The following is a 57,671-nucleotide window of genomic DNA, read 5'->3' as shown; positions in this document are numbered from 1 at the left end:
CTCAGAGGAATCGAATTATATCTGGTCTATCGCTGGGTGTTGCAGTGATTGAAGCATCGAAACGTTCTGGCTCTCTAATAACAAGTGATTGAAGCATCGAAACGTTCTGGCTCTCTAATAACAGCAGATTTTGCTTTAAATCAAGGGAGAGAGGTGTTTGCAGTTTCTGGTTTCCCTTTAGATTCACGCTGTAGTGGTAGTAATTATTTAATTAAAAACGGTGCTAAGCTTATCGAATCCGCTGATGACATAATAGAGAGTATTAGGTTTAGTTTACCTCCGCAGCAAAAAAACCTATTTGATGTTGAGCACCATTTTGTTAACCAAAAACAAGAAAAATTACAACAGGCAAAATCGGTTATAGTTGATCATATTAACTCTGTACCTGTTGATATAGATGAACTTATATTAGCAAGCGGACTTTCTACCAACATAGCTCTAATGGCTCTTTTGGAACTGGAGTTGGAAAACAAAATAGAGCGTTCACCGGGGAATAAAATATCGTTAATTTTCTAGATTACTTTAGCTATACTAGATGTTCGTGCACTTGACACTGAAATGATGCATAGGATTCTTAGTTGCTGATTTTAGAATTAATAAGAGAAAACTTTTTTTCAACTTGTTGTATAATTTTATAAAAGTGATCGAAATCTAAGCTTGCACTGCCAATTAAAACTCCTGATAAATTTGAAATATTTAACAAATTTTCTATATTTTCTGAACTGACTGAACCACCATATATAATGTGTTTTTTACCAGTACACAATTTTATTACCTCAGCAATTGCATCATTACTTGGCACATGACCTGTGCCTATTGCCCATATTGGCTCATATGCTACGGTATATTCACCGTGTGTTGGCAAGCGGTTTTTGCATTGATATTCTATTACTTCTTTTGTTTTTCCACTTTTGTAATCTTCTGAATTTTCACCTACACAGATAATTGGGTGTAAGCCTGATTCTATTGCTATTTCTGACTTAAGTTTTATTTCACTATCTTTTTCATTGGCCCTTTCAGAATGCCCAAGTATTACGTAAGTACACCCTAGTTCTTTTAACATTTCTGCGCTAATTTCACCTGTGTAAGAACCGAACTTTTTATGATGGCAATTCTGTGCTCCTATATTAATATTATTGTTCAACTCTATACTGCTTGGAAATGACGTAAAAGGAGGGCAAATTACTAATTTAGAGGTAATTTCGTTGCTCTTGTTGTTAAGTTTGCCTATAAAGTCAACAAATGAAGAACGCATTCCATTCATTTTCCAATTTGCTACTATTAAAAAGGACATCAACTTTACTTATATGAGTGAGAGTGCCGGCTGTCGGACTTGAACTGACAACCTACTGATTACAAGTCAGTTGCTCTACCAATTGAGCTAAGCCGGCGTTAAACACATTAATAATATACAATTATCAATGAATTTTAGTCAACTAATTTTTAAAATACTGTATAATGAAAATAATATGAAAAAATTTTTACTGAAGCCAAAAAAGAGTCTAGGGCAAAATTTTATTTTATCGAGTGAGATAACAAAAAAAATCGTCGCTTTAGCTGGTAGTCTGGAGAATTTTAATGTCATTGAAATTGGTCCTGGATATGGTGCATTAACAAGAGAAATATTGGTGCATAATCCAAAGTCTCTACTTTCTATAGAAAAAGATAGAGATTTAGTAAAACACCATGATCAACTGCTAAATGAGCATCAAGGAAAGTATAAAATTATAGAAGCAGATGCACTGCATGTTATAGAAGAAGAGCTGATAGAACGTCCAGTTAAAGTTATTGCTAACTTGCCTTACAATATCTCGGTAGTGTTATTTTTAAAGTGGTTAAATAACATAAAATTCTTTACGAGTTTGACATTAATGTTTCAAAAAGAGGTAGCAGATCGCATTACGGCAAGACCCAATTCTAAAGATTATGGTTCCTTATCAGTGCTAAGCCAGTTACTATGTGATGTAAAAAAGGAATTTAATATTGAACCTAAAGAGTTTTTTCCAAGACCAAAAGTACATTCTTCAGTAATTACAGTAAATCCTTTGCCTACCCCAAAGTTTGCAGTAAATTTGGAAACCTTAACAAGATTAACACGTGCTGTTTTTGCTCAAAGAAGAAAGATGCTGAGAAATAGTTTGCAAAATATAACGAACCATGCTGAAACTGTCCTTGAAAACGCTAAATTGAGTGGAAACCAGCGTCCAGAAGACTTAACTATTGAGCAGTTTTGTTTGCTGGCAAATAATGTGATTTTGCGATAAAATGTATTAGCAACCATATAGCCTTTCTATCCCATAAAAACAGTTAGAGCTATACGACAGAGCCACACCGGCTTCTATAGCTCCGCTTCTGTCATCCTATGGCTTACTGTACGAACATTGCAATATGGCACATAGTAAACGATGTCATTCCAGTGCTTGACACTGGAATCCAGCTTTTTCATAATCATCAAAACGTTGTATTTTAACATAAAACGGCTACTTTTATGTTTACCAACTTAATAAAATTCCTGGATCCCAGTGTCTGGGCACTGGGATGACATCCTCCTGCTAGACAATATTCGTACAGTTGTGGGCTTGACCATAGGATCCAGTTTATAAAACCTGGATTCCAGCGTCACGTGCTGGAATGACAACTTAAGGCATCACCTATAGTTACTAGTCTAACTATAAATATATTTTGGTAAACCTAAATTGCTTTAGCTATAGCTAATTTTGCAAAAGCCCTATTGCAATTTAATTAATTGGCGTATAAGCTTTAAATAAAGCCTATGAAAAAAATGGAAGCTTGTTATTCGTTTGACGATATACTCCTTTTGCCGGCCTATTCTAATATATTGCCTTGCGATGCAGATACAAAAACTTATTTAACAAATAATATAGAACTAAATATCCCTCTCATATCTTCTGCAATGGATACTGTTACTGAGTCGGGCTTTGCAATAGCTATTGCCCAACATGGAGGGATAGGTTGCATACATAAAAATTTATCAATAGATGAACAAGTTTTAGAAGTAAGAAGAGTGAAAAAATATGAAAGTTGGATCGTATATAACCCAATTACGATTTCACCGGATAAAACGGTTGCGGAAGCAATTTCATTAATGAGAGAGCACAATTATTCTGGCATTCCTGTAGTTGATCAACGCAAGTTAGTTGGAATTTTAACTAATCGAGATGTGAGGTTTATTGAAGACCAGAACATGAATGTAAAAGTTTCCGAAGTGATGACAAAAGATAAGTTAGTGACAGTGCGGGAGCAGGGAGTGAATAGTGCCTCAGCAATGAAATTGTTGCATGAAAATAGAATAGAGAAGCTTTTGGTCGTAGATGAAAATTCTTGTTGTATAGGTTTAATTACGGTTAAAGACATTGAAAAATACAATAGATACCCAAATTCATGTAAAGACAGTAAAGGGCGGCTTAGAGTTGCCGCTGCAATTGGCACTGGTAAAAAAGATGGTATAGAAAGATGTGAAGCTTTGATCGGAGAAGAAGTTGATGTAGTTGTTGTGGATACTGCTCACGGTCATTCCGAAAACGTTATCAATACCATTAGGGAAATAAAAAAGATGTATCCTAATACGCAATTAATTGGCGGAAACATTGCAACAAAGGAGGCTGCTGAAGCGTTGATTGATGCGGGTGTTGATGCAGTGAAGGTCGGAATAGGACCAGGATCAATCTGTACAACCAGAATAGTTACAGGTGTTGGTGTGCCACAATTCTCTGCAATCAAGAATGTTGCAGAGTTATGTAGAGCAAAAAATGTCAGACTAGTTGCTGATGGTGGGATAAAATACTCAGGAGATGTTGCAAAAGCTATTGCAGTTGGTGCTGACTCTGTGATGATTGGTTCGATTTTTGCTGGCACTGACGAAAGTCCAGGTGAGATTATTATGTATAAGGGCAGAGCATATAAAGGCTATCGAGGAATGGGATCTATTAGTGCAATGAAACGAGGTTCAGCTAGCCGTTATTTTCAAGATAAAGACTCAAAACTCAAATTAGTTCCACAAGGAGTAGAAGGAAGAGTTCCGTTCAAAGGTCCGGCTTCAGGAGTAATCCATCAGTTGATTGGCGGATTGCAAGCTGCAATGGGGTATACTGGTAATAGGAATATAGAAGAGATGAAAAAAAATTGCAAATTTGTTACTATTACTGCATCAGGATTAAGAGAGAGTCATGCTCATGATATAGTCATTACACAAGAAGCTCCAAATTACGCTTATCAAGCATCTAATTTGTCATCTGATTCAGAGTAGATCCTTTTTTCGTATCCGTTCAGCGGAGTGGCAGAATAAGGTAGACAAGGTGATCTAAAAAGATAATCATAGGGTAAACGTGAGGTAATATGATTGATCTAGAAGAGCTCTGCAAAAATTTACAGCAAAAAAATAGAGAAGTTGGAAGTAGAAGTAGAAAACTTAAAAGCAGAAAATAAAGCCCTGAGGATAGAGAACGCTGAATTAAAGGAGAGGCTTGGTTTAAACTCGAAAAATTCATCTCTGCCAAGCTCTAAAGAATTATACAAAATAAAGAAGGACAAGCCAAAGAGCGACAGAAACGTCGGTGGTCAGGTTGGTCATAAAGGAAGTTTTCGCGCCAAAATGGATGCAGATGAGGTGATAAAAGTAAAGTTGTCATCTACTTGTGAATGCGGAGGAGAGATTGCAATATGCAAGGGACCGTACATTCATCAAAAAGTTGATCTTCCGTAAATTAGGCCTTATGTAGTGGAATATCAATGGTCGTTGCCGGAGATGCGGGAAAAGAAGAAGCAGTAAGTTACCAGAAGGTGTTACGCCAGATACATTTGGTCCAAAAGTTAAGTCAACAATCGCGGCGCTGAGCGGATTTTACAAGAACTCGAAAAGAGAAATAGCAAATATTATAAAAAATATTTTCAACCTGGACATCAGTGTTGGTAGCGTGTCAAATAGCGAGGCTAGAGTTGCAGAAAAATGCCAAGAAGCATATGAGCAGATCGAACAAGAGATAAGTAGAAGTAAAGTTCTACTTATTGATGAAACGAGCCATTATAACAAAGGTAAACTCGCTTGGTGTTTGCAAGCAATACGGCAAGTTTTGTAAAATTTACAGAGTCAAGGGGAATGAAAGTTTTAAAAAACAGTGTATGCTGCAATCGTAATAGCTTGGTAGTATAGTACTTTTCATAATAGTCCAAATAAGGTAAAATAAGGATTTGTAGTAGTGAAGGTAGGTATGCCAGCAGCATATAGTTATGACTTAAGGAAAAAAGCAATGGAAGCTCTAGACGAGGGAGAAAGCAGAGAAACAGTGGCAGCAAGATTTAAAATTGGACGAACTACTTTGTGGGAGTGGCAGCAAAGAAGAAAAGAAACAGGTGACTTTCAATCAAAAAAACTTGGAAATGGAGGTTACAATCACAAAATTACCGACTGGGATGCCTTTGCTAAATTTGCCAGAGAAAACGGAGGAAAGACTCTATTGGAAATGGCTAAACTTTGGAGCAACGTTAGTATCCAAACTATCCACCGAGCCCTGAAAAAAATTGGATTTACACGCAAAAAAAGACCTATGGGTACAAGGAAAGAAGCGAAGAAAAACGTGCTAAATTCTTGAAAATTATAGCAACAAAAGAACCTAAAAACTTAGTGTATATAGATGAGTCTGGCATTGACAACACTGAAGACTACCCCTATGACCTCAGTTATGGATTAGAAAATAGATAAAAGTATAACTAAGAAGAGGGAAACAGGGTAAACTCGAGTATTTTAGTAATAATAAGAGGTTACCCATGAAGAAAGATATTACAGAACTGTACTGTTGCGTCGAGGATTTTTGTCGTGCGGTAGATGATAATTTTGCAAATAGGTTCTTATCAAACGGCAAAAAACCAACCAGAGTACCAGAAATAGCGCACTCAGAAATTCTAACCATAATCCTATTATACCATAAATCACCATGTAAAAACTTCAAGGCTTTTTATCTTTGTTATCTTCAGTTATTCTATAGATCAGAGTTTTCAAAGCTGCCTTCATATCACAGATTTATTGCCTTAAAGCCGCGAGTTTTGTGGTATTTAGCATTACTTTTGCAATGGTTTTGTGAACAAGCAAAAATGACCGGGATTTCCTACATAGATTCTACTTCAATAGCAGTATGCCATCGAAAAAGAATCTCAAGAAATAAGGTTTTCAAAGGATTAGCAGAGTTAGGAAAGAATACTTACGGCTGGTTTTTTGGTTTTAAATTACATGTAGTAATCAATAGACTTCTTTCAAAATTGGAAAAGAGCAAAAAATTAGTATAAAATCATACATTTAAAAGTATGAGATATGAAGAAACTAAGGAGTTAGATGAAGAGAAGTTTCGTCGTCTGACAGGAGTAAAGAAGGCAACTTTCAACAGGATGGTAGAAATTTTAGATGAAGAAGATAGAAGGAAAAAAGCAAAAAGTGGGCGTAAAAGCAAGCTCTGTATAGAAGACAGGCTACTTATGGCATTGGAATATCTTCGTGAATATCGGACATATTTCCACATTGGTCGAAGTTATGGTATGAGCGAAAGTACGACCTATAAAATCATAAAGTGGATTGAAAATACATTGGTAAAACATCCGGATTTTGCATTGCCAGGGCGAAAAGAGGTTCTAAAAAGTGATATAGAATATGAGGTTTTAGTGATAGATGCAACAGAAACTCCTGTGGAAAGACCCAAAAAAAGCAAAAAAGATTTTATTCAGGAAAAAAGAAAAAGCACAGTATAAAAACACAGATTATTTCGGAAAAAGAAAGCAAAAAGATCATTTGCACGTCTTTTTCAAATGGTAGGAAACATGATTTTCGGCTTTTTAAGGAGTCAAAAGTGCACATACTACCAAGTATCAAAGTCCTAGCAGATAGCGGTTACAGAGGTCTACAAAAAATTCACGCAAATGTTGAATTGCCACATAGAAAAACGAAAAAGCACCCATTGACTAAGAAACAAAAGCAAGAAAATCAAGAGCTTGCAAGCAAAAGAGTTGTGGTTGAGAATGTAATCGGTTTGCTTAAAAGATTTAAAATTATTGCAGATAAATATCGCAATCGGCGAAAACGTTTTGGATTGAGATTCAATTTGATAGCTGGAATTTACAATCTAGAGTTGATGATGTGAATTTTGAAAGAGGTCTAATGAAATAGGTGAAATTCAAGGTGTTACGCTAACCAGAGGTAACGTCGATGACAGAAAACCTGTACCAACTCTAACCAAAAAACTAACTGGACTTTTGTTTGGAGATAAGGGCTATATAAAGAAAGAGCTCTTTGAGAAACTATTCGATAGAGGTCTAAAACTCGTCACTAAAGTGAAAAAAGGTATGAAAAATGCACTGATTTCGCTGAAAGAGAAGATTTTACTAGGGAAAAGATCGATTGTTGAAACGGTTTTTGGCTGCCTAAAAAACAAATTTGAACTTGAGCACACTCGGCATAGATCCACAGTAAATTTCTTGGTACATATTTTTTCTACCCTCATTTCTTATTCAATGCAATCGAAAAAGCCCTGTATTTCTCAGCTTTACTTCGTTGGTTAATCCATAACTGGGGTCTATGGATATTGTCAGAAGGGACAGCGGTTTTATGCCCTAAAATCTGGGAAGAAAACTCAACGAATCAGTATGATTGCAGCTTTAAGTGAAAGAAAAATAGTTGCTCCATTAACCTTTGAAGGCCACTGTAATATGGATATTTTTAATGGATGGTTTGAGCAATTTTTGATACCGACCTTGGAACCTGGACAAACTGTCATTCTTGACAATGCTACTTTTCATAAGTCTGATAAGATCATTAAGCTTGCTAAAGGGATTGGTGCAGAAATTTTGTATCTGCCACCGTATTCTCCAGATTTTAACAAAATTGAACATCATTGGTTTGCTATAAAAAACAGAGTCAGGAAAAACATTCCTCTATTCAAGTCTTTTCGTCATGCTGTTGATTCTGCCTTTCTATGATCTGTTCGGATTATTATGAGAAGTGCTATAACTGACAGATATGCAGCATACAATTATTTTTCTGATGAAAAGAGGCAAATTTGTTGGATCAAGGGATTTTGAAACATAGTTGGAACATTGAGGTCAAAATTCTCGGCTGTTATTTGAGAGATGTTGCTGTTGAGTTGTTTGCACTGAAAAAAGCTCTGTTAAAAAATGAGATAGATGTTTTTAGATTTGCCAGACGTGCCAGAAAATTGCGAAAACGTACAAGGTATTACTTGAAGGAGATATTTTACCTACCTGAAGCAATAGGAGCTTCTCGAGTTGCAAAAAATATTTTGAAATCTGAAAGAATGATGTGGAATTTTTTGAATGATTCAGAAAACATTCCATTGACATGTTGAACAACAGATACGACACTATGTCGTTTACCGTAAAAACTCATATTTTACACAATCACAGCGAGGAAACACATTCCTCGAACGGATAATTTCATTATACTTAACATGGAAACAAAGGGGCTTTCCAAAATCTCCTATCTATTGTTTCTTAAACCACTCTGCTGAACGGATACCTTTCCTTCTTCAGTTCTAAAATATTGTCAAAAATCTCAAAAAGATGAGCTAAAATAAGAAGGAGAATAGCAGGTTGTTTACACTTTCATACTATGCCCATAGCATCATATATTACTTAACCTTGCAATAATTTTTTTATTCTTGCTGCTTCTTCAAACTCTAAATTTTCAGCATGCTCTATCATTTGCTTTCTCAAGTCATCCTTATTAGTATTTACTTTCGGTTCTGCTATTGCCCTCTCCTGTAAGGTGTTTGATATAGGTTTTATTATAGTCTTCGGGACAATATTGTGTAATATATTATGTTCCTCTTGTTTTTTTCTTCTTCTTTCAGTCTCTCTTAATGCACGATCTAAAGAACCAGTGATTTTATCTGCATACAAAATTACTCTACCTTCAGCATTACGCGCAGCACGACCGATCGTTTGAATGAGCGATGTTTCTGATCGCAAAAATCCTTCTTTATCAGCATCCAAAATTGCAACCAACCCACACTCTGGAATATCAAGACCTTCCCTCAGCAAGTTAACACCTACTAAAACATCGATTTCTTTAGATCTTAATTTACATATAATTTCTATTCTTTCCAATGCACCAATATCCGAATGCAAATAACTCACTCTCATATTTAATTCACTCATATATTCAGCTAAATTTTCAGCCATTTTTTTCGTCAGTGTAGTGATTAAAACACAAAATCCCTTTCCTATTGTCACTTGTGCCTCATGAATTACATCATCAATTTGACTCTCTATTGGTTTCACAATGCAGATTGGGTCTGTAAGCCCTGTTGGGCGGATAACTTGCTCTATAAATACATTATTGGTCTTTGCCAACTCATACTTTCCAGGAGTAGCTGAAATGTAAATAGTCTGCGGCCTAGCTTTCTCCCACTCTTCAAATTTTAATGGACGATTATCAAAAGCGGAAGGGAGCCTGAAGCCATAGTCAATCAATTTCTTTTTACGCACCTCATTACCACTGTACATTGCACCAACCTGAGGAACGGTGACATGACTCTCATCAACAAATAAAATTACGTCTTTGGGTAAATATTCAAATAAAGTAGGCGGTGGATCACCAGCTTCCATTCCATAGAGATACCGCGAATAATTTTCAATACCTTTACATATTCCTGTTGTCCTCATCATTTCGATATCAAAATTAGTGCGTTGTTCGAGGCGCTTTGCTTCAACAATCTTGTTTTGCGAATAGTAATAATTCAAGCGTCCATGCAGCTCTTTTTTGACTAATTCAATTGCTTGCAACAGAGTCTCACGCGTGGTTATGTGATAGCTATTTGGAAAAATGGTGATTTTATCTATGCGTTTGATAACATTGCCAGTTATTGCATCAATTTCAGAAATTTCTTCTATTTCATCGCCAAGCAGCGATAAACGCCAAGCTTTATCTTCATAATAGGCAGGAAATATATCGATAATATCGCCACGCACTCTGAAATATCCTCTCTCAAACCTGGCATCAGAGCGCTTGTATTGGAGATCAGTTAAGTTGCTCAGGAAATCATTAATACGAATTTTATCTCTAACACTTAAGGGTATGGTCATGCTGCGGTAACTTTCAGGCGAGCCAAGACCGTATATACAGGAAACACTGGCAACTACGATCGTATCCCTGCGCTCCAAAAGGGAGCAAACGGCAGAATAACGCAGCATGTCAATCCTTTCGTTGATTGCAGAGTCTTTTTCGATATAAGTATCAGTTTGTGGCAAATAGGCTTCAGGTTGATAATAATCATAATAAGAAATGAAGTATCCAACAGCATTATTGGGAAACAATCCTTTCATTTCCTCATAAAGCTGTGCTGCTAAAGTTTTATTGTGTGCCATAATTAATGCAGGCCTATTTGTTCTTGCAATAACATTTGCCATAGTAAAAGTTTTCCCAGAACCAGTAACCCCAAGTAAAACCTGATCTCTTTTACTGCTATTTAGCCCCGCAACTAAACTATCGATTGCTTGCGGCTGATCCCCAGCTGGTTGAAAATTTGTAACTATTTGAAATTCCATAAGTTCTACCTACTATGTCTTCATAGTGTGTTTATTATTGTATAATACACTTGCTAGTGTAAACTAAGTATGAAAGTGAATAATAAATGGATAAGAAATTCTATTTTTTCTTTTTATAGGGCTTGCTCCAAATTCTATTGTTAGTTAATACAAAAAACACTGTTAAAATTATAAAATACGCCACTACTTTTAATCCAAGTTTATGCCTATGCTCTAATTCTGGCTCTGCTGCCCATTGTAGAAAACTTACCACATCATATGCCATATTTCCGACTGTAGCTTGCCTAGCACCATTATATTCCACCATTCCTTCAGAAAGTGGTGGTGCCATAGCTAATCTGCCTGTTGAAAAATACGGGTTAAAATATAAACCATTCTCATCATGCTCGCCGTTTTGATAACCTGTTAACAGTGAATAGACATAATTTGCACCATCATGCCTTGCTTTAATAATTAATGATAAGTCTGGTGGAACAGCACCATTATTGCTTGCTGCAGCTGCTTCTTTTGTATCAAAAGGTGCAACAAAATAATCCGAAGGTATTCCAGGTCTGTCAAACATTTCACCCAAATCATTTGGGCCATCTTTAACTTGATAAGAAGCTGCTATCTGTTTTACATCTTCTTCAGAAAAACCGATATCTTGCAAGTTACGAAATGCCACTCTATTCATTGAATGACAAGCAGCACAGACTTCCTTATACACTTTATAGCCACGCTGAATTGACTCCCTATCGAAAGATCCAGTAATTCCATCAAATTTCCAGTCCATTTTCTTATTTGGTGATGGCTTGAATTCTTCTGCATACACAAAATTAGCAAAAAACAATATGCAAAGTATAGCTAACATACTTCTCATCAGCATTACTTCATCTCCGGCACAGAATCACTTAAGATTTTTGGTGGTTCTTTTGGCTTTTCATACTTACTAAGAAGCGGTAAAATTATTACAAAATATGCAAAATAATAAAGAGTGGATAGCCTGCTCATAGTGATGTAAGGCTCTTTCACCTCTTGTCCTCCAAGCCAGGCAAGAAGTGCAAAATTTATTGCAAAAACCCAAAAAATTTTCTTGAATACCGGGCGATAAGTACCACTTTTAACTTTTGATTTATCAAGCCAAGGTAACAAAAACCACACTAAAATAGACGCAAACATGGTAAGCACACCAGTAAGTTTATCTGGAATTGAACGTAGCATTGCATAAAAAGGTAAAAAATACCACTCTGGCACTATATGTACCGGAGTGACCATAGAATCAGCTTCTATATAATTGTCTGGATGTCCAAGATAATTAGGAGCATAGAAAACAAATGCGAACAAAACTACAAAAAACAGACCAAAAGTTATGCAATCCTTGACTATATAATAAGGATAGAGAGGAATGGTATCCTTATCTGATTTTACCTCCACTCCACTTGGGTTACCAGAGCCAAACCTATGCAGAGCTATCACATGAAGCATAGCTAAAGCAATAATAATGAAAGGCAGAAGATAATGCAGAGCGAAAAAACGGTTAAGTGTTGGGTTATCCACTGAAAAACCACCCCATAACCATATAACTATTTTATTGCCAATTAAAGGTATAGCTGAAAATAAGTTAGTTATGACTGTTGCACCCCAGAAACTCATCTGTCCCCAGGGAAGAACATATCCCATAAAGGCAGTTGCCATCATTGTAAAAAATATAAATATTCCAATAAACCACACCATCTCTCTCGGTCTTTTATAAGATCCGTAATATAATCCACGCATTATATGAACATAGACTACCATAAAGAAGAGCGATGCCCCGACAGCATGGGTGTAGCGTATTAACCACCCGTAATTCACATCCCGCATTATGCGCTCTACACTATTAAACGCATAATCAACATGCGGAGTGTAGTGCATAGCAAGAAATATACCTGTTATTACTTGCAAAATTAGCGCTATGCCAGCCAAAGAACCAAAGTTCCAAGCATAATTTAAGTTTTTTGGCACTTGATAAGAAGCAGTATGTTTTAGAAAAGAAAATATAGGCAGTCTATACTCTATCCATCCTAATATGCCTTTTTCTTCTTCTATCGTTGTTTTTTTTTTAGTATCATCTTGCATAACTTAAAGCTTTCTCTACCTTTAACTCATTTTATTGTAGCAGCTTATCCCCAACGAGCAATAAAAAGTTTAAAGCGATATTAATTACTATCTCTTCAGCAACCTATCACGTGCTGCATTTAACTTTTGTGCAAAATATTCCGAGCCTCCCTTATCTGGGTGAACTAATTTCATTAAATTTTGATATGCTTTATTGATTTCATTTTGACTTGCCTCAGGACTCAGCCCCAGTATCTTTAATGCTTCATCTTTGGACATGTTATCACCAGTGTAATTTTCAGTATAACTTCTACTGCTGTTAAATTCGTTCAAAAACTTACTCAATATAGAGTTCATCATGAAACTTATGTTATTTTTTTTTGTCAGGAAGAGAAAAAATACAACAACGCTAGGTAAGACAAATGTAACTACTATGAATATCAAAAAAAGGAAAAAGATGAATGACATGTATATTTTTTTATCATTTTATGATTAAATAGTAACAATTATAATCGTCATGGTAAATAACATGTTCATCCAGATTGAAGAAACACCAAACCCAAATACGCTAAAATTCCTTCCTGGATTTGAAATTTTAAACGAAGGAGAAACGGCTGATTTTTCAAATGCAGACGAAACAAAAAACTCCAAGTTAGCAGCAAATCTTTTTCAAATAGAACATGTGGTAAGAGTGTTTTTTTGTCATGATTTTATTTCAGTAACAAAATTGGGTGGAATTAATTGGGATACATTAAAAGTAGAAATTTTGACTACAATCATGGATCACTTTACTTCAGGTGGAAAAGCGCTAGATAAGGAAGGAATGAATGATCCAGACGAGGAATTTTTCGATGAAAATGATATAGAAATTGTAAATAGAATAAAAGAATTGATGGAAAGTTATATCAAACCTGCAGTTGCTCAAGATGGTGGTGATATCAAATTCCGTGGCTATAAAGATGGAATAGTTTATGTTGAGCTGCAAGGAGCCTGCTCTGGGTGCCCAAGTGCTGCAATTACTTTAAAGCAAGGAGTGCAGAATATGCTGAGCTACCACATACCAGAGGTTGCAGGTATAGAGACCACACTATGACTAATCAAACGGTTAGAGGAACGAAAGATCTTCTGTTTGATGAATGGTATAAGTTTAAATACATCCAGCAAACAGCAAATAGAATCTCAAATTTATACGGCTTTTTGCCCGTCCAAACTCCAATATTTGAGTACACGGAGGTTTTTACAAAAACCTTAGGTGATAGCTCAGATATCATCACTAAAGAGATGTATAGCTTCAATGATAAAGGGGGAAAGGGCATAACTTTACGTCCTGAGTTCACTGCAGCGATTGTTAGACTATTAATCGAAAAAAAATTACAAACACCGATAAAATTATTTTCAACAGGGCCTGCATTTCGTTACGAAAGACCGCAAAAGGGAAGACAAAGGCAATTTCATCATATAAATTTTGAAGTTTTTGGCATAGAAGATCCAAAAGCTGATATTGAATTGATATCACTCGCTCAGCACTTACTAACTGAATTTGGCATCAATAAAAATGTAAAGCTGGAAATCAACTCTTTAGGTGATGGTAAAACAATAACTAAATATAGAGAAGCTTTGATATCATATTTTAAAAAGTTTCAAAATGACCTATCAGAAGATAGTCAAAATAGGTTGATCAAAAATCCACTCAGAATACTGGATTCCAAGGATGAGAAAGATAAATCAATAATTTTGGATGCACCTAAAATCAGTGACCACTATACAAAAGAATCTTCATATTTCTTTGACCAAGTGTTAAATGGACTGCAAGCTCTTGGCATACCTTACACTGTAAATAGCAAATTAGTTCGAGGTCTAGACTATTATTGTCACACAGTATTTGAATTTGTCACAGAAGATTTAGGTGCACAAGGGGCAGTTTTTGCCGGTGGAAGATACGATAATCTAGTATCTTCAGTGGGTGGAAAACACACTCCAGCAATAGGATTTGCAGGAGGTATTGAACGCATAATGGAGTTAATCAATTATTCTCCGAAAGAAGAGCGACCTATTTACCTAATTCCAATTGGCAGAGAGGCTGAAGAACATGCTCTAACACTTGCGAATGAATTGCGCAGAAATGGTTTATATATAATCTATGAATATAGCGGAACGCTCAGAACCCGAATGAAAAAAGCAAATCAAGCAAATGCTAAAGCTGCTTTAATCTTTGGCGATGAAGAATTGAGTAGTAAAACTTTAAAGATTAAAAACATGGATACAGGTGAAGAAAAAATAATCGCCCGCGACAACATAATAGAAAATATCTAGTTAAGAGCAGGGTTAGGCTGTAATATTTTCTTGCATAACCATATAACATTGGGAATAGAAAGGAAAAAATCACTTTACAAACTCCGCCAGCTCCCTTATCATGAAACTGAAGGTATTCAGTTATCTTCATCTGTGCAGATTAAACAGCAAGAAAACAACGTAGTTGGCGTCTTATTTTTAATTTTTTCCACTATGTGCACCTTATGTCTTCACAACATTTCTAGCTATATAAGCTGAAACGCGCTGTTTAAGACAGTATAGTACGCCGATTTGCAGGATTAGAGAGTGAACACTAATTACCACGGGGTTTCTTTGCCTTTTTTTTCTGCCTAGTAAATTTCTTAAACATTCAAACTAAGGTGAATTGCACTTAAAAGCAGCTAAATTGCAGTATTTAAGACTTAAAAAAACGCCAATACAGAAAATAGACAATGACCAGGGCTTCTTTTGCCTTTTTTTTTATTTGGTAAATTTCTTAATATTTATGGCTAAAAGAGCCCAAGAGAGGTGTCATTCCTGTGCTCCTTTTTTTGTCATCCCAGTCTGGGATCTAGTCTTTATTATGCAGCCACTTATTTAAAGTTAAGTTTTCTGGATCCAAGTAGTCAGGGCACTGGGATGACAGGAGAAGGGGCTACTCGGATGACAGGAGAAGGAAGCACTGGGATGACGGGAGAGGGAGCTACTTGGATGGTATCCGTTCAGCAGAGTGGTTTAAGAAACAATAGATAGGAGATTTTGGAAAGCCCCTTTGTTTCCATGTTAAGTATAATGAAATTATCCGTTCGAGGAATGTGTTTCCTCGCTGTGATTATGTAAAATATGAGTTTTTACGGTAAACGACATAGTGTCGTATCTGTTGTTCAGCGTGATTGTTTGTCAATGGAATGTTTTCTGAATCATTCAAAGGAGAGTAGACCAGCGGACCTTCCCCGCCAGCCTCTCGCAGAACCTTACTATTACCCACAAGTATAGAATTCATGAGCAAGTCTCCATCCTTCTGCTAAATCAAAGAGACGTTTCCATCCCTTCCACAAAGCTATAGGGCCTGGTTCTAAGTCATTTTTGCGAGCTAAAAACCCTCCTAACTTGCCCACCCACCTCACAATTTCTCTTATAGGTGGTGGAGTCTCAGGATAGTTTTTTGTCTTAAGCATTTTGGTATATAAAACCTTCCATTCGTCATCAGTCAGTATGACAGTGCAAGAAAGATTCGGATTTGTTCTAGCTACCAATGTGATAAAAAATATTCTCCATGCAATTATACTCATAATTGTAAGAAAGCGGATTAATCTATCTGCTGTTTGGAGCCTACATTCTTCAACTTTAAGACCGGATTTCAAAATTTTATGAAAAACCTCTATTCTCCATCTTAAGCAATACCATTGTATTTTTTCTACTGCTTCTTCAAAATTATTAATATTTATATTTGTCAACAAAACCCAGTTCATAGGCTCTTCGCCAAATGGGGGGTGTTTTTCTATAACATAGACAGCATTTAAACTTAAATTAGGAAGTTTTTGGGTTTTACGTCTAGCATTATTTTTTGATGCATTCATCACAAAGTTACTAAACTTTACTTCTAAAACTGTTGTTCTTTGAGGTTTATCATTGCGAGCAGACTTGTATTTCTCCTTGACAAGACATGCAAATCCCACAACCTTTCACCACCTTTTTCAGAATAAGTCGACTTCTTATTTACTGTTCTGTTTTGATTTCCTCTTACTACAAAAAGAGATTGATTAGTGGAAGCGACTTCAAATAAATCATAAATATCTGCTTCTCTATCGCAAACGGTAACTACCTTAACGTTCTTTAATCCAGGATGGTGAGTAGAATCTTTAAGTGCACCGTATGCTTTCTTCCTCTTCTATGGGAAGAGCAGTATTATGGCTTCTTCTTTTCAACTCCTTTAGGTCTTCAGCTAAGGAAGGTCTAGTACTAATTTTTTGATCTAATAATCCTATAGACCCCAGTTATGGATTAACCAACGAAGTAAAGCTGAGAAATACAGGGCTTTTTCGATTGCATTGAATAAGAAATGAGGGTAGAAAAAATATGTACCAAGAAATTTACTGTGGATCTATGCCGAGTGTGCTCAAGTTCAAATTTGTTTTTTAGGCAGCCAAAAACCGTTTCAACAATCGATCTTTTCCCTAGTAAAATCTTCTCTTTCAGCGAAATCAGTGCATTTTTCATACCTTTTTTCACTTTAGTGACGAGTTTTAGACCTCTATCGAATAGTTTCTCAAAGAGCTCTTTCTTTATATAGCCCTTATCTCCAAACAAAAGTCCAGTTAGTTTTTTGGTTAGAGTTGGTACAGGTTTTCTGTCATCGACGTTACCTCTGGTTAGCGTAACACCTTGAATTTCACCTATTTCATTGATTACTACATGTAATTTAAAACCAAAAAACCAGCCGTAAGTATTCTTTCCTAACTCTGCTAATCCTTTGAAAACCTTATTTCTTGAGATTCTTTTTCGATGGCATACTGCTATTGAAGTAGAATCTATGTAGGAAATCCCGGTCATTTTTGCTTGTTCACAAAACCATTGCAAAAGTAATGCTAAATACCACAAAACTCGCGGCTTTAAGGCAATAAATCTGTGATATGAAGGCAGCTTTGAAAACTCTGATCTATAGAATAACTGAAGATAACAAAGATAAAAAGCCTTGAAGTTTTTACATGGTGATTTATGGTATAATAGGATTATGGTTAGAATTTCTGAGTGCGCTATTTCTGGTACTCTGGTTGGTTTTTTGCCGTTTGATAAGAACCTATTTGCAAAATTATCATCTACCGCACGACAAAAATCCTCGACGCAACAGTACAGTTCTGTAATATCTTTCTTCATGGGTAACCTCTTATTATTACTAAAATACTCGAGTTTACCCTGTTTCCCTCTTCTTAGTTATACTTTTATCTATTTTCTAATCCATAACTGAGGTTATAGGTAGCCCTTCTGTTGTAACTGCAAACGTTGTATGCATCACTAATCCATGGGTTTTAAAATTAGTTGTTTTAGATGTTAATCTTGCTGCTATAATCCCTAATCCTTCGGTCTTTTTATGATTTTTATATGAAATATAACTCGTGTCTTGGATAGCTAAGATGGTTGAGTGTTCCTTAGCTCTTTCAACAGTTTTAATTATATGACTGTCTAATATCTTTCTTTCAGAAATGGCATCGTTTTGGAAAAATCTATAAGCTGCTTTACTTTGATGCCAATCTTCACAAGCTTGATTTATTGAACGCTCAGGTGATTCAGCAAAACTATTAACTATTTTTAAAAGCCTCTTACTTAATCTTATATCACCAAAATTAACAATTCCAAATTCACTTTCTGCCCATTCGCCAGTTGAGGTATTTATATTTCTTTCCATCATATATTCCATTTTTAGACCATAGATCTATTTATAATAGAAAGTTGCATTAGTAAAATAGCAGCTTTTTCACCATTTATAGATTTATGGGTAATAGTAAGTCGCAGAATTGTGCATGAGGTAGAGTAGGCAGCCAGCGAGTTACTATTAAGCACTTTTCCAACAGCCTCTCTCCGAACCACGCATGACCGTTTCCGTATCACGTGGCTCTCCAATAATCTAACGTTTTAAGGAATCACCATCATATTTCCCATATTGGATTTTCTTATGGCATTCATGACAAACAACAAGAGTTTTTCTCTGTCGTTCAATCATTCTTTTCTTCCATTCAGGTAGTTCAACATTACTCTTACTTCGTAGATCAGCAAGTTTACGTACATGGTGTACCTCAATCTGCTCTTGTGATTTACATAATTCACAAGTTTGTGCCAATAGTCTTTGCTCTATTTCACTACGCTTATTCCATATTGGTATAAGGTTATCACTTATGCTTACCCATTTATTCCATTTTAGCGACACAGCACCAAAGTGTGTAATTAATGGTATCTTTGATGGTAAACGATCTACTCTGATTTGGATGACTTTTCGTTTTTCACCTTCATCGTTTTCAATCATCGCACCAAATTTTCTATAAATTTTCCTGCAAGTTGTTTTGTATTTAGATGCTAAAGTCTTTACTAATGATACTTCCATCACATACTTCAGATAACTTAGTGTGTGAAGGTTGTAGGCCATTTTGTAGTATTGTACAATTCCTCGATATTCAGTTTGATACTGAGCAACAATACTGTAAGCTGTATCAATTGTACGTTGAGGTAAATGTATAGGCTTTCCACAACGCATATATTCAGAACACTTTTTCTGCTTTATATGGTGTGGTACACGTAAGCCAACACTACCGTTAATACACCGCTGTGTCCGATGATCATGTTTATCATCTGCATGCAAGACGTGTATTTCATAACCCAAAAAATTGGCTTTGCTATCACATGCGTGTGTAATAAGCGTTTTATCTTCATTAAGCATAAGTTTGAGCTCCTCATTGAGGAATCTAGCAATCTCATTTTTAATTTGTTCAGCTTCATTTTTTGGTCCTGCAAACCCTACCAGAACATCATCAGCATACCTAACATACCAAAGACGTCGATAATTTTGATCACAAGAGTCCTTAGATGGCATACTCTGCACTAATTGGCGCAGTTGCCTTACTTGCTCCCAATTCCCTTGTTTTCTCATCATCGATACTTGCTTGGTTAACCTTAAATATTTTGGGTTTGTCCTTCTTCGCTTACCTCGGTTATTTGCTGGTATTAATGTATGTTCCACATGTTTATCTAACCGATCGAGTAATATGTTACTCAGAATTGGACCAATAATAGAGCCCTGTGGTACTCCACTGTGACTCTTATTGTACTTCCAATTTTCCATATATCCTGCTTTTAGCAGTCGATTGATTAGTTGGATAAAACGGTTGTCTTGAAAGCTTTCACTCAGTATTTTTAACAATATGGTATGATCAATTGAGTCATAACATGCTCTGAGATCCCCTTCTATAAACCATTTTGTACCTCTGCCTTTTTGCGTTACTGCTTTTAATGCAGTATGGCATCCACGCTTTGGCCGGAATCCATGTGAACACTCACTAAATTTAGACTCATAATAGGCTTCCAATATTAATCGGATTACTTCTTGAAGTAACTTGTTTGACCATGTTGGCAATCCTAACGGCCTTCGTTTACCGCTCTTCTTTAAAATGTAGATACGTTTTACTGGTATCCATCGATATCGTTCATAGCGTAAATCCTCTATGATTTTATCAATTTTCTCCAAAGACATACCATTAACTGTTTCAGCAGTTACACCTTCTGTCATAGCACCTTTATTACGACAAAGTTTACCATACGCTTGAAGGTAAAGATCACGCTGATAAAGTAGGCGATATACGTTTTTAACCGGCAGATTTCTTTGTCCGCGTTCACGTATAATGTTAAGTATTGTTTCAGCTTTCCGCATCTTGCGTACCTCCCAATTTCAACATTCAATTATCTGTCACCCTTTGCCCTGTATGTGGCTCTCCCACATTCCCCGGTGGTTCGTTACTTCCACGACTACTACGATGACTCCGTAACCATAGAACTCGCGTTCCTTAGGTCATCCCATGTTCCGTCACTAAGAACTGTTCTAGATCAACTTAGGTTTTCCATTCATCCTCTTAAATAAGTTCACTACTTATCGTTCTACAGCCAGAATGTCGCACAAACGAAAGTTTAATCTGTGCTTACTGTAGACATGGGGTTTTAAATGTGATACCCATGGATGTGAAGTCCCACCCCTGAAGATTAGAATTCAAGCAGTTTAGCTTTAACCATATTGATCAGGTGTTGCAAGCCGTTATCTTACACATCTTCAGACAACTCTCGCTTTACATACATGCTCTTGTCCTCCTCCCCTTTCGGGTTAAAGTTAGTTGTTCACCTCGAGGCCATTTATTCTGAACCCCGCTTAGCTCTGCTAAGTATTTCTTAATGCGTGCCACGGCGCACCCTCTCGACTCACACAGCTCCCATTATTCAGCCATCAGTTGTAATAGTTTAGACTTGATCTGACAGGCAAACAAAGTAAGATAAAAATATGAACAAATTTTAAAGGAGTGTCAGGCAACACAAGAAAAAATACTAAAACCAAAGTTGGGATTGCTAGAACTTGCAAAGCAATTAGGAAATGTATCACAGGCGTGTAAGGTAATGGGATATTCAAGGGATACATTTTACCGCTTCAAAGAACTGTATGAAACAGGAGGAGAAGAGCGAAAAGCAAGCCATTATATGCAAATAGAGTATCGGAGGATATAGAAAAAGCAGTAATTGAAATAGCAATAGAATTTCCAGCATATGGACAAGAAAGAGCAGCAAACGAAGAGAGGAATTCTCATCTCTGCAAGTGGAATAAGATCAGTGTGGCAAAGAAACAATCTTGAAAATTTCAAAAAGAGGTTAAAGGCATTAGAAGCAAAAGTAGCTCAGCATTTTAACAGAAGAGCAGATAACAGCTCTAGAGAAGGCTAAGGAAGAAAAAGAGGCCCATGGAGAAATTGAAACAGAGCATCCAGGATACTTGGGTAGCCAAGACAGTTATTATGTGGGTAATATCAAAGGTATTGGAAGAATTTACCAGCAAACCTTTGTTGATACCTATTCTAGAGTTGCTTTTGCTAAGCTTTACACAGAAAGGACTGCTATCACAGGTGCAGATCTTCTTAATGATAGGGTAATACCGTTTTTTGATGAACAGAAAGTATCATTACTACGCGTTTTGACGGATCGTGGTACAGAGTATTGTGGCAGACCGGAAAATCACGCTTACCAGCTGTATTTGGGGGTAGAAAATATTGATCATTCTCGAACCAAAGCTCGTTCTCCACAGACTAATGGCATATGTGAAAGGTTCCACAGAACTATGCAAGATCAATATTATCTTTAGAAAGAAAATTTACACCTCTTTGGCAGAACTTCAGTTAGATGTAGACCATTGGGTGCATTCTTACAATAGATCTAGACCGCATTCAGGTAAATATTGCTATCCTATGCAAACCTTTTTTGATAGTATGCATATTGCTTATCAGAAAAATATTGATAGCATTAAACAGGATGCTGATTTTGGTTTTGACTTTGTCAATTCTTCTGTCAGTTAATTCACGCCTGTCAGATCAAGTCTAAACTATTACACTTTTGCTGTTTTGTATTTCATCTATCTCCTTCACACTAAATTACCATTGTATATCTTCTTTGGCTTTATGCTAGTTTCGAAAGAGGTCTATTCTCAAAATCATCTTTTAAACCACTTTCTAAGTAACTTCCCAAACTATTTTTTAAATCATCTTTTAAATCACTGGCTAACTCTTCTTCACTGCAATCTTCTATTATTACAATACCTCGTTTGAGTAATTCTTCTTCATATTCATTATTAATACTGTTCCTACCAAGATCAAGCACTTTGATTTCCGTTTTTTGTTTAACAAAGCCTAATAACTCGGTTGTATCTACGTTATCCAACTCATGTAAATCTAAAGTTTTACCTCGGATATATCTATTAAATTCTATTGCCATTCTCCCTAAGCATTGTCAAATATATTTCAACTCTACATAATATTTCAACAAAAGTCTACTTCTTACCCTTAATCAACTCTAAAGCCTTTTTCAAATCTATGCTTTCAATATCCGCGTTTTTGCCCAAAGCAACGTTTGTTTTACCGCATTTTATATAGAATCCGTACCTACCGTTGCAGATGAAAACTTCTTTTCCCTTTTCATTAACCCCGAGAGACTTTAGTTCTTTGCGTGGACTGTTTGCAATAATTTGTACAGCTTCATTTAATTGTGTGTCTAAGACCTCTTTGGAGCTTTTCTTAAGAGAAAAGTATTTACCATCATAGAAAATATAGTACCCAAATCGCCCAAGGCCTATTTTTACTTCTTTCCCGGTTTCAGGGTGTTCTCCAATTACTTTCGGCAAGGAAAGTAATTGAGTAGCGGTGCTCAGATCAATATCATTAACATTTATATCTTTTGGTATAGAAACCGCTTTTTTCTTTTCTGACTCATTATTAAACTGCAGGTAAAGCCCAAAAGGACCTTTTTTAATTACTACCTCTTGTCCTGTTATATTATCTATACCTAAACTTTTTGGATATTCTGAATTGTCGTTACTACCTGTAATTTCCTTTGTATGGTTGCATGCAGGATAGTTAGAACATCCAAGAAACACCCCAGCTTTTCCAAAGTTTAATTTCAATATACCATCGGAACAATCAGGACATTTCTTACCTATTTCTTCTTTTCCTTCCTCTGAACAAAACCAATCGACTACCAAGTCATTAATACCGCTGAAAACTTCATCATGCGTCATTTGCTTGACAGAGGTTACATGACCAAAAAATGGCACCCAAAAATGGCTCAATTCTTTTTTCCAATCTGTATGTCCATTTGAGATTAAATCAAGCTTTTCTTCCATTTGTGCTGTGAAATCATATTCTATACAACGCTGAAAAAAAGTTTCTAAAAATATGGTAACGATTTTACCGCGGCTGCTTGGAATAAATCTTTTGTTATCCAATGAAACGTACTCACGATCTTGTAATACCGAAATAATTGTTGCATAAGTTGATGGGCGACCTATACCGATTTCTTCCATTTTTTTTACGATACTTGCTTCACTATAACGAGGTGGCGGTTGAGTAAAGTGCTGTTTTGGCTCAACTGAAATCAGCTTGCATGCTTCCCCTTCTCTCATGACAGGCAGCAGGCCTTCACTTTCGGCTTCCATGTTATCTTGGTAGACTTTATAAAAACCATCAAAGAATATACTCGATCCACTTGCTCGCAGAATTACTTTCTGGTCAGTAGAACTAATTTCGACTACCACTTGATCAAGGATCGCCGATTCCATTTGACTTGCAATGGTTCTTTTCCATATCAAATCATACAATTTAAATTGCTCTGGCGTTAAGTAATCCTTAATACTACCTGGCGTTCTACTTATATCAGTTGGACGAATTGCTTCATGTGCTTCTTGAGCATTTTTGACCTTTTTTACATATTTACGAGGAGACTGCGGTAAATATTTATCACCATATAATGACTTAATTGACCCTCTAATTGAGTTTATAGCCTCATCTGCAATATGAAACCCATCTGTACGCATGTAAGTTATCAATCCTACAGTTTCACCACCAATATTGATACCTTCATATAAATTTTGCGCTACTCGCATAACATTTTTCACATTAAAATACAGTTTATTCACTGCATCTTGCTGAAGACTTGAGGTAATAAATGGAGGTAGCGGGTTTCTCTTAACTTGCTTGCGTTCTACTGTGCTTACAGCATACTGCCTTGACTCGATCTCCCTAACTAAGTTCTTTGCTTCTTCTTCATTCTTAATATCAAATTTTTCTAGCTTTTTATTGTCATAGTGGCTTAGCATAGCAAAAAAAGCCTCATCTTTGCTATTTTGCATTTCTGCCTTTATGCTCCAATACTCCTGTGTTATAAATTTACTGATTTCATCTTCTCGTTCGCATATAAGCTTTAATGCAACAGATTGAACTCGCCCCGCAGATTTGCTTCCCGACAATTTTGTCCACAGCAGCGGTGACAAGCTAAATCCAACTAGATAATCCAAAGCTCTGCGTGCTTGCTGTGCGCGCACTAAGTCCATGTTTATTCCACGTGGATTTTTTATAGCTTCTTGCACTGCCCTTTTTGTGATTTCGTTAAAGACTACTCTATGAATGTTACTTTCATCATTGATTGCTTTCCTTTCCTTTAGTGCCTCTATCACATGCCAAGCTATTGCTTCCCCTTCCCTATCTGGATCTGTTGCAAGATATATATCTGATGTTTTACTTGCTTGCTTTGCCAGCTCTTTTACATACTTCTCTGCTTTCTCAATAATCTCATACTTTATAGCAAAATCATTATCCGGATCGACAGAACCGTTTTTTGCTGGAAGATCCCTCACATGTCCAAAGGATGCAGCTACTTTGAACTCTTTACCCAAATATTTACCTATCGTCTTTGCCTTCGCCGGCGATTCAACTATTAATAATGCCATATTGTTAATTATTTTAGTACTTAAAGATAATATGTTGAGGAATATACAATGAAATGTAAAAAAATATTTTAATAGGTCTTGTGAATTTTACGAACCGGGTTGTAGATGTTCTCCAGAAAATCCTTGGACACTGCTATTTTTAAGTGAATTTGAAGGCTCATTACAATAATATACGATTGCAGCAGCAACCAGACAACAAGCTCCAACTGCTATCCCCACTGCTAACATTTCTAGGTGAACTGCAATAGCTATTCCTAAAGCAACTCCAGCTATTGCCAGTGTAGAAGCAACTACAATAGACAGCTTACTTCTCTTTTCATTTTGCGGAGCAGCATTACTTGGGTTACTTGGCAGTACATCATCGCCTTGATTTACTTGATCCAAAACTTCAGGCTGCTCCTGTTCAGGAGTTTTTTCTTCTTCTTGTTTTATTCCCAAAACTTCTAATGAATTTTTAAGAGTGGCAGATTTTTTCTCAGCAGAACAAGTAATACCTTCCTTCATATTTTTACCCCTTTCTACCAATAGGTCTATTGGGGACTTGTCATTATTGTCCTTAGCATCAATTTGCGGAGCAGCATTACTTGGGTTACTTGGCAGTACATCATCGCCTTGATTTACTTGATCCAAAACTTCAGGCTGCTCCTGTTCAGGAGTTTTTTCTTCTTCTTGTTTTATTCCCAAAACTTCTAATGAATTTTTAAGAGCGGCAGATTTTTTCTCAGCAGAACAAGTAATACCTTCCTTCATATTTTTACCCCTTTCTACCAATAGGTCTATTGGGGACTTGTCATTATTGTCCTTAGCATCAATTTTTGCCCCACCTTTTATTAATGCTTCTAATTTGGGATAAAAACGTTTATTTATAGTACTTTTCATAATAGTCCAAATAAGGTAAAATAAGGATTTGTAGTAGTGAAGGTAGGTATGCCAGCAGCATATAGTTATGACTTAAGGAAAAAAGCAATGGAAGCTCTAGACGAGGGAGAAAGCAGAGAAACAGTGGCAGCAAGATTTAAAATTGGACGAACTACTTTGTGGGAGTGGCAGCAAAGAAGAAAAGAAACAGGTGACTTTCAATCAAAAAAACTTGGAAATGGAGGTTACAATCACAAAATTACCGACTGGGATGCCTTTGCTAAATTTGCCAGAGAAAACGGAGGAAAGACTCTATTGGAAATGGCTAAACTTTGGAGCAACGTTAGTATCCAAACTATCCACCGAGCCCTGAAAAAAATTGGATTTACACGCAAAAAAAGACCTATGGGTACAAGGAAAGAAGCGAAGAAAAACGTGCTAAATTCTTGAAAATTATAGCAACAAAAGAACCTAAAAACTTAGTGTATATAGATGAGTCTGGCATTGACAACACTGAAGACTACCCCTATGGATATTGTCAGAAGGGACAGCGGTTTTATGCCCTAAAATCTGGGAAGAAAACTCAACGAATCAGTATGATTGCAGCTTTAAGTGAAAGAAAAATAGTTGCTCCATTAACCTTTGAAGGCCACTGTAATATGGATATTTTTAATGGATGGTTTGAGCAATTTTTGATACCGACCTTGGAACCTGGACAAACTGTCATTCTTGACAATGCTACTTTTCATAAGTCTGATAAGATCATTAAGCTTGCTAAAGGGATTGGTGCAGAAATTTTGTATCTGCCACCGTATTCTCCAGATTTTAACAAAATTGAACATCATTGGTTTGCTATAAAAAACAGAGTCAGGAAAAACATTCCTCTATTCAAGTCTTTTCGTCATGCTGTTGATTCTGCCTTTCTATGATCTGTTCGGATTATTATGAGAAGTGCTATACTTTTTCAAGCTGAAAACTGTAACCTACCTCCTCAACGCTGTTGCAATATTCTGAAACAACGTAATGCAGCAAGGTTTGCCCTAAAGAATCAGGAGTATTTAGATCTACTCCATTTTCAATTAAAGATTCTATAGTAGAAACATCACAACATCCTTTAACTAATGCGTTTTTGCCACCGCTATCCTCTTCCATTAAGTCAATGTTTGCTTTATTTTCGACGTGTGGATAAATATTATGCTCTACAATCTTGTGTGATATAGGAGTACCGTTTCCATCCTTTAATCCCGTAATTCCTTTTTCAACAAAAATATTTATCATTGAATAGTATGCTTTTTCTGTTTCCACATAATCGTGATAAAAAATGGAATCATCCCATGAACTCACTTTTCTATGATTATCTACAAGTTGGTCAACACACAGATCAAGCGGTGTTATGCGTTCACTATTTGGAATATTGTAACATACACCTTTATCTACCAGTGAGTGAAAAAGGGAAATAGCATTCTTAAGGGATATGATTACACTCTCTCTTGCACAACCTTCCCTAAATTCCTTTGAGTTCATTTTGGACTGTAATTGATCAAAAAGCTTAATCATATCTTTATGAGGATTTGTATTATAACTGATGTTATTATCTTGTGTATCTTTCTGAACATTAGGGTTACTACTATTTTTGGAAGAAGACTTCTTAGAGGAAGGTTGACCAAAATTAAAAGCATCAAAGTTAAATGATGTCCTTTTTAAAACAAAATCATCAGAATTAGGGTTATTAAAATACTTAAAGAAATAATGAAAAGTCGTGTTCCCGTCACTATCTTGCACATTAATATCGTTCACATCTAACTTCCCTAACAGCAAGCCCGCGGTTTTATAAGAATTTAATTTGATAGCAAGACGTAAAGCGTCAATAAGAGATACTTTTGCTCCTTTGTTAATCAAATAATCAACAATTTGCTCATGATCTTCTTTGATTGCATAATTAATCGGAGTAATACCAATATATATGTAATCATATTTAATATTAATATCGACACTGAACTTTTCTACTACTGTGCGTACAGATTCTAGATTACCTGCAAGAATTGATTGGTACAAAAAGTCGTATGGTTGCTTCCTTATATAATCTGCAAATAAATCATCAGATTTTGCTGTATTTTTCTCTTCATCCCCATTTTTATCATATTTTTTTCTTTTTTTCTTGTTAGGTAGCACTTCATATGCCTTTTGAACCTCTAGAAATGGCATTACAAGATCTTGCATTTCTTTCGATTCGGACTCAGATAAAATACCACCACTATGTCGCTTTTCTGACAATTCTTGATATCTTTCTTTTTTTTTAGGTGGGAGTTTATCAGGATGATATTTCAGTGCTAATTTTTTATAAGCTTTGTTTATTTCTTCCAGAGTAGCATCTTTATTTACTTCTAGTATTTAATAGTAGTTCCTAGCCATATATACTCCAACTTACAAATAATATATATTAGCATCATATGACATAAAAATCAAGTGAACTCACCCAGAAAAAGTAGAGATGTAGACAATACCGGAATTTCTATATACTATAAGCTCCTACGTCATACCGCCGCGGTATCTCAGCCGCTAACATGTAGCGGGATGACGGTTGTCGTTTAGCCATAAACATTTAAGAAATTTACCAAATGAAAAAAAAGACAAAAGAAGCCCCATGGTTGGCTAATTATCTATATTAACTTTATAAATTGGCGTTTTTTACTCTCAACGCTCCAATTTAGCTACTTTTATAACAAAATTGTAAACATTAAGAAATTTACTAAGCAGAAAAAAGGCAAAAGAAACCCTGCTAGCCAGTTATTCACTATCTATTTTTTTAATTGGCGTTTTTTGTTGTCTTAAATGCTTTAATAAGCGCATTTTAGCTTATGTTGGTAAAAACCCGAAAGTTTTATAAAGACATAAAGTGCACATAGTGCAAAAAATTAAACATGATACGCCAAGTATATCGAGTTTTTTGTCATTTTATCTGCACAGACTGAAGATAAATAATTAGCTTCAGTATTATGATACGGGAGCTGACGGAGGATGTCAAGGAAGTTTTTCGTTTCTCAATGCGCTGCCAAAAGCTATGCAAAAAGTCTATTGATTACCATATGTAATTTGAAACCATAAAACCAACCATGAGTCTATTTCAGCAATTCCGGAAAAAACTTTGTTTTTTGAGATTCGTTTCCTATGACATGTTGCTATAGGTGTTATACCATACGCGTCAAGTTAAGGAAAAGTAGCATAAGGAAAAAGAAAAGTAGTAAAAATTATTTTAGATATTAAGTAATAAAGCTAGTAATTTATAGACTCTTCTAAAAGAATTATCTTATTTTAGATCAAAATTTCCAAAAAAATGGGAATGTTCAAAAAAGTGTGTCAAACCGAAAAAAAAGTAATAAATTGATATAAAAAAAATGGAGGTTTCACATATGAATCAAAGAATAGCAAATAAAACTACTGGATTGGTAGATTATAAAGAATTAGAAACAAATATCCTGTCGTCTATACGAGAAGGAAGGCCGCTGACGGGAAGGGACGGAGTATTAACACCATTGATAAAAAAGCTGCTGGAGGCAAGTTTGGAAGGTGAAATAGAAAATCACTTGTTGGCTGAAAGCGAAGAAAATAATCGAAGAAATGGGAGAAATGGAAAGACTTTAAGGACAAGTGCCGGTTCATTTGAACTTTTGACGCCAAGGGATAGAGAAGGAAGTTTTGAGCCGCAAATAGTCAAAAAAAGGCAAACAAACTTACATCCAGAGCTTGAAACGAAGATCTTGAGCACATTTGCCAGTGGTATGAGTTATAGAGATATAGCGTCACACGTTGAGGAAATTTATGATCACAAAATATCGGCGGCAGAGATATCAAGTATTACCGACAAATTGCTACCGGTAATCAACGAATGGCGTAGTCGCCCATTGCAGTCTGTGTACCCAATAGTGTTCATGGATGGCATGTTTTTCAAAGTTAAGGAGGACGGGCATTGCGTAAGTAAATGCATGTATAATATATTAGGCGTAGATCAAAATGGCAGAAAAGAGGTACTAGGCTTTTATTTAGCCGAAAGTGAGGGAGCCAACTTCTGGTTAGGGGTATTAAATGACCTAAAAGAGAGAGGAGTAGAGGATATTCTGATTGCCTGCGTCGATGGTCTAAAAAGTTTTCCTGCAGCAATAAATAGTGTGTTTCCTAAAGCAGAAGTACAGCTATGTATAGTGCATCAGATAAGGAATTCATTGAAATATGTATCCAGCAAAGATGTGAAAGTTTTCATGAACGATTTGAAGAAAATATATCGTGCTTCAAGTAAAGAAATCGCTGAGAATTATTTGCTTGAGCTGGAAGAAAAATGGGGTGAAAAATATCCTTTGGTTATAAAATCGTGGCAAAATAATTGGGAAAATTTATCTGGTTATTTTAAGTATTCTGGGCCAGTTAGAAAGCTGATTTATACCACCAATCCTATTGAGGGGTTGCATAGACAGATTAGAAAATTCACTAAAACTAAGGGCTCATTTACTAGTACAAATGCCTTGTACAAACAGGTATATTGTGCTATAAAAAAGGCAGAGCAAAATTGGATTATGGCTATACCTAATTGGGCTTTAACTATATCTCAACTTGATATTTTCTTTCCTGGTAGATTGAAAATTGAGTTGAATTAAAAATGCGGTTTGACACACTTTTTTGAACATTCCCAAAAAAATAAATGTAACAAACAAGTTTAAATGGTTGGGCGATATTTCCTTAACTCGGTCCTGTGATTCTTTTTTCACTAACTCGTTCAGGACTTGGACTATCTACTTGAGAATCTGGCTTTATTTCTTTAACTTTATCATCAACTATTTTTTCCACTTTCTCTATTTTATTATTACCACTGGCCATAATTGCAGGTAGAAAATCTTTCATCAAATCTAGCAATTTCTGCATATCTTCCTCATGAGTACTGAGGCCCTTTTCCAGAAGTCTGATCATATCAGCTTCTGAAAAATTTTGAATAGTTCCATTCTTTACTAACTCTTGTATAGCAGATCGTTGCTCTTCATTTTTAAGCATTTTTATGATCCTTATTTTATTCTGGGCCTCTTTTGATTCTTCAGCGTTTGCAGGGTATACCATATCATAAATGAACTCTTTCTCTAATCTAGAGAAGTTAGTCTTTTCCCAAGTCAATTCATCGATCACATCTTTCACAAAACTTTTCACTGCTTTTCCGCATTCAATTGCACCCTCTTTTACTTTACCAATACTTTTATCTGCATTTTCTTTTATTTCATCTCTATGCTGATATATGGCATAACCAATAGCAGCTATAGCCGCTATTGCTAAAAGCCCTAACAACGCTATTCCACCACCCAACAATGCACCAGCCACTCCCCCTATTGCTAATGTACCTACTAATGCACCTGTCAATGTTGTAAATGCTGCTCCACTTATAACTCCTTGAACTAACAGTTGGTTGCCTAAAGCTTCAAGTTTTTCCTCCATTACTAGATTTTTACCAACTTGCTCAGCTAGTTTTTTGAATTTTTCTCTTCCTGATAATTTTTTTGACACAGCTGTAAAAAATTTTTCGCTTTTCTCATTTTCTAATAAACTGATTATGTCTGCCTTTTTAGTTGAATCTAAATTTTTCAGATCTTCATTTTGATCCAAAAACTTTCTTGCTTCTTCCTGTAAAGCTTTATCTCCTTGAATAATTTCAAATATACCTTGAGCAAGGTACTCGCTGTTACCAGTATCTACTGCACCACCTTGTACCATATTCAATTCCTATCAATTATAAATATGCCTAATTATACATACTAATTATTAATTATATTATAATAAATATGAGATAATTAACATAATAATCTCTTTCCAAATATAGAATTTGTATTAAAATATCTAGATTACATGAAATTAAGGTACTTTATGGGTGAAAAAAAATTAAAAGCTGCTGTGGTTTTATCAGGGTGTGGTCACCTTGACGGTGCAGAGATAAGAGAAGCTGTTTTAAGTCTGCTTGTGCTTGATCAGCAGGAAGTGGATGTTAAATGCTTTGCACCTGATATCAATATCACACAAGTTATGAATCATAAAACAAAAGAGGTAACAAAAGAAAAAAGGAATGTACTTGTAGAAGCAGCAAGAATCGCAAGAGGCGAAATATATGACTTAAAAGAAGCCAAAGCTGAAAATTTTGACATGCTAGTTGTACCTGGTGGATACGGGGTTGCGAAAAATTTATCTGACTTAGCTGAAAATAAAGACATGGTGACAGTAATGCCTGAATTTGAAAGATTGGTTTTAGAATTTTTTGTTACAAAAAAGCCGATAGGAGCAATATGCATATCTCCAGCCATCATTGTTTCAGTTTTAAGTAGCAAGATAGGTAAAGAAGAAAGTAAGGTTAAGGTAACTATAGGAGATGACAAAGAACAGTTGATAGAGAAGCTTGGTGGTGAACACATAAAATGCGATACAGAGTTATCAATAGAAAACGAAGAACATAATGTATTTTCCTGTTCTGCTTATATGCGTAGCGACGAAAGTACATACTCTGTATATCAAGGGATAAAGCATATGATTGACAGCATGGTAAAAAAGATTAACAAAAAAACTAAACAGCCATTCCTCTAAGATATAGTAATTTAGACTTCCTTACACAATTAACTGTTGAATTTTACATTCTTAGCTGTATTATAGCTAAAGTGCTCTAGGTTTACTGACTATAACGGTATGGTGTAGGGCTTTAGCTCTTTTTTTATAAACGCAAGGTGTTTTATATGTCAGACCTTTTCTATATTGAAACTACGTGTTGTGTGGACGGTCAGTGTGATGTCTATACAGGGGAAGTGAGTTTTAATGATGTCATGTTAGGCAAGTTCAGTCTAAATTCGTGCAGCGGGAAAGAAGCTATGATAAATCTAGACATTATTACATTCGATATTAATATCGCTATCGATGGTCAAAATGGAAAGGTAATAAAAAGAGACCTTAAAGGTCTTGAATTTGTAACTAAAGATGATGGTTCTTGGTATATTAATAAGGATTTTGGTAATGATAGATTTGAAGTTATAGTAAAGCAATCATAATTTTACATCTCAGGTGGGAATGTTCAAAAAAGGTATCCGTTCAGCGGAGCGGTAAAATAAAAAGTAGACAAGGAGTGCTAAAAACATAATATCGCAAGTAGTATGTGTGGTCTGATCTACTAGCTAGTCTTCTCAAGCTCTGTGAAAGCTTTAAAATAGAGATAGAGCAACTAAAAGCAGAGATAAAGAGGTTAGAGATAGAAAACGAAAATTTTAGATCTGAGAATAAGGCGCTAAGAATTGAAAATGCTGAATTGAAAGAAAGACTAGGTCTGAATTCACAAAATTCATCGATACCGAGCTCAAAAGAGTTATACAAGCTAAAGAAGAAAAAGAAAAAAAGTGACAGGAAAATAGGGGCACAGATTGGGCATGAAGGAAGTTTTCGCGCCAAAATGGATGCAGATGAGGTGATAAAAGTAAAGTTGTCATCTACTTGCGAATGCGGAGGAGAGATTGCAATATGTGGAAAACCTTACATTCATCAAAAAGTTGATCTTCCGGAAATTAGGCTTTATGTAGTGGAGTATCAATGGTCGTTGCCGGAGATGCGGGAAAAGAAGAAGCAGTAAGTTACCAGAAGGTGTTACATCAGACACATTTGGACCAAGGGTTAAGTCAATAATTGCAGCGTTCAGCGGGTTTTACAAAAATTCAAAACGCGAAATAGCGAGTGTCGTAAATGATATCTTCAATTTGAACATAAGCGTCGGTAGCATATCAAATCTTACTATTACCCACAAATAAAGACATGGTATTGTATTTACTCAAATAATTTAATTTTATTAACTTGAAAGATTATTAGATTAAAATTATTAAATTAAGAGTTATAATTTTAGCAACTAAAAGCTGTAAATTGCACCATATAAACAGTTATTTCAAGCAAAAGTTATACCATTAAGAGCTATGCAACAAACGTTCATATTTGTGGGTAATAGTAAGATATCAAATAGTGAACATAGAGTTGCTTCAAAATGCAAAAAAATGTATGAGCAGATCGAACAAGAGATAAGTAGGAGTAAGGTTCTACATATTGACGAAACCAGTCACTATAATAAAGGTAAACTCGGTTGGTGTTGGATGTTTGCTAGCAATGAAGCTAGTTTTATAAAATTCAAGAGGAATGAAAGTTTTAAAAAATAGTGCGTTTTGCAATCGTAATAGTTTACGACAGATATGCAGCATACAACTACTTTGCCGATAAGAACAGGCAAATCTGTTGGATCAAGAGATTTTGAAACATAGTTGAAGTCAAAGTTCTGGTTAAGAAACGTAGCCACTGAATTATTTGCACTGAAAAAAGCTTTACTAAAAAGTGAAATAGATGTTTTAAGATTTGCCAGACGCGCAAGAAAATTGCGAAAGCGTACACGATGTTACTTGAAGGAAATATCTCGCTTGCCTGAAGCACTATGAGCCTATCGAGTCGCAAAAAATATTTTGAGATCTGAAAGAATGATGTGGAAATTTTTCAGAAAACATACCACTGACATGCTGAACGGCAAGTACGGCATTATGTCGTTTATCGCAAAAATTCATATTTTACCCAATCGAAGCGGGGAACTTGAACGGATAATTTCGTTATACTTAACATGGAAACAAATGGGCTTTCCAAAACCTTCTATCTATTGTTTCTTAAACCACTCTGCTGAACGGATACCAAAAAAGTGTGTCAAACCGCATTTTTAGTTCAACTCAATTTTCAATCTATCTGGAAAGAAAACTGTATGGTCCCAGAGTGTGATGGTACAATAGCTTCTTCACTAATCCAATTATTTTTCTCCTGGTCTAGCCTATCATCTAATATAGCCTGCCTTATTGATGCCATTAACTTATTCATGAAGAAAATGTTGTGAATGGTAACAAGTGTGTAAGCCAACAATTCTTTAGCTTTCAATAAATGGTGTATATAAGCTCTTGAATGTCTTTTACATGTAAAGCATAAACAATCATTTTCAATTGGGTTATCATCTAGCTCGAATTGTTGATTCCGCAAATTAATATGCTCTTTACACTTTGAAGCAATAGAATCTCTATTTTTTACTTTAATAAGCGCACCACCATGCCTTGCTAAACGAGTTGGATGCACGCAATCAAACGTATCAATTCCAAGACTAACTCCGCGAAAGATGTCCACAATTCCACCAATACCAAGCAAATGAGTAGGCCTATCTTTTTTCAGATGGTCCATAGTGAAAGAAACTACATCGTACATCTGCTCTTTACTTTGACCAAGTGATCCACCTATTGCTTGACCAAAAAATGGCAAATTGTTAATAAAATTACAACTTTCTCTACGTAAATCTTGATATACTCCGCCTTGACTAATTCCATACAGTGCTTGCTTGCCATTATTATTTTTTTTAAATTCATTTAAAGAACGTTCAGCCCATCTGTGGCTCATGAGCATTGATTTTGCTGTGTATTCTTTGCTTACGTGAAATGGAGTGCATTCATCTAAAACTAGGATTAAATCTGCACCTAATTTCTGTTGGATTTGTATAGATTTTTCAGGGGTTAAACAATAAGTTTTACCATTAATGTAAGAACGAAAAATTGCTCCATCCTCATTAATTTTGATCAAAGTTTTTTGTTTTTTTCTTATTCCTTTTATCTCTTCCGAAACTGATCCGTGGCCTAAACTAAATATCTGATATCCACCAGAATCAGTTAGCATTGGCCCATTCCATCCCATCATCTTATGTAGGCCACCGAGCTTTGCAACCGTGTTCTCTCCCGGTTGAAGCATTAGGTGATAGGTGTTGGAAAGTATGATTTGGGTACCTGCTTCACTTATTCTTTCAGTATCTGCAGCTTTAATTGCAGCTTTTGTTGCGCAGAATATAAATGCTGGTGTTTCTACGCTTCCATTTGGAGTTTTAATTGTTCCAACTTTTGCAGAACCTGATTGCTTGATTATCTTGTATGAAAATTCTTCTTTCATCTATTTGCCTGAAAGTTCTGTTATGATGTTTTCTACTTTTTTAGGAGTGAGATTTTCATAGAAGTCATTATTAATCTGCACAACTGGAGCATTAACGCATGCACCTAGGCATTCAACTTCTTTTAAAGTGAACAAGTTATCTTTAGTAGTCTCACCGATATTGATTCCAAGTTTCTTTTTAAAGCTATTTAAAATTTCTTCGCTATTGCATAACCAGCAAGGAGTTGTTCTACAAATTTGTATCAGATATTTACCTACTGGTTTTAAATTATACATAGTGTAAAAACTTGCCACTTCATATACGCGAATATGTGGAATATGCAGCATGTCAGCAACATAACGCATAGCAGATTCAGGAACCCATCCGCATTGCTCTTGAACCAGATATAGTAAAGGCATGACAGCGCTTCCTTCTCTGCCTTTAGGATACATCTCTATAAACTTTCCTGCTTTCTTGAGGTTTTCTGATGTAAAACTAAACTGCTCTTCTTTTTCTATCATTCATGAGACTCGTGTAAACTTTAACAGATTATACCTGTAGAACCAATGATTGCAATTGTTGGTTTTTTGAGTTCTACAATATTATATCTGTAGAGTGGGTGCACCCAATTTGTGAATTCTTTACTGCTATTCATTTTCCATATTTCGCTTTGCAGATTACAAAGGTGTTAATTTTTTAATTTTAGTTAAAATTTTCATTGACATTAACACACAGGAGTAATCATAATAGCATTTTATTAATATTTTAAATAAAATCATGTCTATATTAGGAAAATTACTCGGGATCGACTCAAATACACCAGAAGTTAAAGAAGCGATAGGTTTTAATCCAACAAACGTAGAGTTAATTGAAGGAAATGGAGTTGCTTACGGACTTAGCTATCAAGATAATGGTAATGGGAGCAGTAAAGTAAAATTACTTATTAGTCCATTATATCAATCAAAAACATACGAATGTGGTACAAATATCAGCGTAGCAAATGAATTCAAAGATCAATTATCTCTCACATTAATAGAAGATTCAGCTGAAATAGATAAAGTTGGAGTTATCTTTCCTGAAGAAGGAATTAGCGAAGAAGGAGAAAAATGCGTTAAAGGCTTATCTTTTAACACTTACGGAATTAAACAATCAGTTAATACTCCTTCAGTTGAACATTTAGATAAAAGAAAATTACAAAAGAATATTAATAACGACAATGTTGCAAATGCAGGCAATAGTTACTCTCAACCAAGAGCAGCAAAGGTTGACAATGGTGATGTAATTGTAATCGCTCATAACTTAAAGGATCAAACTTTAGTTTCTTGGTATTTAAAGTTAGGCAAGAGCGGGAAATTTAAAGTATTGGATGGAAAACAAGGTTTCACAGAAAGGAAATTGTTCAAATTTGGTAATCCGGGGCAATTGGTATTAAATGGAAACACGATGCTTTATTCGCAAGTGAGCAAAAGGATTACTAAGAACCTGTTCATAATCTTTTAAGGAGTAAAGAAGTGAAAGCAAGAACGACCATTTGTAAGCTAGTGTTGAGTTTCCGCTCGCAATTTTTCCACAAACGCCTACATTTTTCCAACCAAGCAAAAGAGCGCTCAACAACCCATCTCTTTGGCAGTACAACAAAGGTGTGTAATTCACTTCGCTTTATTACTTCGACCGTCGAACCAATAGTTGCTTTTATTTGTGTTGCAAAATTTTCTCCAGTGTAGCCTGCATCAACAAGTATATTTTTAACTTCAGAGAGTTTTTCTTTAGCATTTTCGACCATTTTCATGGCACTGCTGCGGTCGGTTGCTTCTGCCGTTGTTACATAAATCGCGTGTGGTAAACCTTGTGTATCTACTGCAATATGGCGCTTTATTCCTGAAATTTTTTTACCTGCATCGTAGCCCTTATTTTCAGCAGTATCTGCATTTTTTACGCTCTGAGCATCAATTATACAAAAACTAGTTCTTTCTTTCCGACCATTGCTGATACGTGTCTCTCCAACTAATTTTTTTTAATACACGCTCCAAAGTACTTTCTGTATCTTCGCTTGGTTTTTCACTCCATTTTTTAAAATATTCGTAACAACTTCGCCATTTTGGAAAATCTTTTGGCAGCATTCTCCACTGACAGGCACTTTTTAGGACGTACAGCACTGCACAAAATACATCATACAAATCAAGTTTTCTTGGTTTTGTTTTCTTCCTACTACTCTCCAGAATTGATCTGATTTTTTCAAATTGTTCTCGACTTATGTCACTTGGGTATAAATTTCTCATATATCCTTATTCATATACATCATCTCATAGTTTATCACTTTTTTGAGATTATGAACAGGTTCTAAGGAGAATCAAGAGGTAAGAAAAACACGTATTTTTAAATTTGATATGGCTAAAGTGATTCAGGGTCTGAGGGATGGAGTTAATGGCTTTTTACTTGGTAATGGAAAAGGTCAAATAGATAATAAAGCACTATCTCTTTCTAGAGAACATGAAATAAGCTTTTTGCAGTATGTTGAACAAACGGAAGGAAATGATCTAGTTGCTTTTCTTGAAAATGACCAATCAGCTAATGAGCAGAAGTTACATATAGCAACTCTACTTAAAAATGGATCAGTGTCAGATTTTCCTATCTATCAATTTACAGATCCTATAACCCCAGTTATGGATTAACCAACGAAGTAAAGCTGAGAAATACAGGGCTTTTTCGATTGCATTGAATAAGAAATGAGGGTAGAAAAAATATGTACCAAGAAATTTACTGTGGATCTATGCCGAGTGTGCTCAAGTTCAAATTTGTTTTTTAGGCAGCCAAAAACCGTTTCAACAATCGATCTTTTCCCTAGTAAAATCTTCTCTTTCAGCGAAATCAGTGCATTTTTCATACCTTTTTTCACTTTAGTGACGAGTTTTAGACCTCTATCGAATAGTTTCTCAAAGAGCTCTTTCTTTATATAGCCCTTATCTCCAAACAAAAGTCCAGTTAGTTTTTTGGTTAGAGTTGGTACAGGTTTTCTGTCATCGACGTTACCTCTGGTTAGCGTAACACCTTGAATTTCACCTATTTCATTGATTACTACATGTAATTTAAAACCAAAAAACCAGCCGTAAGTATTCTTTCCTAACTCTGCTAATCCTTTGAAAACCTTATTTCTTGAGATTCTTTTTCGATGGCATACTGCTATTGAAGTAGAATCTATGTAGGAAATCCCGGTCATTTTTGCTTGTTCACAAAACCATTGCAAAAGTAATGCTAAATACCACAAAACTCGCGGCTTTAAGGCAATAAATCTGTGATATGAAGGCAGCTTTGAAAACTCTGATCTATAGAATAACTGAAGATAACAAAGATAAAAAGCCTTGAAGTTTTTACATGGTGATTTATGGTATAATAGGATTATGGTTAGAATTTCTGAGTGCGCTATTTCTGGTACTCTGGTTGGTTTTTTGCCGTTTGATAAGAACCTATTTGCAAAATTATCATCTACCGCACGACAAAAATCCTCGACGCAACAGTACAGTTCTGTAATATCTTTCTTCATGGGTAACCTCTTATTATTACTAAAATACTCGAGTTTACCCTGTTTCCCTCTTCTTAGTTATACTTTTATCTATTTTCTAATCCATAACTGAGGTCTAGAGAGCAATTATATATTAAAGGCAACGGTCAGGGTGGTTTTATCGTAACTGCGGTAAGTGGAGAAAATATTGTAACTTTTAATCAAAACGGCTCTGGAAAATCTTCTGAAGCAACAATAATACCGGCAAATAGCATCAAAACTCTCAGTGATTTTGTTAATATGATTAACGGTCAATTAACGCCAGATATTATTTCTAGTAGCACAGTAGTTCCTATAGAAACGGTTGTGACTTCTAAGCAAGCGTCGACTGCTGCAATTGCTAGTACAGCAGAAACCGACACTGTGAAGACTACCAAATTAACAACAGAAGCATCAACTACCGTTGCACCTACTTCTACAATGAGTAAATCTTCAACGACTCAAACAAGTACAGTAACAGTGGAGCCAACAACAGCAGCAAGAACAACTACTACTTCACAAGCAACCACGATTACTGCAACGTCAACTAATGTGCCTTCGGAAACTGAAACAAGTACTGTGAAACCTACAGCAGCAACTGCTGCGTCGACTTCTACAATGAGTAAACCTTCAACAGAGTCAACAACTCAAACAAGCACAGTAACAGTGGAGCCAACAACAGAAGCCGTTGCATCGACTTCTACGATGAATAAACCTTCAACAGAGTCAACGACTCAAACAAGCACAGTAACAGTGAAGCCAACTGCGCCAACAACAAGCTCAGAGAAAACTACACAAACAGTATTTATTATACCAAGTACTAGAACAAGAGAGTCAACAACTCCTATATTTACCACGACTTTACTTCCTCAAACTACTTCTTCACCACAGCCTACTCAACTTGCTATAGGGTCTAATAGGGCAGGAGTGATTACTCCGCCAACAATGTTGCAAAAAACGTAAAATTAGAGAAAAGCATTTCTCGAAAACTTCTGTGTCCAAAACCAAGAGAGCTATTTATTTATAGCACCAATAATCAATTAACCATCAGCTTCAATGAATGATATGAACATATTATTTCAAGGAAAGTTCATGGGGAATAAGAGATCGGCTGTACGGATTAGCTGTAGCTATGAGCCTAATCGGTTGTCAGAAAAGTATTTGTTAGATGCTTATGAAAGAGCAGCATCAAAGCAAGTAAGTCAAAAAAGCTTAAAACATAAAAGTGCGATTCAAGGGGGATCAAATGGTAACAGTGAGTTTATATGCAAGAGTTTCTTCGGGGAAACAAGCACAAGAAAATACAATAGCAAGCCAAGTTGCAGCTATAGAGAAGCAGATTAGCATGGATGGGTACAGATTATTGAGAGAGCATGAATTTATTGATAATGGCTACAGTGGATCTAATTTAGTCCGTCCTGGTCTAGAAAAATTACGTGATAAAGTAATAGAAGGTGAAATTGATAAAATTTACATTCATTCTCCTGATCGTTTATCTAGAAAATATGCATATCAAATGATATTGCTTGAAGAATTTCAGAAAGCAGGAGCAGAAGCGGTTTTTTTAAATTATGAGATTAACGATAACCCAGAATCCCAATTGCTGTTACAAATGCAAGGTATGATAGCAGAATATGAACGTGCAAAAATTATGGAACGAAGTCGTCGTGGAAAGATTTATGCGGCTAATAAAGGTTGTGTAAGTGTAATGGGAGGAGCTCCATACGGTTATCGTTATATAGATAAGTATATGGGAGGAGGACAAGCTTTATTTGAAATTAACGAAGAAGAAGCTGATGTTGTTCGCAAAGTATTTTTGTGGATAGGCAGAGAAAGGGCAAGTATTGGGGAAGTATGTCGTCGGCTAAATACTATGTCCATTATGACACGAACAGGAAAAAAGTGCTGGGATAGAAGTGTAATTTGGGGTATGTTAAAAAACCCCGCTTACAAAGGACAAGCAGCTTTTGGTAAAACAAAGGTAGGTGTAAGGTTACAACAGATAAGACCACAAAAACATTCTTGTGAACAGCCAAAAGATAATTACTCCATTTATCCTGTCGAAAAAGCGAATTGGGTTTATGTTAAAGTGCCAAATATAGTGGATGAAGATATATTTGATATGGTTCAAGAACAGTTAGCTGAGAACAGAAAAATAGCCAGGACAAGAGAAAGAGGAGCAAAGTATTTATTACAAGGTTTAGTCGTATGTAAGCGTTGTCGTTATGCATATTATGGAAGTCCTGTAAGAAATAAACGAGGAGAAAAAGTTGAGCATTATGCATATTATCGTTGTATTGGTAGAGATTCTTACCGTTTTGGTGGTAACAAAATTTGTGATAATAAACACATTCGTACAGATGCATTAGAAACAGCTGTGTGGGAAGAAGTTAAGCATTTATTGAAAAATCCAAATAGAATTTTAGAAGAATACAAACGTAGACTTTTAGAGCTTAAAAAATCATCGTGGGATAAAAAAAGCGATTTGCTTGAAAAGCAAGAAAATAAATTAAAACGAGGCATTGCTAGACTTATTGATAGTTATGCCCAAGAATATATTAATCAAGAAGAATTTGAACCACGAATCAAAGCGATGAAACAAAGCTTAAAAACAATTGAAGAGGAGAAGAAGAGGATATTTGATCAAAAGAAATTAGAACAGGAAGTAACTCTGGTCGTGACCAATTTAGAAGACTTTTCTTCCAATATTACATCAAACCTTGATAGCGCAGACTGGCTAACTAAACGCGGTATTATTAGAACATTGGTTAAGAGAATTGAAGTTGACCTTGAAGACGTAAACGTGGTGTTTCGTGTAAAAGAACTATCAAACTTTCCTGGACATAATGGAGAAGAAAAGAAAAATTTGCAACATTGTTGGCGGAGTAATAGGGGGGGCTTTGGTTGGAGCGATAATAAGTATTGCCGGAATTATAGGATTCATAGCATACAAATATGTTAAGGGTCGTAATGCTGCTCCTGTATTAGAACTAACTGATTTCAATGATAGAAGGCGATCATCTTCAAGTGGCAATAGCGATGAAGAAATTTTTGTCGCTAGTAACAGAATGAGCAGTTATGGTAGTGGAACAGTGCTAGACAGTATATCAGTAGAAAATAGTAGTCGATCAAGAAGTAGCTCATCATCTTCAGGCGGTGGACCAAGCTCTTGACTGACTGAAGCGGAATCTAAGAGTGAAAGAAGCTTATCTTGGGATAGCGATGATGTGCCGGAATATCACTTTTAGCTATTTGTCTGAATGTTTTTAATATGTAGACTGTTAGGAAATTGTCTTTTGCTTTTGTGATTTTCATGTTAAAGTATAATTCCTGGGTGGAATAAGTAGCTGCTGTTATGTGATAAACATAGCAGAGGAAAGTCCGGGCTCCAAGGAAAAATAGTGACGGGTAACGCCCGCCGGAGGTAACTCCAGTTATAGGGCTACAGAAAATTACCGCCTAAAATATTTTAGGTAAGGGTGAAAAGGTGTGGTAAGAGCACACCATGGCAATGGTAACATTGGTAGTCGAGTAACCAACACTAGGAGCAAGATTAAATAGAAGTAGATTTTATGTTTTCCTCATATCTACTCGGGTAAATCGCATGCGGTAAATGGTAACATTTACTCCAGATAAATAGCTACATAAACAGAACTCGGCTTATATTTCACCTAGGCGTTCACATGATACGTGCGATATAAGCCATGCTATATTTAAATGTGTAGGCATTTCATGCGTTGTCCTTCACTTGTTCTGCTTGATAGCCATCACTACTTTCGCCTACATTAACATTAGAATATTCTTCATCATCAACATACTCTTTCAGAACATACCCTCTGCCCCAAACGGTTTCTATGTGGCTTTTTCCATCATTTGCACTTTCAAGTTTCTTACGTAGTTTACACATAAAAACATCAACTATCTTGTTATCTGAAGGTTCATCTAAGCCATTGTAAAGATGGTTTAAGAACATTTCTTTTGTTAATACTGTTCCTTTACGCAGTGCTAGCAACTCTATCATAGAATACTCTTTATTAGTAAGGTGAACCGTTTTACCTTTCACCTCAACAACCCTGTGATCAAAATTGATATTTATATTACCAATCTTGATCACCGATTCAGGATGACCTTTAGTACGACGCACTATAGCCTTAATGCGGGCTAATAACTCGCTTTTATGAAATGGCTTGGTTAAGTAATCATCGGCACCATACCCGAGCCCTTTAGCTTTGTGATTGACAGCGGATATACATGAAAGTATTAAGACAGGAACTTTGATTTTTGCACTTCTTAATCTTAACAATATATCATATCCATCAATATCACCAGGCAAGTGTATATCTAGAATAACTAGGTCATAGTAATCTCCGTTTGAGGAAACCATATTATTGTTATAATCTTGTGCAGAAGTAACAACGTCACAGAAGTGTCCATCAGAAGTTAAGGCATTAACCACAGTCTTTGCACTTACTTGATCATCTTCAATTAATAATATACGCATATTTTACACCCCATAAATAATTTATAATTTTAGTAATATATATAACTAAGGAAAGTAACAAATCAAATTTTTATTAACAAATGATCAAAATTACACTTATTAATTAATAGTAATATATTGTTCCAAAATTATATAAATAAGATCTAAAATATAATAGATACATCATATACTATAATAATAATGATATTTTTAGTAAATATTGAATTAAAGTTATTATTATTAAAAGAATACTTAAGTTAATAAATATTTAACTATTTTATACGTCTATGTTATATTTTTGATTTACTTATTCTACTATTTTAAAGTATAAGTAATACTTTCAGGAATATTGTGTGGCAATATCAATTTTAGGTGCTGGTGCATGGGGTACAGCAATCGCAATTTCATTAAGTAGTAAGAAAGATGTGATTTTGTGGACTCGCAATGAAACTACATTTGAATCAATCAACGAGAAAAGAGAAAGTGACAAGCTACCCGGGTGTAGAATTTCTGATAATGTGTCAGTAAAATTAGCTATTGAAGACGCAGTTAATGTTTCAGTAACAATCCTCGCTGTTCCCACTCAGTCTCTAAGGGAAGTATGTCAGCAATTGCATAATTGTAATCTGAAAAAAGATGTAGCAATAATTTTAGCTTGTAAGGGAATAGAAAAGTCTACATTAAAATTACCTAGTGAAATAGTAAATGAAGTTTTACCTAACAATCCTATTGCTATTTTTTCAGGCCCTAGTTTTGCTATAGAAGTTGCAAAAAAATTGCCCTATTCAATGGCTCTTGCATGCCAAAATAACATATTGGGTTCAAAGCTAATATCAGAACTACAGCAAGAAAATGTTAAATTACACCTTAGTAGCGATGTTATAGGGATACAGATTTGTGCAGCGTTAAAGAACGTTTTTGCTATAGCGTGTGGGATTGTTCTAGGTAGTAAACTTGGGTTTAATGCTCATGCAGCATTGATTACGAAAAGTATGAGCGAAATTAAGGCTTTATACTCAGCAAAAGTTGGTGACAGTAGTGTGGATATAAATACACTACTTGGGCCAGCATGTCTGGGTGACCTAATTATGACATGCACATCCTTGAATTCAAGAAACCTATCTTTTGGGTTTAAAATAGGTAATAGTAACAATGGCTTTAATGTTCAGCAGATTTTGTCAGAAGGCAAGTTAGTGATTGAAGGTTTTAGCACTGCTGAGCCCATATTTAATTTAGCAGGAAAGCTAAAGATAAAAATGCCTATATGTGAAGCGGTCTATAAATTATTGTATGAAAGCGCCTCTATAGAGGATACTATTTCTGTTCTTGTAAATTAGTTTTGTACTTTGGTGTATTGTGAAATTTTTATATAAATTGATATCAACATGGTGGCTATCTGGCACAGTAAAAAAAATGCCAGGTACTGTAGGCAGCTTAGCTTCTTATCCAATTGTTCCTGTAATACTGAGTAACAGAATTTTAGGTGCAGCAATTATTTTTTTATTATTCTTGATTGGATTATGGTCTATAGGCAATTATATAAAACATTACAAGACTTCATGTGATCCAAAAGAGGTAGTGATTGACGAAGTAGTTGGTCAATTGCTGACAATACTTTTAGTTTCGATATTGTTAAGCCAAGAGATGAATTGCTCTTCATTGTTGTTGTGCTTTTTTTCTTTTAGGTTTTTTGATATAATAAAAACGTGGCCTATAAATTTGATCGATAGAAATACCAAAGGTCCTCTAGGTGTTATGCTAGATGATATTATAGCTGCAGTTTTAGCCTGTGTTCTTATAGGAGCCTTTTATTGTTTATTGTTGGTGTATGCAGGATAAAAAAATCTATTATTCAAGCTTAATTGTTCAAAATCTAAAGGATTATATACTGTACACAGCGAATTTATCTGAGTGGGAAGTACACGATGAATTTGATAACGTCACATTTACGATAAACGGTACCAGGGAGTCATTATTTAATTTTGTGTTCTGTGGAGATCAATGTACCGAGCTTTCTATACAAAAAACTCTAGATTATCTCAGAACAAGAGATATAGAAGCAACATGGGTAATAAATTCACATATGAAAATAAGAGATATTTTAGAAAAGTGTGAAATAAAACACGTTAGCACACCAAAAAAAGCTTTACTTAATATGAAAAATCACTTTTTACCTGCTGATGTTATTCCAAACTTGAGATTAAATGCTGTAAATGGTAGCGACCTCTTAGAACAGTTAGATTTACACACTTCTAAAATTTTTTATCATGGCGTTGGAATTGTCAGCACATTTTTTCGCGGATTATCAAATTATGATGATAAGAACTCAAGATTAAGATTTTTTCTTGTAACACTAAATAATGAAATTATTGGGACATGCGGTCTTTATGTTCAAGACAGCGTAGCTGGTTTTTATAGTGATGGAGTTTTACCAATTTACAGGAATCGTGGAATAGGTACCCAAATGGTTTTAGAAAGAATAAAGATAGCTAAACAACTTGAATGCAAATATATAGTAGCACATTGTATGAAATCTTCTGTGAACCTTTATAAGAGATTGGGCTTTCAAATGTTAGGCAATCTTTACTTATATACCTCTTCAGCATAATTCTGAGCGGTTACAAATTTTTACATTTGTTTTAAAAGTGCTATGTTTTTTTTGTATGAAGTGGTTTTAATATTGATTCTAATATTATTCTTTCTCTCTTATTCTAAATTAAAAATTAGTAATAAGATTAAGAACTTACAGCATCAAAATGTTATCATAAATAATTTAATTGATACTGTGAATGATGGGTTTTATATTTGGGATGCAAAAAAACGTATAGAAAAGTTCTCTCCCAATTTACTAATTTTGCTTAATACTGTTTTTTACTCGTTTAATGAGTTTGTGAATTTTTTTGAGCAATCAGAAAGCTTAATTGAAAATTTTGCTGAGGCAAAGGAAATAAATAAATCTTTTACTCTAGATTTAAAGTCAAAAGACAGTGAGGTTTATTGCATATGTTACGGTAGAAGCATAATAGATGATTCTAACAATGTGATTGGTGTGCTGTTATGGATAAGGAATGTCTCAGACTGTAAAATAAAAGCTCACGGACTTGAGCTAGAAAATAGTAAGCTCACACAAGAAGTGGAGAGCTATAAAAACGTTTTCAACTCTTTACCATTTCCAATACTAAGATATAACAAGAGTAGAAAGGTGGAATTTTATAACTTGTTTTATGATAAATATGTAGATGGCTCTAAGAAATTTGCTATTACCGGTAGTGCTCATAGCGCAAAACCAGGGAGACATGTCGTAACTTACAAGAACGAACTTAAGGTTTTCGATTTTGTTAAAATTCCAATACAAGGTTCTGGTAGCATAGTAATGTATGGGAAAGATGTTAGTGATGCAGAGAAATTATATACTGAATTAAACAGTTATTTAGCTACACAGAAAAATTTGCTTGAGAGGTTACCGGTTGCTATAGTAATATATAGTAAGAATCAAAAGCTAAAATTTTATAATAATGCTTTCATAAAAACCTTTCAATTTGACCCAAAGTTTTTGGCATCTTACCCAACTTATCATGAAGTTATGCTTTACCTCTTCGAATCTAAAAAGCTTTTAGAAAAAGAGGATTTTCAAACTATTAGTAACCAAAGACATGAGTTATTCAAAAAATTATTTGAATCGTATGATGATACGATGCATTTCACGAATGGAAAAGCGTTCAGGGTATTAACAATACCCTACGCTTCGGAAGGTTTGCTGTTCTCTTACGAAGAATGCAAAAGATGATACTTAAACTCCTTCTCTCTCTACCATGAGCTGTTTTACTTTCGCTATTGCTCTTGCTGGATTAAGTCCTTTAGGACAAGTTTTTGTACAATTCATTATTGTATGACAACGATACAACTTGAATGGGTCATTTAAAACATCAAGTCTTTTACCTGTCTTATTATCACGGCTGTCAGCAATCCATCTGTAGGCTTGTAATAATATTGCTGGTCCTAAAAATTTATCACTATTCCACCAGTAACTTGGGCAACCAGTCGAACAGCAAGCACATAATATACAGTCGGACAAGCCATCTAATTTTTTTCTATCTTCAGGAGATTGAGAGTATTCTTTATTTGGTAGGGCAGGCTTATCTGCTTGTAACCAAGGTTTAATTGATTTATATTGCTCATAAAATTGGCTCAAGTCCGAGACTAGGTCCTTTATCACATACATGTGAGGTAATGGATATATTTTTACGTCACCTTTTATATCGTGTATAGATCTAGTACATGCAAGAGTATTGGTTCCGTCAATATTCATGGCACAAGATCCACATATGCCTTCTCTACAAGAACGTCTGAAAGTTAAAGTCGAATCTATTTCATCCTTTATTTTTATTAATGCATCAAGTACCATAGGGCCACAACTATCCATATCAATAAAAAATGTGTCTATTCTAGGGTTTTTCTCGTCATCAGCAGACCAACGGTAAATTTGAAATCTTCTGATGTTTTTTGCTCTAGCAGGAATAGGATAAATTTTGCCCTTTTGATTAATCTTAGAATTCTTTGGCAAAGAAAACTGAACCATATCACTTACCTTTTATTGTTTATAGCTAAAACCCTTTGTAGATAACATATTTTATTATCATCTACTATATTTTTATTAAATTCCTTTTAAATCGCGCACATATTGTAGCCAAGTGAAGCTAAAATCTCTCTTTCTAGATTTTTCATTATAATTTCTTCCTCTTTTTTTTGGTGATCATAACCAAGTAAATGTAGTAATCCATGCACTAACATGTGTGCAATGTGAGCAAGAATGGGTATACAATACTCATGCGATTCTCTTTTTATTGTATCTATTGAAATTGCTATGTCTCCTAAATCACACTTGTTGGATAATTGTTCATACGGAAATGATAGTACGTTAGTTGGCTTATCCATTTCTCTAAATTTTAAATTAAGTTGATGTAGCAAATCATCATCAGCCAGAGCTATTGATATATTTGGTTTATAGTGATCTATTTTTAATTCTTTTAGAGAAGCATTGATGACACCTAATACAAAATTTTTAGGATTTTCTATAATGCTGCACCATTTCTTGTCAAGAATATTTACTTCTAACATGAGTGACACACCAGAAAGTACATCATCTCATAACTTGACATTGGAATCCAAAAAAGAAGAGTTATAGACCCTTGTGTCATGTACACAACTGTACGAATATTGTACACTAGAAGGATGTCATCCCAGTCCCTAGACACTGGGATCCAGGAATTTTGATTAGACATCAAGTTAGTGAATATAAAAGTAGCTAATCTTATATTAAAACACAACGGCTTTAATGTGGTTGCATTAAGGCTGGATTCCAGTGTCAAGCACTGGAATGACACCTTTGTGTTTGATGCAAAACCGGCTATAACGTTTAATGCACTGCCTTCGAGACAAATATTCATACAGCTGTGCGTTGCGTGCTGAGATGACAAGGTATTACACATCACTCATGCTTATTATTTCATTCCATTCAATTTCCGAAACTGGGGCAATTGATAAACGTGGTTGTTTTAATATAGCCATATTTTTCAAAAGTGGGTTTTGTTTTATATTATTTAACGTTACTTGGTTATTTAAAGGGTTCAAAAACTTTACATTCACTAATCCGAACTTGGGATCATTAACATGATAATACTCTTTAAATACTTCAACGATTCCAAGTATTGCTTTCTCTTTACCTGTATGATAAAAAAACGCAAGATCGCTTACTTTCATAATTTTCATGTAATTTTGAGCTTGATAATTGCGCACGCCATCCCACTCAACTACCTGCTCCTTTTCCATTTTTTGCCATGAATATTCACTTGGCTCTGACTTGAGTAGCCAAAGTTGCATTATTTTTTTCTTCTTAAGTAAGCTGGTATATCATAGATATTGCTGCCCCACTTAGCTCCTTCGCTTACCTGTTCAGTTGGTTTTGTTTCCAGTGTTTTGTCTTGCGTACTTTCACTTTGACTATAGGGCCACTTAAATTTCTCTTTCTCTGAGTCCTCGCTCTGACATATAGATGAAGTTTCTGATTTATTATTGCAACCATCAATGCCAGTTGCAAGAACAGAAACTCTAACTCTTTCCTCCATCGCTTGATCAAAAGTAGCACCAAATATTATATTTGCATTTTCATCTACTTCTTCACGCACTCTATTGGCTGCAGCATCAACTTCAAACAGAGTCATATCTCCGCCACCAGTAATGTTAATTAATATTCCTTGCGCACCTTTCATTGATACATTATCAAGCAATGGATTAGATATTGCAGCCTCTGCAGCACTAATTGCTCTATCTTCTCCTTCTGCCTCTCCAGTGCCAATCATCGCTTTGCCCATCTCGCTCATTACTGTTTCTATATCAGCGAAGTCAAGATTAATAAGCCCTGGCATGACCATCAAGTCAGTTACTCCTCTGATGCCAATATGCAGTACATTATCAGCAAGTTTAAACGCATCAGAAAATGTAGTTTTTTCATTTGCAATTCTAAATAAATTCTGATTTGGAATAACAATAAGTGTATCCACGTATTTTTGCAATTCTTCAAGTCCAAGCTCTGCAATGCGCATACGGCGCACACCCTCAAAGCCAAATGGCTTAGTCACAACTCCAACAGTCAATATCTTTTTTTCTTTTGGCGCTCTATCCTTAACTGCAGCTCTTGCTTCCCTTGCTGCTTTTGCAATTACTGGTGCTGCACCGGTTCCAGTACCACCACCCATTCCTGCTGTGATGAAAAGCATATGACTATCTTTTATATGCTCCATAATCTCATCAATTGATTCTTCTGCTGCACCTTTGCCAACATCAGGCAAAGCACCAGCACCAAGACCCTTGGTTAAGTTAATACCCAGTTGAATTTTTTTATCGCATAATGACTTCTCTAACGCTTGAGCATCGGTATTTGCTACAACAAAATTTACTCCTTGCAAATTGGATTGGATCATGTTATTCACAGCATTTCCACCAGCACCACCCACTCCCACAACTGTAATCCTTGGGTGTAATATAGGCAGCTCTGGTAAACTAAGGTCAATTGACATTTAAATTACTCAAATAGTTAGTGAATTCACTTCATAATAAGTTACTGCTTTTTTAACAATATGCAAATACTTTTCACTTCTATAGACATAAATAGTAAACGGGATTTACTTATTCTTAACATTTATACTAATAAGTGCCGTTAATTAATAGTAACTAGGTTTTTAGGTGACATCATTTACCGATACAAAAAAATAGAAAATGTTTATAAAAAGGGATAGAAACCTATCCCTTTTTTTGTTAAAGTTACTGTACAGTACGCAGTGGCTTGTAACCAACAATATTAGCAATCTCTATTAAAACTGGGCTTGATGAGAGATCAGTTTCATTTGCTTCTGCTTTATTCAGCTCTGCCTTTATTTCACTAGATTGGCTATAATGCTTGTACGCAAGAATTCCAATAGTTCCCACTATTGCAGCAGCTAGCAGACCAGTAAATACCGGATTAGTCGCTGCGAATGCATATAATCCCTTACCTCCTTCTACCATACCAACATAAGCTGATTTTGCTGTTGTACTAATAAGAACTGCATAAGCTGGACTCATAAAATAAGCAGTTGTAAGCGCTATTGCTGAAGATATAACAAGAAAAACCACAGATGTTTTTAATTTATTATTAATTACATATTGACCAAAACCACTAGCAGCACCTGGAATTCCCCAATGATCATTAGCTTGTTGATATCCCTCCGAAATAGCGCGGAAAACACTATGCCCTTTTTCATATTCATAATTTGTTAATGCCATAATTCTACTCCTAAACAAAACATTAAAATTTCACTAAGAACCTGTTCATAATCTCAAAAAAGTGATAAACTATGAGATGATGTATATGAATAAGGATATATGAGAAATTTATACCCAAGTGACATAAGTCGAGAACAATTTGAAAAAATCAGATCAATTCTGGAGAGTAGTAGGAAGAAAACAAAACCAAGAAAACTTGATTTGTATGATGTATTTTGTGCAGTGCTGTACGTCCTAAAAAGTGCCTGTCAGTGGAGAATGCTGCCAAAAGATTTTCCAAAATGGCGAAGTTGTTACGAATATTTTAAAAAATGGAGTGAAAAACCAAGCGAAGATACAGAAAGTACTTTGGAGCGTGTATTAAAAAAAATTAGTTGGAGAGACACGTATCAGCAATGGTCGGAAAGAAAGAACTAGTTTTTGTATAATTGATGCTCAGAGCGTAAAAAATGCAGATACTGCTGAAAATAAGGGCTACGATGCAGGTAAAAAAATTTCAGGAATAAAGCGCCATATTGCAGTAGATACACAAGGTTTACCACACGCGATTTATGTAACAACGGCAGAAGCAACCGACCGCAGCAGTGCCATGAAAATGGTCGAAAATGCTAAAGAAAAACTCTCTGAAGTTAAAAATATACTTGTTGATGCAGGCTACACTGGAGAAAATTTTGCAACACAAATAAAAGCAACTATTGGTTCGACGGTCGAAGTAATAAAGCGAAGTGAATTACACACCTTTGTTGTACTGCCAAAGAGATGGGTTGTTGAGCGCTCTTTTGCTTGGTTGGAAAAATGTAGGCGTTTGTGGAAAAATTGCGAGCGGAAACTCAACACTAGCTTACAAATGGTCGTTCTTGCTTTCACTTCTTTACTCCTTAAAAGATTATGAACAGGTTCTAAGGGTAATATATAGTAGAAAAAGTTGCCTGTCAAGTAAGTTAATTTATTAATATACTCTTATTCTGTAATTCAGTGCTTCAGCAATGTGTGCTCTTTTCACTTCTTCACTTTTTGCAAGATCTGCAATGGTTCTTGCAACTTTTAATACGCGTGTGTAGCCTCGATTGGAAATGTAATTTTCTTTCAGTACGTATTTTAGCAATTCTAACCCTGCCTGATCTGGTTCAGTAAATTTATTGAATGCTTCACCGCTTACTTCTGCGTTACAACGAACATTCAATTCACTATAACGCTCAGTTTGAACTTTTCTTGCTGCTATCACTCTTTCTCTTATGATCTTAGTACTTTCTCCCTCCACAGAGATTTCAGGAGAGAGTATGCTAACGTTTGGCATCTCAATGCATATGTCTATTCTATCAAGCAATGGTCCTGATATTTTGTTTTTGTAATCTGTGCCACACTTTGGAGCTTTGTTGCACGATCTACTTGCATCACCTAAATAACCGCACCTGCAGGGATTCATTGCAGCTATAAGTTGAAAATTGGCAGGGTAGGTTATGTGAGCATTTGCCCTTGCAACGGTAACTTTTCTATCTTCAAGTGGTTGGCGCAGAGAATCAAGCACAAGTCTTGGAAATTCTGGCAACTCATCAAGGAATAACACGCCATTGTGAGCCATGGTAATTTCTCCAGGTTTTGCATTCTTTCCTCCCCCTATCATTGCTGGCATAGAGCATGAATGATGAGGTTCACGAAAGGGACGAGTTACTTTGAATATTTCATTACCAGTTTTTGTTATGCTGGAAATAATATTAACATCAATCATCTCCTGTTCGGTCAAATTAGGCAGCAATCCTATAAAGCGCTTAGCAAGCATTGATTTTCCAGTACCAGGAGGGCCAACAAGAAGCATATTATGTCCACCTGCTGCTGCAATTTCAGCTGCTCTTTTTGCAACAACTTGGCCTTTGATATCCTTCATATCGGGAACCAATCTTTTTTCTTTGGGTGCATCACTATAATTAAAAATTACTGGCTGAATTAATTGTTCACCCTTAAAGTGTCTGATAATATCAGTTAATTTCTCTATAGCTAGAATTGAAACATTCTTTACCCATGAAGCCTCTACTCCATTTCCCCTTGGGCAAATTACTCCTTTATTTGCCTGTTTTGCATTGATTGCTGTTGGAAGTACTCCTGAGACTGGTATGACTCTGCTGTCTAGTGCAAGCTCACCCATAATGATATAAGACTGAACTTTTTCAACTGGTATCACATTCATTACAACAAGTAGTCCAATAGCAATAGCCAAGTCATAATGACTACCTTCTTTCAGTAAATCCGCAGGGGAGAGATTAACTGTAATTCTTTTTGGAGGTAGTAGTAGATTGATTGAATTTAATGCTGCTCTGATGCGCTCTTTGGATTCCGCAACAGTTTTATCCGGCAATCCAACAATATTAAAAGCTGGAATACCATTTGCCATATGAATTTGTGCATTGACATTTACTGTGCTAATTCCCTGAAGCGCAACGGTATTTATATTTGCAATCATAATATATTATATAAAATTGTTAATATAATATATTAAAGAAGTGATGAAGTAAAGGCTACAGCAATTAAAGATGGCTTAACTTAGCAAAAAAGTGCATAGTATCCTATCACTTTGCTGATTATAAAATGTTTATAAGGATAATAACTTTTCTTTTGCTATACTCAAGCACGGTTTTCTGTGGTGATTGTAATTTTAATTTACCATACTGTGGGCTCAGTTGTAATCTGGATCTATCATATAGAAATTTAAGTAATATAAAAAAATTGTTGAATAACGACGATAAGTTTGTTGCGCTTACGTTTGATGATGGGCCTTCCAACAATAGAGTAAACGATATTATTAACGTTCTGGAAATCTATGAAGCAAAAGCAACGTTTTTTGTGCTTGGTGAACGTATAAATGAAAAAACGTCTGAAATAGTAAAGAAAATTCATGAATCAGGTCATGAGTTAGGCAATCACTCTTGGTCGCATAGGAAGTTGACATCACTTTCAAGTGAGGAACAATTGCAAGAATTGGAAAAGACAAATACAGCAATTAAAAATGCAATAAAACAAGATGTAAAATGGTTTCGTCCGCCATATGGATGTTATGACGATAATCTGATTGAAAATACTGATCAATTAAATATGTATTCAATATTATGGACAGTTGATTCGCTAGATTGGCAAGGTGATAAGCCAGAAACTTTAGTTGAAAGAGTTTTAAGTAATGTACATAATGGAGCAGTTATACTGTTTCATGATCACAATAACAGGTCAAACACAATTGAAGCTTTACCTCATATTATTAAAATACTAAAAAAATCAGGTTATAAGTTTGTGACCTTAAGTGAGTGGGAAAAAAGGGTTTGTAATACGGTAAAAGCCAGAAGTGTAACAATAAAAGAGGGGAAAAAAGTGTGTTTTGAAGGAATGTTATGTGGACAAAAAACAAAGTCTTTAACCGCAGAGCATTCATATTAGGTGGTATTCAGCTTACCATTTCCGCGGTTTTTAGTTGCAGGTTATATAATTTACAAATACGAAACAGACAAAAGTACGAAGCACTATCTAATAGTAATAGAATAAGAGTCGCTACTATTATGCCTCAGCGGGGCAAAATTTTAGATAGGAATAGCACTGAACTTGCGGTAAACAAAATTTCGTATGTTGTTCTGTTTGATGGTTCTGGTAAGGAAGTTGATTTGCAAACATTATCAGAAGTCGAGTCTAAAATAGCAAGATCGTCAGAAACAAAAGTAACTGCTCTTTATAAACGTTATTACCCGTTTGGTTCAATATGTTCTCATGTACTCGGATATACAAAAAAACAGCAAGGCATAAATGAAGTAGGAATCAGCGGTATTGAATATACATATGATCATATATTGAAAGGCAAGCCAGGAAAATCTGAGCAGGAAATAAATTCTAAAAAACGCGTCATAAAAGAATTATCAAGCATACCACAACTGGGCGGACAAGATGTACAACTGACAATTGATATTAATCTGCAAGAGAAAATCGCAGAGGTATTTAAAGATCACCAAGGCTCCGCAGTGGTAATTGATGTGAATAACGGAGGAATTTTAGCGTTATATAATTCACCTTCTTACGATAATAATCTTTTTGCTAGCAGGCTATCAAATGAGACTTGGGAGAGCTTGAATGCTCCTTCATTACCACTTGTGAATCGTGCATTGTCGTATCAAATTCCACCTGGTTCAATATTTAAAGTAATAGTTGCGCTTGCGGGTTTAAAAGACGGGATAATAACACCAGAAGAGAAATTCTCGTGTAAGGGCTATATGAAAATAGGTGAGCGGAAATTTCGTTGCTTGAAAAGCAAAGTCCATGGATATGTATCTTTAAATGAAGCAATGGCATTATCATGCAACACTTACTTTTATAATATAGGGAAAAAAATAAGTGTAGACTCTCTAGTAGAAATGGCCAGAAAATTTGGTATTGGAAGTGGGCCACTGATTGGAACGTTTAAGGAGGAAGCTCCGGGATTGTTGCCAGATAGAGATTGGCGTACACGAAAGCTATATTCGCAGTGGTATTTAGGTGACACTATCAACTTAGTTATAGGACAAGGGTATATACTTACAACACCACTGCAGCTTGCAGTTCTTGCAGCGAGGATTGCAACAGGAAAAGAGGTAATTCCCCACATTGAAATGAGCAATACAGTGCAAAATTTCCCTGACATTGATGTGGATTATGAGCATCTTAGCATAGTACGAAAAGCTATGTTTGACGTGGTGAATTCTAACTATAGAAAAGGGCTAAGCGGTATACAAATTGCCGGCAAAACCGGTACGCCAGAGATAAACTCTAGGGGTGAAAGTCATAAGTTATTTATCGCTTATGGCCCTTACCATAACCCGCGCTACGCAATCTCTGTGTTTATAGAGCACGGCAAAGCCCCACGCCAAGATGTTGCTATGGCAAGTGAGATATTGCGATATATGCTTGAAACTATGAGTATTAGACTTCCTGCATAACCATATAACATTGTGAATAGAAACGACTTGACAAACTCCGCCAGCCCCCTTATCATGAAACTGAAGGTATTCAGTTATCTTCATCTGTGCAGATTAAACAGCAAGAAAACAACGTAGTTGGCGTCTTATTTTTAATTTTTTGCACTATGTGCACCTTATGTCTTCACAGTATTTCTAGGTTTTCAAGCCGAAACGCGCTGTTTAAGACAGTATAGTACGCCAATTTGCAGGATTAGGAAGTGAACACTAATTACCACGGGGTTTCTTTTGCCTTTTTTTCTGCTTAGTAAATTTCTTAAACATTTAAACTAAGGTGAGTTGCATTTAAAAGCAGCTAAATTGCAGTGTTTAAGACTTAAAAAAACGCCAATACAGAAAATAGACAATGACCAGGGCTTCTTTTGCCTTTTTTTTATTTGGTAAATTTCTTAAATATTTATGGCTAACATGAAGCTAAGTACGAACTTTGTTAAACACAACAAATGGTGTCATCCCAGTGCTTCTTTTTTTGTCATCCCAGTGCCCAGACACTGGGATCCAGCTTTCTTTACAAATTCACCAAAAGTGCTTCATTTTATAACGCAAAACCCATATTCACCAAACCCAATGCATTACTTGCAATTAAGTTTTCTGGATCCCAGTGTCTGGGCACTGGGATGACAGGAGAAGGAAGCACTGCCGTCTTGCCAGTGTCGGCTACTTGGATGATATAGTACTTTTCATAATAGTCCAAATAAGGTAAAATAAGGATTTGTAGTAGTGAAGGTAGGTATGCCAGCAGCATATAGTTATGACTTAAGGAAAAAAGCAATGGAAGCTCTAGACGAGGGAGAAAGCAGAGAAACAGTGGCAGCAAGATTTAAAATTGGACGAACTACTTTGTGGGAGTGGCAGCAAAGAAGAAAAGAAACAGGTGACTTTCAATCAAAAAAACTTGGAAATGGAGGTTACAATCACAAAATTACCGACTGGGATGCCTTTGCTAAATTTGCCAGAGAAAACGGAGGAAAGACTCTATTGGAAATGGCTAAACTTTGGAGCAACGTTAGTATCCAAACTATCCACCGAGCCCTGAAAAAAATTGGATTTAC

44 protein-coding genes, 1 tRNA gene, 1 other RNA gene and 14 pseudogenes (2 of these 60 cut by a window edge) are annotated in these 57,671 nt (G+C 35.5%); 32 read left to right on the top strand and 28 right to left on the bottom strand.

Going from position 1 to position 57,671, the window contains the following annotated elements; translation table 11 throughout:
- Window positions 1–516 (top strand): annotated as a pseudogene (locus NBW39_RS02035) (DNA-processing protein DprA); it begins 613 nt to the left of the window's first position.
- A gap of 58 nt (window positions 517–574) precedes the next feature.
- Here NBW39_RS02035 and NBW39_RS02030 read toward each other — a convergent pair.
- Together NBW39_RS02030 and NBW39_RS02025 are read right to left on the bottom strand one after the other, a co-directional pair.
- Window positions 575–1,294: a triosephosphate isomerase gene (locus NBW39_RS02030; protein WP_250295469.1), complete on the bottom strand. Its 720-nt coding sequence runs from the start codon at window positions 1,292–1,294 to the stop codon at window positions 575–577.
- Window positions 1,295–1,318: 24 nt separating this feature from the next.
- Window positions 1,319–1,391, bottom strand: a tRNA-Thr gene (locus NBW39_RS02025).
- A 78-nt stretch (window positions 1,392–1,469) separates the two neighbouring features.
- On the opposite strand from NBW39_RS02025, the gene rsmA reads away from it, so the two are divergent.
- The 9 genes and pseudogenes from rsmA to NBW39_RS01980 form a co-directional block, all read left to right on the top strand.
- The gene (gene rsmA / locus NBW39_RS02020) at window positions 1,470–2,264 is read left to right on the top strand and encodes a 16S rRNA (adenine(1518)-N(6)/adenine(1519)-N(6))-dimethyltransferase RsmA (RefSeq protein WP_250295735.1); all 795 of its coding nucleotides are present in this window, start codon (window positions 1,470–1,472) and stop codon (window positions 2,262–2,264) included.
- A 509-nt stretch (window positions 2,265–2,773) separates the two neighbouring features.
- Window positions 2,774–4,267 carry an IMP dehydrogenase gene (gene guaB, locus NBW39_RS02015; protein WP_250295468.1) on the top strand — a complete coding sequence of 498 codons (1,494 nt, stop codon included), beginning with the start codon at window positions 2,774–2,776 and terminating at the stop codon, window positions 4,265–4,267.
- Window positions 4,268–4,356: 89 nt separating this feature from the next.
- A pseudogene (locus NBW39_RS02010) lies at window positions 4,357–5,167 on the top strand (DUF6444 domain-containing protein); the annotation flags it as partial.
- Between the two features lie 61 nt (window positions 5,168–5,228).
- Window positions 5,229–5,689 (top strand): annotated as a pseudogene (locus NBW39_RS02005) (IS630 transposase-related protein); the annotation flags it as partial.
- Between the two features lie 95 nt (window positions 5,690–5,784).
- A pseudogene (locus NBW39_RS02000) lies at window positions 5,785–6,264 on the top strand (transposase); the annotation flags it as partial.
- A 54-nt stretch (window positions 6,265–6,318) separates the two neighbouring features.
- Window positions 6,319–7,145, top strand: a protein-coding gene (locus tag NBW39_RS01995) for an IS5 family transposase (protein WP_250294694.1) whose coding sequence is annotated in 2 segments (ribosomal slippage) — window positions 6,319–6,706 and window positions 6,706–7,145 — 828 coding nt in all. Because the reading frame shifts where the segments join, the coding sequence is not laid out codon by codon here.
- A 16-nt stretch (window positions 7,146–7,161) separates the two neighbouring features.
- A pseudogene (locus tag NBW39_RS01990) lies at window positions 7,162–7,563 on the top strand (transposase); the annotation flags it as partial.
- A gap of 15 nt (window positions 7,564–7,578) precedes the next feature.
- Window positions 7,579–7,980: pseudogene (locus NBW39_RS01985) on the top strand (IS630 family transposase); the annotation flags it as partial.
- A gap of 27 nt (window positions 7,981–8,007) precedes the next feature.
- Window positions 8,008–8,515: pseudogene (locus NBW39_RS01980) on the top strand (IS66 family transposase); the annotation flags it as partial.
- 137 nt (window positions 8,516–8,652) lie between these two features.
- Here the strand turns inward: NBW39_RS01980 and uvrB are convergent.
- The 4 genes from uvrB to NBW39_RS01960 all read right to left on the bottom strand — a co-directional run bounded on the left by uvrB (window position 8,653) and on the right by NBW39_RS01960 (window position 13,002).
- On the bottom strand, window positions 8,653–10,566 hold the full coding sequence (uvrB, locus tag NBW39_RS01975; protein ID WP_250295467.1) for an excinuclease ABC subunit UvrB: 1,914 nt from the start codon (window positions 10,564–10,566) through the stop codon (window positions 8,653–8,655).
- A gap of 100 nt (window positions 10,567–10,666) precedes the next feature.
- The gene (locus NBW39_RS01970) at window positions 10,667–11,431 is read right to left on the bottom strand and encodes a cytochrome c1 (protein WP_370273695.1); all 765 of its coding nucleotides are present in this window, start codon (window positions 11,429–11,431) and stop codon (window positions 10,667–10,669) included.
- Complete coding sequence (locus tag NBW39_RS01965) at window positions 11,431–12,663, bottom strand: cytochrome b (protein WP_250295466.1); 1,233 nt, start codon at window positions 12,661–12,663, stop codon at window positions 11,431–11,433. The genes NBW39_RS01970 and NBW39_RS01965 overlap by 1 nt, the downstream gene beginning before the upstream one ends.
- An 87-nt stretch (window positions 12,664–12,750) precedes the next feature.
- Window positions 12,751–13,002 (bottom strand): DnaJ domain-containing protein, encoded by a 252-nt coding sequence (locus NBW39_RS01960; RefSeq protein ID WP_250295465.1) that lies wholly within the window; start codon window positions 13,000–13,002, stop codon window positions 12,751–12,753.
- 169 nt (window positions 13,003–13,171) lie between these two features.
- On the opposite strand from NBW39_RS01960, the gene NBW39_RS01955 reads away from it, so the two are divergent.
- Together NBW39_RS01955 and hisS are read left to right on the top strand one after the other, a co-directional pair.
- Window positions 13,172–13,735 (top strand): NifU family protein, encoded by a 564-nt coding sequence (locus tag NBW39_RS01955; protein ID WP_250295733.1) that lies wholly within the window; start codon window positions 13,172–13,174, stop codon window positions 13,733–13,735.
- Window positions 13,732–14,955, top strand: coding sequence for a histidine--tRNA ligase (gene hisS / locus NBW39_RS01950; protein WP_250295464.1), 1,224 nt, complete (start codon window positions 13,732–13,734; stop codon window positions 14,953–14,955). The genes NBW39_RS01955 and hisS overlap by 4 nt, the downstream gene beginning before the upstream one ends.
- 714 nt (window positions 14,956–15,669) lie before the next feature.
- Here the strand turns inward: hisS and NBW39_RS01945 are convergent.
- The 5 genes and pseudogenes from NBW39_RS01945 to NBW39_RS01925 all read right to left on the bottom strand — a co-directional run.
- Window positions 15,670–15,862 (bottom strand): annotated as a pseudogene (locus NBW39_RS01945) (IS66 family transposase); the annotation flags it as partial.
- A 52-nt stretch (window positions 15,863–15,914) separates the two neighbouring features.
- Window positions 15,915–16,922 (bottom strand): annotated as a pseudogene (locus NBW39_RS01940) (IS4 family transposase); the annotation flags it as partial.
- A gap of 16 nt (window positions 16,923–16,938) precedes the next feature.
- Window positions 16,939–17,811, bottom strand: coding sequence for an IS982 family transposase (locus tag NBW39_RS01935; protein ID WP_250294632.1), 873 nt, complete (start codon window positions 17,809–17,811; stop codon window positions 16,939–16,941).
- A 94-nt stretch (window positions 17,812–17,905) separates the two neighbouring features.
- Window positions 17,906–18,343, bottom strand: a pseudogene (locus tag NBW39_RS01930) (IS4/Tn5 family transposase DNA-binding protein); the annotation flags it as partial.
- A 216-nt stretch (window positions 18,344–18,559) separates the two neighbouring features.
- Window positions 18,560–20,353, bottom strand: coding sequence for a reverse transcriptase/maturase family protein (locus NBW39_RS01925; RefSeq protein ID WP_250294750.1), 1,794 nt, complete (start codon window positions 20,351–20,353; stop codon window positions 18,560–18,562).
- Window positions 20,354–20,979: 626 nt separating this feature from the next.
- On the opposite strand from NBW39_RS01925, the pseudogene NBW39_RS01920 reads away from it, so the two are divergent.
- Window positions 20,980–22,031 (top strand): annotated as a pseudogene (locus NBW39_RS01920) (IS481 family transposase).
- A gap of 100 nt (window positions 22,032–22,131) precedes the next feature.
- On the opposite strand, the gene NBW39_RS01915 reads toward NBW39_RS01920, so the two are convergent.
- The 3 genes from NBW39_RS01915 to NBW39_RS01905 form a co-directional block, all read right to left on the bottom strand.
- Window positions 22,132–22,446, bottom strand: a complete 315-nt coding sequence (locus NBW39_RS01915; protein WP_250295463.1) for a hypothetical protein — start codon at window positions 22,444–22,446, stop codon at window positions 22,132–22,134.
- A gap of 55 nt (window positions 22,447–22,501) precedes the next feature.
- Entirely contained in the window at window positions 22,502–24,952 is a 2,451-nt protein-coding gene (topA, locus tag NBW39_RS01910) for a type I DNA topoisomerase (protein ID WP_250295462.1), read from the bottom strand.
- Window positions 24,953–25,039: 87 nt separating this feature from the next.
- Window positions 25,040–25,831, bottom strand: coding sequence for a TomO hydrophobic C-terminal domain-containing protein (locus tag NBW39_RS01905; RefSeq protein WP_250295461.1), 792 nt, complete (start codon window positions 25,829–25,831; stop codon window positions 25,040–25,042).
- A gap of 48 nt (window positions 25,832–25,879) precedes the next feature.
- Here NBW39_RS01905 and NBW39_RS01900 point away from each other — a divergent pair.
- A protein-coding gene (locus NBW39_RS01900) for an IS630 family transposase (protein ID WP_250294642.1) occupies window positions 25,880–26,739 on the top strand; the annotation gives its coding sequence in 2 pieces (ribosomal slippage) (window positions 25,880–26,204 and window positions 26,204–26,739; 861 coding nt in all).
- A gap of 25 nt (window positions 26,740–26,764) precedes the next feature.
- On the opposite strand, the gene NBW39_RS01895 is transcribed toward NBW39_RS01900, so the two are convergent.
- Together NBW39_RS01895 and NBW39_RS08860 are read right to left on the bottom strand one after the other, a co-directional pair.
- Window positions 26,765–28,201: a DnaJ domain-containing protein gene (locus NBW39_RS01895; protein WP_256466316.1), complete on the bottom strand. Its 1,437-nt coding sequence runs from the start codon at window positions 28,199–28,201 to the stop codon at window positions 26,765–26,767.
- 683 nt (window positions 28,202–28,884) lie between these two features.
- A pseudogene (locus tag NBW39_RS08860) lies at window positions 28,885–28,999 on the bottom strand (transposase); the annotation flags it as partial.
- Between the two features lie 221 nt (window positions 29,000–29,220).
- Here NBW39_RS08860 and NBW39_RS01890 point away from each other — a divergent pair.
- A complete protein-coding gene (locus NBW39_RS01890; protein WP_250295731.1) occupies window positions 29,221–30,459 on the top strand; it encodes an IS256 family transposase in 1,239 nt (412 codons plus the stop codon).
- Window positions 30,460–30,541: 82 nt separating this feature from the next.
- Here the strand turns inward: NBW39_RS01890 and NBW39_RS01885 are convergent, their stop codons facing one another.
- Window positions 30,542–31,558, bottom strand: a complete 1,017-nt coding sequence (locus tag NBW39_RS01885; RefSeq protein ID WP_250295730.1) for a hypothetical protein — start codon at window positions 31,556–31,558, stop codon at window positions 30,542–30,544.
- A gap of 150 nt (window positions 31,559–31,708) precedes the next feature.
- On the opposite strand from NBW39_RS01885, the gene elbB reads away from it, so the two are divergent.
- The 4 genes and pseudogenes from elbB to NBW39_RS01865 all read left to right on the top strand — a co-directional run.
- Window positions 31,709–32,416 carry an isoprenoid biosynthesis glyoxalase ElbB gene (elbB, locus tag NBW39_RS01880; RefSeq protein WP_250295460.1) on the top strand — a complete coding sequence of 236 codons (708 nt, stop codon included), beginning with the start codon at window positions 31,709–31,711 and terminating at the stop codon, window positions 32,414–32,416.
- Between the two features lie 146 nt (window positions 32,417–32,562).
- On the top strand, window positions 32,563–32,871 hold the full coding sequence (locus NBW39_RS08855; RefSeq protein ID WP_370273692.1) for a hypothetical protein: 309 nt from the start codon (window positions 32,563–32,565) through the stop codon (window positions 32,869–32,871).
- A 104-nt stretch (window positions 32,872–32,975) separates the two neighbouring features.
- Window positions 32,976–33,588, top strand: a pseudogene (locus NBW39_RS01870) (DUF6444 domain-containing protein); the annotation flags it as partial.
- 225 nt (window positions 33,589–33,813) lie between these two features.
- Window positions 33,814–34,510, top strand: a pseudogene (locus tag NBW39_RS01865) (IS66 family transposase); the annotation flags it as partial.
- A gap of 63 nt (window positions 34,511–34,573) precedes the next feature.
- On the opposite strand, the gene tgt reads toward NBW39_RS01865, so the two are convergent.
- Together tgt and nuoE are read right to left on the bottom strand one after the other, a co-directional pair.
- Complete coding sequence (gene tgt, locus NBW39_RS01860; protein ID WP_250295458.1) at window positions 34,574–35,815, bottom strand: tRNA guanosine(34) transglycosylase Tgt; 1,242 nt, start codon at window positions 35,813–35,815, stop codon at window positions 34,574–34,576.
- Window positions 35,816–36,316, bottom strand: a complete 501-nt coding sequence (nuoE, locus tag NBW39_RS01855; RefSeq protein ID WP_250295457.1) for an NADH-quinone oxidoreductase subunit NuoE — start codon at window positions 36,314–36,316, stop codon at window positions 35,816–35,818. It lies immediately after the preceding gene.
- Between the two features lie 256 nt (window positions 36,317–36,572).
- Between nuoE and NBW39_RS01850 the strand changes: the two genes are divergently transcribed.
- Window positions 36,573–37,295 carry a hypothetical protein gene (locus NBW39_RS01850; RefSeq protein WP_250295456.1) on the top strand — a complete coding sequence of 241 codons (723 nt, stop codon included), beginning with the start codon at window positions 36,573–36,575 and terminating at the stop codon, window positions 37,293–37,295.
- Here the strand turns inward: NBW39_RS01850 and NBW39_RS01845 are convergent.
- Window positions 37,282–38,074, bottom strand: a protein-coding gene (locus tag NBW39_RS01845; protein ID WP_250294670.1) for an IS5 family transposase whose coding sequence is annotated in 2 segments (ribosomal slippage) — window positions 37,282–37,809 and window positions 37,811–38,074 — 792 coding nt in all. Because the reading frame shifts where the segments join, the coding sequence is not laid out codon by codon here. The two genes, NBW39_RS01850 and NBW39_RS01845, sit on opposite strands and share 14 nt — an antisense overlap.
- A gap of 108 nt (window positions 38,075–38,182) precedes the next feature.
- Here NBW39_RS01845 and NBW39_RS01840 point away from each other — a divergent pair.
- Entirely contained in the window at window positions 38,183–38,467 is a 285-nt protein-coding gene (locus tag NBW39_RS01840; RefSeq protein ID WP_250295455.1) for a hypothetical protein, read from the top strand.
- Here NBW39_RS01840 and NBW39_RS01835 read toward each other — a convergent pair.
- Entirely contained in the window at window positions 38,464–39,336 is an 873-nt protein-coding gene (locus tag NBW39_RS01835; RefSeq protein ID WP_250294632.1) for an IS982 family transposase, read from the bottom strand. The two genes, NBW39_RS01840 and NBW39_RS01835, sit on opposite strands and share 4 nt — an antisense overlap.
- Window positions 39,337–39,594: 258 nt before the next feature.
- Between NBW39_RS01835 and NBW39_RS01830 the strand changes: the two genes are divergently transcribed.
- The 3 genes from NBW39_RS01830 (at window position 39,595) to rnpB (ending at window position 43,011) form a co-directional block, all read left to right on the top strand.
- On the top strand, window positions 39,595–40,296 hold the full coding sequence (locus tag NBW39_RS01830) for a hypothetical protein (RefSeq protein ID WP_250295454.1): 702 nt from the start codon (window positions 39,595–39,597) through the stop codon (window positions 40,294–40,296).
- A 283-nt stretch (window positions 40,297–40,579) separates the two neighbouring features.
- Window positions 40,580–42,295, top strand: a complete 1,716-nt coding sequence (locus NBW39_RS01825; protein WP_250295453.1) for a recombinase family protein — start codon at window positions 40,580–40,582, stop codon at window positions 42,293–42,295.
- Between the two features lie 369 nt (window positions 42,296–42,664).
- Window positions 42,665–43,011, top strand: an RNA gene (gene rnpB, locus NBW39_RS01820) — RNase P RNA component class A.
- A 52-nt stretch (window positions 43,012–43,063) separates the two neighbouring features.
- On the opposite strand, the gene NBW39_RS01815 is transcribed toward rnpB, so the two are convergent.
- Window positions 43,064–43,834 carry a response regulator transcription factor gene (locus NBW39_RS01815; RefSeq protein ID WP_250295452.1) on the bottom strand — a complete coding sequence of 257 codons (771 nt, stop codon included), beginning with the start codon at window positions 43,832–43,834 and terminating at the stop codon, window positions 43,064–43,066.
- A 332-nt stretch (window positions 43,835–44,166) separates the two neighbouring features.
- Here NBW39_RS01815 and NBW39_RS01810 point away from each other — a divergent pair, with 332 nt between their 5' ends.
- The 4 genes from NBW39_RS01810 to NBW39_RS01795 are packed head-to-tail and all read left to right on the top strand — an operon-like array spanning window position 44,167 to window position 47,600.
- The gene (locus tag NBW39_RS01810) at window positions 44,167–45,150 is read left to right on the top strand and encodes an NAD(P)H-dependent glycerol-3-phosphate dehydrogenase (RefSeq protein ID WP_250295451.1); all 984 of its coding nucleotides are present in this window, start codon (window positions 44,167–44,169) and stop codon (window positions 45,148–45,150) included.
- 19 nt (window positions 45,151–45,169) lie between these two features.
- Window positions 45,170–45,652: a phosphatidylglycerophosphatase A family protein gene (locus NBW39_RS01805; protein WP_250295450.1), complete on the top strand. Its 483-nt coding sequence runs from the start codon at window positions 45,170–45,172 to the stop codon at window positions 45,650–45,652.
- Window positions 45,642–46,421 carry a GNAT family N-acetyltransferase gene (locus NBW39_RS01800; protein ID WP_250295449.1) on the top strand — a complete coding sequence of 260 codons (780 nt, stop codon included), beginning with the start codon at window positions 45,642–45,644 and terminating at the stop codon, window positions 46,419–46,421. Before NBW39_RS01805 ends, NBW39_RS01800 begins: the two co-directional genes overlap by 11 nt.
- Window positions 46,422–46,463: 42 nt before the next feature.
- Window positions 46,464–47,600: a hypothetical protein gene (locus NBW39_RS01795; protein ID WP_370273691.1), complete on the top strand. Its 1,137-nt coding sequence runs from the start codon at window positions 46,464–46,466 to the stop codon at window positions 47,598–47,600.
- Between the two features lie 3 nt (window positions 47,601–47,603).
- On the opposite strand, the gene NBW39_RS01790 is transcribed toward NBW39_RS01795, so the two are convergent.
- From NBW39_RS01790 to NBW39_RS01770, 5 genes are all read right to left on the bottom strand, one after another.
- The gene (locus NBW39_RS01790) at window positions 47,604–48,392 is read right to left on the bottom strand and encodes a succinate dehydrogenase iron-sulfur subunit (protein WP_250295447.1); all 789 of its coding nucleotides are present in this window, start codon (window positions 48,390–48,392) and stop codon (window positions 47,604–47,606) included.
- 86 nt (window positions 48,393–48,478) lie between these two features.
- A complete protein-coding gene (gene ybeY, locus NBW39_RS01785) occupies window positions 48,479–48,931 on the bottom strand; it encodes an rRNA maturation RNase YbeY (RefSeq protein WP_250295446.1) in 453 nt (150 codons plus the stop codon).
- Window positions 48,932–49,294: 363 nt separating this feature from the next.
- Window positions 49,295–49,693, bottom strand: a complete 399-nt coding sequence (locus NBW39_RS01780) for an EVE domain-containing protein (RefSeq protein ID WP_250295445.1) — start codon at window positions 49,691–49,693, stop codon at window positions 49,295–49,297.
- On the bottom strand, window positions 49,693–50,889 hold the full coding sequence (gene ftsZ, locus NBW39_RS01775; RefSeq protein WP_250295444.1) for a cell division protein FtsZ: 1,197 nt from the start codon (window positions 50,887–50,889) through the stop codon (window positions 49,693–49,695). Before ftsZ ends, NBW39_RS01780 begins: the two co-directional genes overlap by 1 nt.
- Before the next feature lie 244 nt (window positions 50,890–51,133).
- Window positions 51,134–51,634 carry a hypothetical protein gene (locus tag NBW39_RS01770; protein ID WP_250295443.1) on the bottom strand — a complete coding sequence of 167 codons (501 nt, stop codon included), beginning with the start codon at window positions 51,632–51,634 and terminating at the stop codon, window positions 51,134–51,136.
- Window positions 51,635–51,733: 99 nt separating this feature from the next.
- On the opposite strand from NBW39_RS01770, the gene NBW39_RS01765 reads away from it, so the two are divergent.
- Window positions 51,734–52,526 (top strand): IS5 family transposase gene (locus NBW39_RS01765; protein ID WP_250294670.1). Its coding sequence is split into 2 segments (ribosomal slippage): window positions 51,734–51,997 and window positions 51,999–52,526, totalling 792 coding nucleotides; the frame shifts between segments, so codons are not numbered across the junction.
- 57 nt (window positions 52,527–52,583) lie between these two features.
- Here NBW39_RS01765 and NBW39_RS01760 read toward each other — a convergent pair.
- The gene (locus NBW39_RS01760) at window positions 52,584–54,092 is read right to left on the bottom strand and encodes a YifB family Mg chelatase-like AAA ATPase (RefSeq protein ID WP_250295442.1); all 1,509 of its coding nucleotides are present in this window, start codon (window positions 54,090–54,092) and stop codon (window positions 52,584–52,586) included.
- A gap of 125 nt (window positions 54,093–54,217) precedes the next feature.
- Between NBW39_RS01760 and NBW39_RS01755 the strand changes: the two genes are divergently transcribed.
- From NBW39_RS01755 to NBW39_RS01745, 3 genes are all read left to right on the top strand, one after another.
- Complete coding sequence (locus tag NBW39_RS01755; RefSeq protein ID WP_370273690.1) at window positions 54,218–55,057, top strand: polysaccharide deacetylase family protein; 840 nt, start codon at window positions 54,218–54,220, stop codon at window positions 55,055–55,057.
- The gene (locus NBW39_RS01750) at window positions 55,012–56,580 is read left to right on the top strand and encodes a penicillin-binding transpeptidase domain-containing protein (protein WP_370273689.1); all 1,569 of its coding nucleotides are present in this window, start codon (window positions 55,012–55,014) and stop codon (window positions 56,578–56,580) included. Before NBW39_RS01755 ends, NBW39_RS01750 begins: the two co-directional genes overlap by 46 nt.
- A 771-nt stretch (window positions 56,581–57,351) precedes the next feature.
- Window positions 57,352–57,671 (top strand): IS630 family transposase gene (locus NBW39_RS01745; RefSeq protein WP_250294642.1) (it continues 540 nt past the right edge of the window). Within the gene, window positions 57,352–57,671 belong to an annotated coding region that runs on past the window's edge; the region does not span the whole gene.

It is taken from the genome of Wolbachia endosymbiont of Oedothorax gibbosus, assembly GCF_936270435.1.
GTDB lineage: Bacteria > Pseudomonadota > Alphaproteobacteria > Rickettsiales > Anaplasmataceae > Wolbachia.
This window is presented reverse-complemented; position numbering and strand designations above follow the sequence as displayed.

Excerpts from the sequence above, each read along its gene's own strand:
- nuoE (WP_250295457.1), bottom strand. The coding sequence starts at position 36,316 with ATGATAGAAAAAGAAGAGCAGTTTAGTTTTACATCAGAAAACCTCAAG.
- NBW39_RS01840 (WP_250295455.1), top strand. The coding sequence starts at position 38,183 with ATGGCTAAAGTGATTCAGGGTCTGAGGGATGGAGTTAATGGCTTTTTA.
- NBW39_RS01825 (WP_250295453.1), top strand. The coding sequence starts at position 40,580 with ATGGTAACAGTGAGTTTATATGCAAGAGTTTCTTCGGGGAAACAAGCA.
- NBW39_RS01755 (WP_370273690.1), top strand. The coding sequence starts at position 54,218 with ATGTTTATAAGGATAATAACTTTTCTTTTGCTATACTCAAGCACGGTT.
- tgt (WP_250295458.1), bottom strand. The coding sequence starts at position 35,815 with ATGAAAGAAGAATTTTCATACAAGATAATCAAGCAATCAGGTTCTGCA.
- topA (WP_250295462.1), bottom strand. The coding sequence starts at position 24,952 with ATGGCATTATTAATAGTTGAATCGCCGGCGAAGGCAAAGACGATAGGT.
- NBW39_RS01965 (WP_250295466.1), bottom strand. The coding sequence starts at position 12,663 with ATGCAAGATGATACTAAAAAAAAAACAACGATAGAAGAAGAAAAAGGC.
- NBW39_RS01885 (WP_250295730.1), bottom strand. The coding sequence starts at position 31,558 with ATGGTACAAGGTGGTGCAGTAGATACTGGTAACAGCGAGTACCTTGCT.
- elbB (WP_250295460.1), top strand. The coding sequence starts at position 31,709 with ATGGGTGAAAAAAAATTAAAAGCTGCTGTGGTTTTATCAGGGTGTGGT.
- NBW39_RS01770 (WP_250295443.1), bottom strand. The coding sequence starts at position 51,634 with ATGGCATTAACAAATTATGAATATGAAAAAGGGCATAGTGTTTTCCGC.
- NBW39_RS01955 (WP_250295733.1), top strand. The coding sequence starts at position 13,172 with ATGTTCATCCAGATTGAAGAAACACCAAACCCAAATACGCTAAAATTC.
- ftsZ (WP_250295444.1), bottom strand. The coding sequence starts at position 50,889 with ATGTCAATTGACCTTAGTTTACCAGAGCTGCCTATATTACACCCAAGG.
- NBW39_RS01935 (WP_250294632.1), bottom strand. The coding sequence starts at position 17,811 with ATGAAGAAAGATATTACAGAACTGTACTGTTGCGTCGAGGATTTTTGT.
- NBW39_RS01790 (WP_250295447.1), bottom strand. The coding sequence starts at position 48,392 with ATGGTTCAGTTTTCTTTGCCAAAGAATTCTAAGATTAATCAAAAGGGC.
- NBW39_RS01905 (WP_250295461.1), bottom strand. The coding sequence starts at position 25,831 with ATGAAAAGTACTATAAATAAACGTTTTTATCCCAAATTAGAAGCATTA.
- NBW39_RS01890 (WP_250295731.1), top strand. The coding sequence starts at position 29,221 with ATGAATCAAAGAATAGCAAATAAAACTACTGGATTGGTAGATTATAAA.
- NBW39_RS01915 (WP_250295463.1), bottom strand. The coding sequence starts at position 22,446 with ATGGCAATAGAATTTAATAGATATATCCGAGGTAAAACTTTAGATTTA.
- NBW39_RS01925 (WP_250294750.1), bottom strand. The coding sequence starts at position 20,353 with ATGCGGAAAGCTGAAACAATACTTAACATTATACGTGAACGCGGACAA.
- NBW39_RS01795 (WP_370273691.1), top strand. The coding sequence starts at position 46,464 with ATGTTTTTTTTGTATGAAGTGGTTTTAATATTGATTCTAATATTATTC.
- NBW39_RS01830 (WP_250295454.1), top strand. The coding sequence starts at position 39,595 with ATGATTAACGGTCAATTAACGCCAGATATTATTTCTAGTAGCACAGTA.
- NBW39_RS01850 (WP_250295456.1), top strand. The coding sequence starts at position 36,573 with ATGTCTATATTAGGAAAATTACTCGGGATCGACTCAAATACACCAGAA.
- NBW39_RS01750 (WP_370273689.1), top strand. The coding sequence starts at position 55,012 with ATGTGGACAAAAAACAAAGTCTTTAACCGCAGAGCATTCATATTAGGT.
- hisS (WP_250295464.1), top strand. The coding sequence starts at position 13,732 with ATGACTAATCAAACGGTTAGAGGAACGAAAGATCTTCTGTTTGATGAA.
- NBW39_RS01800 (WP_250295449.1), top strand. The coding sequence starts at position 45,642 with ATGCAGGATAAAAAAATCTATTATTCAAGCTTAATTGTTCAAAATCTA.
- guaB (WP_250295468.1), top strand. The coding sequence starts at position 2,774 with ATGAAAAAAATGGAAGCTTGTTATTCGTTTGACGATATACTCCTTTTG.
- ybeY (WP_250295446.1), bottom strand. The coding sequence starts at position 48,931 with ATGTTAGAAGTAAATATTCTTGACAAGAAATGGTGCAGCATTATAGAA.
- NBW39_RS01760 (WP_250295442.1), bottom strand. The coding sequence starts at position 54,092 with ATGATTGCAAATATAAATACCGTTGCGCTTCAGGGAATTAGCACAGTA.
- NBW39_RS01780 (WP_250295445.1), bottom strand. The coding sequence starts at position 49,693 with ATGCAACTTTGGCTACTCAAGTCAGAGCCAAGTGAATATTCATGGCAA.
- rsmA (WP_250295735.1), top strand. The coding sequence starts at position 1,470 with ATGAAAAAATTTTTACTGAAGCCAAAAAAGAGTCTAGGGCAAAATTTT.
- NBW39_RS01815 (WP_250295452.1), bottom strand. The coding sequence starts at position 43,834 with ATGCGTATATTATTAATTGAAGATGATCAAGTAAGTGCAAAGACTGTG.
- NBW39_RS01970 (WP_370273695.1), bottom strand. The coding sequence starts at position 11,431 with ATGCTGATGAGAAGTATGTTAGCTATACTTTGCATATTGTTTTTTGCT.
- NBW39_RS02030 (WP_250295469.1), bottom strand. The coding sequence starts at position 1,294 with ATGTCCTTTTTAATAGTAGCAAATTGGAAAATGAATGGAATGCGTTCT.
- NBW39_RS01960 (WP_250295465.1), bottom strand. The coding sequence starts at position 13,002 with ATGATGAACTCTATATTGAGTAAGTTTTTGAACGAATTTAACAGCAGT.
- uvrB (WP_250295467.1), bottom strand. The coding sequence starts at position 10,566 with ATGGAATTTCAAATAGTTACAAATTTTCAACCAGCTGGGGATCAGCCG.
- NBW39_RS01835 (WP_250294632.1), bottom strand. The coding sequence starts at position 39,336 with ATGAAGAAAGATATTACAGAACTGTACTGTTGCGTCGAGGATTTTTGT.
- NBW39_RS08855 (WP_370273692.1), top strand. The coding sequence starts at position 32,563 with ATGTCAGACCTTTTCTATATTGAAACTACGTGTTGTGTGGACGGTCAG.